This window comes from Sinorhizobium numidicum (assembly GCF_029892045.1).
Taxonomy (GTDB): domain Bacteria; phylum Pseudomonadota; class Alphaproteobacteria; order Rhizobiales; family Rhizobiaceae; genus Sinorhizobium; species Sinorhizobium numidicum.
Window position 1 is genome coordinate 1,298,591 of the sequence record NZ_CP120368.1, and the last position, 56,090, is coordinate 1,354,680.

Annotated in this window: 53 protein-coding genes and 4 tRNA genes (2 of these 57 running past the window's edge); 35 read left to right on the forward strand and 22 right to left on the reverse strand. The window is 60.8% G+C overall.

What is annotated here, in order from left to right; genetic code table 11:
• The 5 genes from PYH37_RS17300 to PYH37_RS17320 form a co-directional block, all read left to right on the forward strand.
• Positions 1–511, forward strand: partial view of a YceD family protein gene (locus PYH37_RS17300; RefSeq protein ID WP_280732709.1) — the 3' portion only. 41 nt of this gene lie to the left of the window's left edge; 511 of the gene's 552 nt are visible here — the last part of the coding sequence; its start codon lies beyond the left edge, outside the window; the stop codon is at positions 509–511.
• Between the two features lie 198 nt (positions 512–709).
• The gene (plsX, locus tag PYH37_RS17305; protein WP_280732710.1) at positions 710–1,756 is read left to right on the forward strand and encodes a phosphate acyltransferase PlsX; all 1,047 of its coding nucleotides are present in this window, start codon (positions 710–712) and stop codon (positions 1,754–1,756) included.
• A gap of 18 nt (positions 1,757–1,774) precedes the next feature.
• A complete protein-coding gene (locus PYH37_RS17310) occupies positions 1,775–2,746 on the forward strand; it encodes a beta-ketoacyl-ACP synthase III (RefSeq protein WP_280732711.1) in 972 nt (323 codons plus the stop codon).
• A 94-nt stretch (positions 2,747–2,840) separates the two neighbouring features.
• On the forward strand, positions 2,841–3,179 hold the full coding sequence (locus tag PYH37_RS17315) for an integration host factor subunit alpha (protein WP_280732712.1): 339 nt from the start codon (positions 2,841–2,843) through the stop codon (positions 3,177–3,179).
• A gap of 135 nt (positions 3,180–3,314) precedes the next feature.
• Positions 3,315–3,848 (forward strand): MerR family transcriptional regulator, encoded by a 534-nt coding sequence (locus tag PYH37_RS17320; RefSeq protein ID WP_280732713.1) that lies wholly within the window; start codon positions 3,315–3,317, stop codon positions 3,846–3,848.
• 488 nt (positions 3,849–4,336) lie between these two features.
• Here PYH37_RS17320 and PYH37_RS17325 read toward each other — a convergent pair.
• Positions 4,337–4,413, reverse strand: a tRNA-Pro gene (locus PYH37_RS17325).
• A gap of 197 nt (positions 4,414–4,610) precedes the next feature.
• Here PYH37_RS17325 and PYH37_RS17330 point away from each other — a divergent pair.
• Positions 4,611–4,820, forward strand: a complete 210-nt coding sequence (locus tag PYH37_RS17330) for a hypothetical protein (protein ID WP_280732714.1) — start codon at positions 4,611–4,613, stop codon at positions 4,818–4,820.
• Positions 4,821–4,948: 128 nt separating this feature from the next.
• On the opposite strand, the gene PYH37_RS17335 is transcribed toward PYH37_RS17330, so the two are convergent.
• Genes PYH37_RS17335 through PYH37_RS17355 form a run of 5 tightly spaced genes read right to left on the reverse strand, consistent with a single transcriptional unit; the run spans position 4,949 to position 10,740 of the window.
• Positions 4,949–6,127, reverse strand: a complete 1,179-nt coding sequence (locus PYH37_RS17335; protein ID WP_280732715.1) for a glycosyltransferase — start codon at positions 6,125–6,127, stop codon at positions 4,949–4,951.
• A complete protein-coding gene (locus PYH37_RS17340; RefSeq protein ID WP_280732716.1) occupies positions 6,124–7,368 on the reverse strand; it encodes an O-antigen ligase family protein in 1,245 nt (414 codons plus the stop codon). Before PYH37_RS17340 ends, PYH37_RS17335 begins: the two co-directional genes overlap by 4 nt.
• Positions 7,365–8,927, reverse strand: coding sequence for an undecaprenyl-phosphate glucose phosphotransferase (locus PYH37_RS17345; protein ID WP_280732717.1), 1,563 nt, complete (start codon positions 8,925–8,927; stop codon positions 7,365–7,367). Before PYH37_RS17345 ends, PYH37_RS17340 begins: the two co-directional genes overlap by 4 nt.
• 59 nt (positions 8,928–8,986) lie before the next feature.
• The gene (locus PYH37_RS17350) at positions 8,987–10,159 is read right to left on the reverse strand and encodes a glycosyltransferase family 4 protein (protein WP_280732718.1); all 1,173 of its coding nucleotides are present in this window, start codon (positions 10,157–10,159) and stop codon (positions 8,987–8,989) included.
• A 5-nt stretch (positions 10,160–10,164) separates the two neighbouring features.
• The gene (locus PYH37_RS17355) at positions 10,165–10,740 is read right to left on the reverse strand and encodes a polysaccharide biosynthesis/export family protein (RefSeq protein WP_280732719.1); all 576 of its coding nucleotides are present in this window, start codon (positions 10,738–10,740) and stop codon (positions 10,165–10,167) included.
• A gap of 209 nt (positions 10,741–10,949) precedes the next feature.
• Between PYH37_RS17355 and PYH37_RS17360 the strand changes: the two genes are divergently transcribed.
• The gene (locus PYH37_RS17360; RefSeq protein ID WP_280732720.1) at positions 10,950–13,091 is read left to right on the forward strand and encodes a GumC family protein; all 2,142 of its coding nucleotides are present in this window, start codon (positions 10,950–10,952) and stop codon (positions 13,089–13,091) included.
• A 63-nt stretch (positions 13,092–13,154) separates the two neighbouring features.
• Here the strand turns inward: PYH37_RS17360 and PYH37_RS17365 are convergent, their stop codons facing one another.
• Entirely contained in the window at positions 13,155–14,405 is a 1,251-nt protein-coding gene (locus PYH37_RS17365; protein WP_280732721.1) for a GNAT family N-acetyltransferase, read from the reverse strand.
• A gap of 193 nt (positions 14,406–14,598) precedes the next feature.
• Between PYH37_RS17365 and PYH37_RS17370 the strand changes: the two genes are divergently transcribed.
• Positions 14,599–15,249 carry a CatB-related O-acetyltransferase gene (locus PYH37_RS17370; protein WP_280732722.1) on the forward strand — a complete coding sequence of 217 codons (651 nt, stop codon included), beginning with the start codon at positions 14,599–14,601 and terminating at the stop codon, positions 15,247–15,249.
• Between the two features lie 3 nt (positions 15,250–15,252).
• Here the strand turns inward: PYH37_RS17370 and PYH37_RS17375 are convergent, their stop codons facing one another.
• Complete coding sequence (locus tag PYH37_RS17375) at positions 15,253–15,993, reverse strand: metallophosphoesterase family protein (protein WP_280732723.1); 741 nt, start codon at positions 15,991–15,993, stop codon at positions 15,253–15,255.
• A 16-nt stretch (positions 15,994–16,009) separates the two neighbouring features.
• Entirely contained in the window at positions 16,010–16,222 is a 213-nt protein-coding gene (locus tag PYH37_RS17380) for a DUF2842 domain-containing protein (RefSeq protein WP_280732724.1), read from the reverse strand.
• 125 nt (positions 16,223–16,347) lie between these two features.
• On the opposite strand from PYH37_RS17380, the gene PYH37_RS17385 reads away from it, so the two are divergent.
• The gene (locus PYH37_RS17385) at positions 16,348–17,451 is read left to right on the forward strand and encodes a COX15/CtaA family protein (RefSeq protein WP_280732725.1); all 1,104 of its coding nucleotides are present in this window, start codon (positions 16,348–16,350) and stop codon (positions 17,449–17,451) included.
• A 67-nt stretch (positions 17,452–17,518) separates the two neighbouring features.
• Here PYH37_RS17385 and argC read toward each other — a convergent pair whose 3' ends face one another.
• The 3 genes from argC to PYH37_RS17400 all read right to left on the reverse strand — a co-directional run bounded on the left by argC (position 17,519) and on the right by PYH37_RS17400 (position 20,371).
• Complete coding sequence (gene argC / locus PYH37_RS17390) at positions 17,519–18,451, reverse strand: N-acetyl-gamma-glutamyl-phosphate reductase (protein ID WP_280732726.1); 933 nt, start codon at positions 18,449–18,451, stop codon at positions 17,519–17,521.
• An 86-nt stretch (positions 18,452–18,537) separates the two neighbouring features.
• The gene (gene speB / locus PYH37_RS17395) at positions 18,538–19,494 is read right to left on the reverse strand and encodes an agmatinase (protein ID WP_280732727.1); all 957 of its coding nucleotides are present in this window, start codon (positions 19,492–19,494) and stop codon (positions 18,538–18,540) included.
• Positions 19,495–19,579: 85 nt separating this feature from the next.
• Entirely contained in the window at positions 19,580–20,371 is a 792-nt protein-coding gene (locus tag PYH37_RS17400; RefSeq protein ID WP_280732728.1) for a phenylalanine 4-monooxygenase, read from the reverse strand.
• A gap of 112 nt (positions 20,372–20,483) precedes the next feature.
• Here PYH37_RS17400 and PYH37_RS17405 point away from each other — a divergent pair, with 112 nt between their 5' ends.
• Positions 20,484–20,957: an Lrp/AsnC family transcriptional regulator gene (locus PYH37_RS17405; protein ID WP_280732729.1), complete on the forward strand. Its 474-nt coding sequence runs from the start codon at positions 20,484–20,486 to the stop codon at positions 20,955–20,957.
• Between the two features lie 205 nt (positions 20,958–21,162).
• On the opposite strand, the gene rpsI is transcribed toward PYH37_RS17405, so the two are convergent.
• The 3 genes from rpsI to PYH37_RS17420 form a co-directional block, all read right to left on the reverse strand.
• Positions 21,163–21,630 (reverse strand): 30S ribosomal protein S9, encoded by a 468-nt coding sequence (gene rpsI, locus PYH37_RS17410; RefSeq protein ID WP_280732730.1) that lies wholly within the window; start codon positions 21,628–21,630, stop codon positions 21,163–21,165.
• Positions 21,631–21,632: 2 nt separating this feature from the next.
• A complete protein-coding gene (rplM, locus tag PYH37_RS17415) occupies positions 21,633–22,097 on the reverse strand; it encodes a 50S ribosomal protein L13 (protein ID WP_081158079.1) in 465 nt (154 codons plus the stop codon).
• 220 nt (positions 22,098–22,317) lie between these two features.
• Complete coding sequence (locus PYH37_RS17420; protein WP_280732731.1) at positions 22,318–22,749, reverse strand: PaaI family thioesterase; 432 nt, start codon at positions 22,747–22,749, stop codon at positions 22,318–22,320.
• 153 nt (positions 22,750–22,902) lie between these two features.
• Here PYH37_RS17420 and PYH37_RS17425 point away from each other — a divergent pair, with 153 nt between their 5' ends.
• Complete coding sequence (locus tag PYH37_RS17425; RefSeq protein ID WP_280732732.1) at positions 22,903–23,721, forward strand: enoyl-CoA hydratase; 819 nt, start codon at positions 22,903–22,905, stop codon at positions 23,719–23,721.
• A gap of 3 nt (positions 23,722–23,724) precedes the next feature.
• On the opposite strand, the gene PYH37_RS17430 is transcribed toward PYH37_RS17425, so the two are convergent.
• On the reverse strand, positions 23,725–24,561 hold the full coding sequence (locus tag PYH37_RS17430) for a DMT family transporter (RefSeq protein WP_280732733.1): 837 nt from the start codon (positions 24,559–24,561) through the stop codon (positions 23,725–23,727).
• A 222-nt stretch (positions 24,562–24,783) separates the two neighbouring features.
• Between PYH37_RS17430 and PYH37_RS17435 the strand changes: the two genes are divergently transcribed.
• The 3 genes from PYH37_RS17435 to PYH37_RS17445 are packed head-to-tail and all read left to right on the forward strand — an operon-like array spanning position 24,784 to position 26,899.
• Positions 24,784–25,212 (forward strand): CoA-binding protein, encoded by a 429-nt coding sequence (locus PYH37_RS17435; protein ID WP_280732734.1) that lies wholly within the window; start codon positions 24,784–24,786, stop codon positions 25,210–25,212.
• Positions 25,213–25,235: 23 nt separating this feature from the next.
• Positions 25,236–26,516: an O-acetylhomoserine aminocarboxypropyltransferase gene (locus PYH37_RS17440; protein WP_280732735.1), complete on the forward strand. Its 1,281-nt coding sequence runs from the start codon at positions 25,236–25,238 to the stop codon at positions 26,514–26,516.
• A 38-nt stretch (positions 26,517–26,554) separates the two neighbouring features.
• On the forward strand, positions 26,555–26,899 hold the full coding sequence (locus PYH37_RS17445) for a cupin domain-containing protein (protein ID WP_280732736.1): 345 nt from the start codon (positions 26,555–26,557) through the stop codon (positions 26,897–26,899).
• Positions 26,900–26,912: 13 nt separating this feature from the next.
• Here PYH37_RS17445 and PYH37_RS17450 read toward each other — a convergent pair whose 3' ends face one another.
• Entirely contained in the window at positions 26,913–28,124 is a 1,212-nt protein-coding gene (locus PYH37_RS17450; protein ID WP_280732737.1) for a right-handed parallel beta-helix repeat-containing protein, read from the reverse strand.
• An 86-nt stretch (positions 28,125–28,210) separates the two neighbouring features.
• Positions 28,211–29,458 (reverse strand): cytochrome P450, encoded by a 1,248-nt coding sequence (locus tag PYH37_RS17455; protein WP_280732738.1) that lies wholly within the window; start codon positions 29,456–29,458, stop codon positions 28,211–28,213.
• Between the two features lie 182 nt (positions 29,459–29,640).
• Here PYH37_RS17455 and PYH37_RS17460 point away from each other — a divergent pair, with 182 nt between their 5' ends.
• The 7 genes from PYH37_RS17460 (at position 29,641) to PYH37_RS17490 (ending at position 40,521) form a co-directional block, all read left to right on the forward strand.
• Positions 29,641–30,495 (forward strand): endonuclease/exonuclease/phosphatase family protein, encoded by an 855-nt coding sequence (locus tag PYH37_RS17460; RefSeq protein ID WP_280732739.1) that lies wholly within the window; start codon positions 29,641–29,643, stop codon positions 30,493–30,495.
• An 18-nt stretch (positions 30,496–30,513) separates the two neighbouring features.
• A complete protein-coding gene (locus PYH37_RS17465; RefSeq protein ID WP_280732740.1) occupies positions 30,514–32,085 on the forward strand; it encodes a phospholipase D family protein in 1,572 nt (523 codons plus the stop codon).
• Positions 32,086–32,379: 294 nt separating this feature from the next.
• Positions 32,380–33,012, forward strand: coding sequence for an ATP-dependent Clp endopeptidase proteolytic subunit ClpP (gene clpP / locus PYH37_RS17470; protein WP_280732741.1), 633 nt, complete (start codon positions 32,380–32,382; stop codon positions 33,010–33,012).
• A 284-nt stretch (positions 33,013–33,296) separates the two neighbouring features.
• Complete coding sequence (clpX, locus tag PYH37_RS17475; RefSeq protein WP_136504267.1) at positions 33,297–34,574, forward strand: ATP-dependent Clp protease ATP-binding subunit ClpX; 1,278 nt, start codon at positions 33,297–33,299, stop codon at positions 34,572–34,574.
• Between the two features lie 383 nt (positions 34,575–34,957).
• The gene (gene lon / locus PYH37_RS17480; RefSeq protein WP_280732742.1) at positions 34,958–37,378 is read left to right on the forward strand and encodes an endopeptidase La; all 2,421 of its coding nucleotides are present in this window, start codon (positions 34,958–34,960) and stop codon (positions 37,376–37,378) included.
• Between the two features lie 222 nt (positions 37,379–37,600).
• Complete coding sequence (gene hupB, locus PYH37_RS17485) at positions 37,601–37,873, forward strand: DNA-binding protein HupB (RefSeq protein WP_136504269.1); 273 nt, start codon at positions 37,601–37,603, stop codon at positions 37,871–37,873.
• Positions 37,874–38,325: 452 nt separating this feature from the next.
• A complete protein-coding gene (locus PYH37_RS17490) occupies positions 38,326–40,521 on the forward strand; it encodes an esterase-like activity of phytase family protein (protein ID WP_280732743.1) in 2,196 nt (731 codons plus the stop codon).
• A 79-nt stretch (positions 40,522–40,600) separates the two neighbouring features.
• Here PYH37_RS17490 and PYH37_RS17495 read toward each other — a convergent pair whose 3' ends face one another.
• The 3 genes from PYH37_RS17495 to PYH37_RS17505 form a co-directional block, all read right to left on the reverse strand.
• Complete coding sequence (locus PYH37_RS17495; RefSeq protein ID WP_280732744.1) at positions 40,601–41,074, reverse strand: MarR family winged helix-turn-helix transcriptional regulator; 474 nt, start codon at positions 41,072–41,074, stop codon at positions 40,601–40,603.
• A 183-nt stretch (positions 41,075–41,257) separates the two neighbouring features.
• A complete protein-coding gene (locus tag PYH37_RS17500) occupies positions 41,258–43,099 on the reverse strand; it encodes a methyl-accepting chemotaxis protein (RefSeq protein ID WP_280732745.1) in 1,842 nt (613 codons plus the stop codon).
• A 164-nt stretch (positions 43,100–43,263) separates the two neighbouring features.
• Positions 43,264–43,452 carry a hypothetical protein gene (locus PYH37_RS17505; RefSeq protein ID WP_280732746.1) on the reverse strand — a complete coding sequence of 63 codons (189 nt, stop codon included), beginning with the start codon at positions 43,450–43,452 and terminating at the stop codon, positions 43,264–43,266.
• Between PYH37_RS17505 and PYH37_RS17510 the strand changes: the two genes are divergently transcribed.
• The 3 genes from PYH37_RS17510 (at position 43,451) to PYH37_RS17520 (ending at position 48,803) form a co-directional block, all read left to right on the forward strand.
• Complete coding sequence (locus PYH37_RS17510) at positions 43,451–44,731, forward strand: metallophosphoesterase family protein (protein WP_280732747.1); 1,281 nt, start codon at positions 43,451–43,453, stop codon at positions 44,729–44,731. The genes PYH37_RS17505 and PYH37_RS17510 overlap by 2 nt on opposite strands.
• Positions 44,731–48,309: an AAA family ATPase gene (locus tag PYH37_RS17515; protein WP_280732748.1), complete on the forward strand. Its 3,579-nt coding sequence runs from the start codon at positions 44,731–44,733 to the stop codon at positions 48,307–48,309. Before PYH37_RS17510 ends, PYH37_RS17515 begins: the two co-directional genes overlap by 1 nt.
• 95 nt (positions 48,310–48,404) lie before the next feature.
• Complete coding sequence (locus PYH37_RS17520; protein ID WP_280732749.1) at positions 48,405–48,803, forward strand: (R)-mandelonitrile lyase; 399 nt, start codon at positions 48,405–48,407, stop codon at positions 48,801–48,803.
• A gap of 53 nt (positions 48,804–48,856) precedes the next feature.
• Here PYH37_RS17520 and PYH37_RS17525 read toward each other — a convergent pair.
• Positions 48,857–48,932: transfer RNA gene (locus PYH37_RS17525), tRNA-Val, on the reverse strand.
• A 415-nt stretch (positions 48,933–49,347) separates the two neighbouring features.
• Between PYH37_RS17525 and PYH37_RS17530 the strand changes: the two genes are divergently transcribed.
• The 11 genes from PYH37_RS17530 to nuoG form a co-directional block, all read left to right on the forward strand.
• A tRNA-Asp gene (locus tag PYH37_RS17530) sits at positions 49,348–49,424 on the forward strand.
• 76 nt (positions 49,425–49,500) lie between these two features.
• Positions 49,501–49,577: transfer RNA gene (locus PYH37_RS17535), tRNA-Asp, on the forward strand.
• Positions 49,578–49,884: 307 nt separating this feature from the next.
• A complete protein-coding gene (locus PYH37_RS17540; RefSeq protein WP_280732750.1) occupies positions 49,885–50,250 on the forward strand; it encodes an NADH-quinone oxidoreductase subunit A in 366 nt (121 codons plus the stop codon).
• Positions 50,241–50,819 carry a NuoB/complex I 20 kDa subunit family protein gene (locus PYH37_RS17545; RefSeq protein ID WP_012707619.1) on the forward strand — a complete coding sequence of 193 codons (579 nt, stop codon included), beginning with the start codon at positions 50,241–50,243 and terminating at the stop codon, positions 50,817–50,819. Before PYH37_RS17540 ends, PYH37_RS17545 begins: the two co-directional genes overlap by 10 nt.
• A gap of 17 nt (positions 50,820–50,836) precedes the next feature.
• Entirely contained in the window at positions 50,837–51,442 is a 606-nt protein-coding gene (locus tag PYH37_RS17550; RefSeq protein ID WP_280732751.1) for an NADH-quinone oxidoreductase subunit C, read from the forward strand.
• Positions 51,443–51,499: 57 nt separating this feature from the next.
• Positions 51,500–52,690 carry an NADH-quinone oxidoreductase subunit D gene (locus PYH37_RS17555; RefSeq protein WP_280732752.1) on the forward strand — a complete coding sequence of 397 codons (1,191 nt, stop codon included), beginning with the start codon at positions 51,500–51,502 and terminating at the stop codon, positions 52,688–52,690.
• Positions 52,690–52,944 carry a hypothetical protein gene (locus PYH37_RS17560; RefSeq protein WP_280732753.1) on the forward strand — a complete coding sequence of 85 codons (255 nt, stop codon included), beginning with the start codon at positions 52,690–52,692 and terminating at the stop codon, positions 52,942–52,944. The genes PYH37_RS17555 and PYH37_RS17560 overlap by 1 nt, the downstream gene beginning before the upstream one ends.
• Before the next feature lie 16 nt (positions 52,945–52,960).
• A complete protein-coding gene (nuoE, locus tag PYH37_RS17565) occupies positions 52,961–53,785 on the forward strand; it encodes an NADH-quinone oxidoreductase subunit NuoE (RefSeq protein WP_280732754.1) in 825 nt (274 codons plus the stop codon).
• 11 nt (positions 53,786–53,796) lie between these two features.
• Positions 53,797–55,101 (forward strand): NADH-quinone oxidoreductase subunit NuoF, encoded by a 1,305-nt coding sequence (gene nuoF / locus PYH37_RS17570; protein ID WP_280732755.1) that lies wholly within the window; start codon positions 53,797–53,799, stop codon positions 55,099–55,101.
• 6 nt (positions 55,102–55,107) lie between these two features.
• Positions 55,108–55,749, forward strand: coding sequence for an NADH:ubiquinone oxidoreductase (locus PYH37_RS17575; protein WP_280732756.1), 642 nt, complete (start codon positions 55,108–55,110; stop codon positions 55,747–55,749).
• A 112-nt stretch (positions 55,750–55,861) separates the two neighbouring features.
• Positions 55,862–56,090, forward strand: the beginning of a protein-coding gene (gene nuoG, locus PYH37_RS17580; RefSeq protein WP_280732757.1) for an NADH-quinone oxidoreductase subunit NuoG. Its footprint extends 1,853 nt past the window's final position; the window shows 229 of its 2,082 coding nt (coding positions 1–229); it begins with the start codon at positions 55,862–55,864; the stop codon falls past the right edge of the window.

Genomic DNA, 56,090 nt, shown 5'->3' on the forward strand with positions numbered 1-56,090 from the left:
GGTGGGACATATTTCGGCAAATCCGGTCAGTGTGCATCTCACGGCGAACGAGTCTGAGCGTAGCGCCCTTGCGGCGCTCTGGAGCGTCAACGACGTCCTCTCGCTCTCGGCAGATTTGCAGATCGGCCGCTGGAAGAAAGACGGCGTCAAGATCAAGGGCGAGGTCAGCGCGCGCATCGTCCAGACCTGCGTCGTAACGTTGGAACCTGTCGAAGCGGACATACGGGAGCCTGTCGAAGCGATTTTTGTGCCGGAAGGCTCGCGGTTGGCGCGGCAGGCTAATAACGATGGCGGCGAGATGATTCTCGATCCGGACGGACCGGACATTCCCGATACCTACACGGGAGACACGATCGACGCCGGTCTGGTGGTGAGCGAACAAGTGGCACTTGCCATAGACCCCTATCCGCGCAAGGAGGGCGCCGCCTTCGGCGCACGCATTGAAAGCTCCGCCGCAGACGACAAGCGGCCGAACCCATTCGCCGTGCTGAAGGATTGGAAAAAGGATTGAAACGGCGAAACCCGGGTCTACAATTCGGTTGTCAGGTCGACGAAAAGCAGTATTTTGGCCCGACTCCAGCCAATGGGGCCGCTGTGCCGAAGCGTTGCATGCTGGCCCAAGCGTCAGAGGGAACATGGATCGCCGCCGTTTGAAAAAATGGGCAGGGGCGAGACGCGTTGCATGGCGGGAAAAAAGGATAGGACACGCGTGGTCAGAATTTCACTTGACGTGATGGGGGGCGACTATGGTCCTGAAGTCGTTATCCCGGGCGCCGCAAGAGCGCTCGAACGTCACCCGGACATAAAATTCGTTCTGTTCGGCCAGGAAGCGCGATGCGCGGAACTCTTGGCCAAATATCCGAAACTTCAAGCCAGCAGTACCTTCAACGATTGCGAGATTGCCGTCGGTATGGACGAAAAGCCAAGTCAGGCGCTGAGGCGCGGACGTGGCAAATCCAGTATGTGGAGGGCGATCGACGCCATCAATGCCGGCGAGGCGGACGTGGTTGTCTCAGCGGGCAACACCGGCGCGCTGATGGCGATGTCAGTCTTCTGTCTACGGACCATGCAGGGCATACAGCGACCGGCGATCGCTGCGATCTGGCCGACGCTGAAGGGCGAGAGCATCGTTCTCGATGTCGGCGCGACGATCGGCGCGGACGCCCAGCAGCTCATGGATTTCGCGCTGATGGGCGGTGCGATGGCGCGCGCCTTGTTCGAGGTCGAGCGTCCGTCGGTCGGGCTGCTGAACGTCGGCGTAGAGGAAATCAAGGGCCAGGAAGAGGTCAAGGAAGCCGGCCGGCTCATTCGCGAAGCCAATATCGAGGGGATCGACTATTACGGCTTCGTCGAAGGCGATGATATCGGCCGCGGAACGGTCGACGTGGTCGTCACCGAAGGCTTTTCCGGCAACATTGCTCTTAAGGCGGCCGAAGGCACCGCCCGCCAAATCGCCGAGTATCTGCGCGCCGCAATGTCGCGCACCCTGCTTGCGAAGATCGGCTACGTCTTTGCGAAGGGCGCCTTCGATCGGTTGCGGGAGAAGATGGATCCCAGCAAGGTCAACGGTGGCGTCTTTCTCGGTCTCAACGGTGTGGTCATCAAAAGCCATGGTGGCACGGATGCCGAAGGCTTCGCGGCCGCGATCGACGTCGGCTACGACATGGTGAAGAATGGTCTGAAGGCGAAGATAGAGGCCGACCTGGCGAGATATCACGGCGGCGCCCAGCCGTCCGAAGCCCTGCCGCGGGCATGAATGATGAGGTTTGAGTAGATGATGCGTTCTGTCGTTCGCGGTTTCGGGGCAGCGCTGCCGAAGCGGGTGATGACCAATAAGGAAATAGAAGCCAAGGTCGACACGTCCGACGAATGGATCGTGCAGCGGACCGGCATTCACCAGCGTTACATCGCCGGCGAGGGCGAGACGACGGCATCACTCGGGGAGAGTGCGGCGCGCGCCGCACTTGCGAGGGCCGGGCTGACGGCGGAGGATATCGACCTCATCATTGTGGCGACGTCGACGCCGGACAACACATTTCCGGCAACGGCGGTCAACATCCAGAACCGTCTCGGCATGCGGCACGGCGCCGCCTTCGATCTGCAGGCGGTCTGTTCCGGTTTCGTCTATGGCGTCGCGACGGCGGATGCCTATATTCGCGGCGGCCTGGCAAAACGCGCTCTGGTGATCGGCGCTGAAACCTTTTCGCGCATTCTCGACTGGTCGGATCGCACGACATGTGTGCTCTTCGGCGACGGCGCCGGCGCGATCATTCTCGAGGCGCAGGAAGGCGAAGGCACTAATGCCGACCGTGGCGTCCTGACGGCCCAGTTGCGCTCCGACGGCATTCACGGCGACAAGCTCTATGTGGACGGCGGACCGTCGACGACCGGCACCGTCGGGCATCTTCGTATGGAAGGGCGCGAGGTGTTCAAGCATGCGGTCGGCATGATCACTGATGTGATCGAGGCCGCTTTCGAAGCAACCGGGACGACGGCGGATGACGTCGACTGGTTGGTTCCGCACCAGGCCAACCGCCGCATCATCGACGGCTCTGCGAAGAAGCTGGGAATCCCTCTCGATAAGGTTGTGGTGACCGTGGATCTGCATGGCAATACGTCCGCGGCTTCGATCCCGCTCGCGCTTGATACGGCCGCATCCGACGGCCGGATCAAGAAGGGCGACCTCGTAATGCTCGAAGCGATGGGTGGCGGCTTCACCTGGGGTTCGGTTCTCATCCGCTGGTAAAGAAAATAATGAACTACGGCAGGCGCTTGACCGCAAAAGGCAAGGGCAATAGTCTTCGATCGCTGATCGGCACGTCAGACATCGGTGGGGGAAGATGAGCGGAAAAACAGTAACGCGAGCAGACTTGGCTGAGTCGGTTTTTCGCAAGGTGGGTTTGTCGCGGACGGAGTCCGCCGAACTTGTGGAGACTGTCATCGACGAGATATGCAACGCTATCGTACGTGGCGAGAGCGTCAAGCTGTCTTCTTTCGCAACGTTCCAGGTACGCGACAAGAATGAGCGTATCGGGCGCAATCCGAAGACGGGTGAGGAAGTGCCGATCTCTCCCCGCCGGGTAATGACCTTCAAGGCGTCGAACGTCCTGAAACAGCGGGTGCTGAAGGCGCATCTAAGCCGCAAAACCAAGCAGAAGCAGCCCACTTCAGCATCCTGAAGTGCTGTCGACAACCACAATGTGGTTGAAAACCCATCCATAAGCCATTGAAATGGGTCCGATTCGTGCGATCATCGAGCAATGATCCGTTCATTGCGGCGCCGTTTGCCGCGTGAATATGGAAATGGGGACGACATGGAAAAAAGCCCGGACGCCTTTCGCACCATCAGCGAGGTCGCAGACGAACTCGATCTACCCCAGCATGTGCTGCGCTTCTGGGAGACGCGATTCCAGCAGATCAAGCCGATGAAACGCGGCGGCGGGCGGCGCTATTATCGCCCAGAAGATGTCGATCTGCTCAAGGGCATTCGCCATCTGCTCTACGATCACGGCTATACGATCAAGGGCGTGCAAAAGCTCCTCAAGGCCAACGGCAACAAGTTCGTTGCCGCGATCGCCAGCGGCGATCTGGCAACGGTCGAGGCGCTTGCCGCCTCCAGCAACGAGGAACCGGCACCGCCGAAAGTCGGCGTTGCCGAGGAGGACCAGATCGTCGGCCGCGCAAAAGCGCCCGCAAGCCGCCGCTTCTTCTCTTTCGGCGGCGGCAATGACGAGACGCCGGAAATATCGATCGGAAAAACCTCCGTCAGCAAGGAAGATCGAGCGCTCCTTCAGGAGGCTCTATACGATCTTCTCGAATGCAAGCGGCTGCTCGATCAGGTGCGGTGATATGGCGGTCGCGAGGGGCGCCGGAACTTTGCCGGCCCGCATAATTGGCATGGACCGGCTGCCGCGCGCAGTGGGCGAGATTATCTTCCGCTCCTGAGAGCTCGATTCAGCGACCCTCAACTTCGCAGCCAACCGCATGTCAGAGTTGGGCTCATCCAAGAACGACAAAAGTGCGTCAGGGACTTCGAGAACGATTTGCTCGCGTGGCGATGTCAATGACCAGCCAGCCGAAGCTCCATTCTAGTGGTTGAAAAAAAAAGCTCTGGGAATGTAATTCCCGGCGGAAGGATCGTAGGGCTTGCTTTCGGTCGCACAGGCGCCGGCCGCTGAGGACAACGAGAATCAGCGATGCAGGGCACGCACGGAAACGCGACCGCTGCGATTTCGGGACTTTTGCTCGCAGCATTTTGAGCGTTTTTTTGTTCCGTCTTCACGGAAGATATGCCCTTGGCCGAAGCTGGAAATCTGCTCTGATTTCAAGGGATAAATGGTCGGAGCGGCGGGATTCGAACCCACGACCCCTTGACCCCCAGTCAAGTGCGCTACCGGGCTGCGCTACGCTCCGACCCGCTTTGTTACAAGCCCGCTCTCATTAGTCGGAACACACGGCCGGCGCAAGGGGAAAATAGGTTTTTACCCGTCCTTCCGCGGCTGTCGATGGAGGCGGAGGCGCGTGTCAGAAAGCGCCACGAGAACAGTTTTGTGATTTGGTGAGGAGCATGGCGGCGGATAAACTGCGCCTGCAACAACAGGAGAAGCCCGATGAAGAGCATCCTCGTACTTGCGGCCGCCTTCGCCCTCTCGACAACCGCAGCGTCCGCCGAGTGCCTTGGGCATTCCAAGACCACGGCATCGGTCGACAAAGAGATGACGACGGCGAGCGTAACACAGACCGAGCAGTCGACTCCGGCCGACGAGCTCCTCCTGCAGCAGAAGCAGCAGCAGCAGGAAAAATCGGACGCTGAAGAATAGCCGAGAGCATCGGTTCGGGCCTCGCTGATGTTGATCTGCATCGCACTGGCGGGGGCCGCTTCGCGCCGGAGAATAACCGTCCAATTCTTTTAGCCGTCGAAGTCGCGCGCGAGCGGTTGCCTTGCCGCTCAACGGCGTCGTCGCGCCGCCAGACGCTGATAGACTTCTTCCGTCTGGTCAAGCATCAGGTCAAGCGTGAAACGGTCCCTGCGGACATTCGCTGCCTCGATAAGCTGCGGATGGATATCTCGATCGGCGGCGGCAACCATGGCTTTCGCGAGATGCGAGACGTCGTCGGTGTTCGGGATGACGAAACCGTTCTCCCCGTGATCGACAACAGTCCTCGCGCCGCCGACATCGGAGATGATGATCGGCCGTCCCGCAGCCGCGGCCTCGAGCATTACATAGGGCATCGCCTCGTAGCGGCTCGGCATGACGATCAGGTCGAAAGCTGAAATGGCCTGCGGACCGGTAAATGCCGAAGTCAGATGAATGCGGTTCTGCAAGCCGCTCGCGCAGATCGCGCGGCGAAGCGGTTCGTTCAGTTCGCCGGAGCCGATCATCACCAGATAGCTATTCCCCACGGACGACGCGACACTCTTGAAGGCCTTGATCAGGCGCTCAGGGGCCTTCTGCGCGGAAAGGCGGCCAATGAAGCCGAAAACGAAGGCATCCGCGGGGATGCCGAAACTCGCGCGAATGGCCGATGCCATGTCGGGCGAGGGCGGCAGCACGCCATTGACGATGACCGACATTCTCTGCTTCGGGATACCGATCGAAAGCGCATGGCTGAATTCGTCTTCGGAAACGGTGATGAGATGATCGGTGAAGAACCATGCCAGGGCCGATTCGATTGCGCCGTAGATCAGCCGCCCACTGCGGCCGAGCGTCGGGTCCATGGTCCTGAAGGCATGGGGTGTGTAGACACGCGGCACATGCCGGCCGGGGAGTCTCAGCCGCGTCAAGGCGCCGGCCTTGGAGCTGTGGCCATGGACAATATCGAACGGCCCGGCGCTGCGGATGATCCGGTTTATGGCGCGGAAAGCCGGCACGTCGGAAGGACCAGGCGCCCGCCTGATATCGACCGCGTGAACGGTCGCCAGTCCGATCGCCATGAGCTCGCGGACGAAGGATTCCTCCGCCCGCACCGGAGAATAGATCGCTTCCACATGATGGCCGCGCGCATGCATGCCACGGCAGAGATCGAGAAAGTGACGCCCCGACCCGCCGCCGCTCGGTTCCAGGACCTCGAGGAGGCGCAACGGATTGGCCGTCGACCCCTCACGTGAAGGCTTGTTCACGCTCATGCAAGCCCTTCGGCGCGGGTCTGCCACCGGCTGCGGTATTCGAGTGCTGCGCATCCCCAGACGATGCCAAGCAGCATGTAGAAATGACGCCAGTGATCGGTGTCGATGACATTGCCGATGCCGACATGGCCGATCAGCGTCACCCAAGCAATCATCAGGTATGGCTGCCACGGCCGTTCGCGCAGGAGAAAGCAAAAGCCAAGCGCGAGCGTCCAGAGGATAAGCGTCACATAGGCTACGAAACCGAGCCAGCCGTAGGATGTCAGGCTCTTCAGCAAGACATTGTGCTCGTCTTCGGGAAACATGGTGCTGAACACCATCGGCCCGATCCCAAGCGGCTTTTCCATAGACAACAGAAAGCCGATCCGGTGACGATCAAATCGGCCGAGATGCCCGCCGTCATAATCCTGGACAAGCTGAGTGCGGCTCGAGAAGAGTGACGCGACCTGTTCCGATTGCAGCGCAGCGACGAGTACCGCAGCGACGAACAGCAAGCCGCCGAGCGCCAGAACGAGGATCCGCAGGCGGAAAAGCCCGCTGCGCTCCTTCAAGAGCATGACGAAGACCAGAGCGATGACGCAAAAGAGGTTGAGCGCCCACGCGGCTCGGGAGAAGGAGAGGAAGACGCCGAGCGCGAGCACGAGCAGGCCCGCGATTTTGAAAGGCGCGCGGCGGATCGGCTGCGTGAGCAGGCCATGCACCAGGTAGAGTACTGGCGCGGCGAGAAACGGGCCGAAGACGTTCGGATCCTGGAAGGCGCCCTTTGCGCGGTCGTAAAGGGTGAAGTAGGAAGCGCCTGGTATGGCCCCAAAATAGCCGAGGATGCCGAGCAGGGAGGTCATGACAGCCGCTGCTGTCCAGGCGTTAAAGATGAGCCGCAGCCGCTGGTGGCGATCTTCGATAATTGCCGCAAAAAAGACCGCCGAGACTGCGAGGAAGCCGGAGACGGCCATGTACATCGGCCCCGTCGCGAGATCGGCCATGACCGTCAGCGACAGCATGCCTCCGACCATGAACAGGATAAGAAGGGCGAACAGCGGGGCGACGTGGCGCGATATCCTCAGTCCGAAGAGCGCCCATAGACCGATAAGGCCGGCCATGAAAAGCTCGTAGGGTGCGGGCTCGGCGATGACGAAGCCCGAGAGGAACACGGCGGTCGCCACCAGGCCTGAGCCGACAAGCGAAATCGCGGCAAGTTGCGGCCTCAGGATGATCGGCTGGGATGCGGTCGCGGAGATCAATAGGCGTTGTCCGTATTGAGCAACCGGAACGGCGTCAGAAAGAGGATCTTCAAATCGAGGAGCAGCGACCAGTTCTCGATGTAAAAGAGGTCGAAGGCCGTGCGGAAGCGGATCTTTTCATCGTTGTCGATCTCGCCGCGCCAACCGTTGATTTGCGCCCAGCCGGTCACGCCGGGCTTGACGCGGTGGCGAGCGAAATAGCCCTCGACGACGTCGGAATAGGAGCGGTCCTGGGTCTGAGCGAGAACCGCATGCGGGCGCGGTCCGACGAGAGAGAGTTCGCCCTTCAGGACGTTGAAGATCTGCGGCAACTCGTCGATCGAGGATTTGCGCAGGAAGCGGCCGACGGGCGTCACGCGCGGATCGCCTTTGGTCACGGCGTTGCGGGCGGTGGGGTCGCTCATATGCGTGTACATCGAGCGGAACTTGTAGACCTCGATGGTCTCGTTGTTGAAGCCGTGCCGGTGCTGTTTGAAGATGATGGGACCTGGAGACGTGACCTTGACCGCGACAGCGGCGGCAAGCATCACCGGCCACAGCAGAACCAGCGCGACGATGCTGAAAAAGATGTCGAAGCAGCGCTTGGCGACGGAATCCCAGTCCGCGATCGGTTTGTCGAAGATGTCGAGCATCGGCACCTGCCCGACATGCGAATAGCTGCGCGGGCGGAAGCGCAGGTTGTTGGCATGGGCGGCGAGACGGATGTCGACCGGCAGGATCCAGAGTTTTTTCAGGAGTTCGAGTATGCGTTTTTCCGCGGTCAGAGGCAGCGAGATGATCAGCATGTCGATCCGGGCCAGCCGGGCGAACTCGACCAGTTCGTTGACCGTCCCGAGTTTCGGATATCCAGCGATGATATTCGGCGAGCGTCGCTCGTCGCGATCGTCGAAGATGCCGCAGATGCGGATGTCGTTGTCCGGCTGGTGCTCGATGGTGCGGATGAGATCCTTCGCCGGTTGGCCGCCGCCGACGACTACGGCACGGCGCTCCATTGTACCGTTTCTCGACCAGCGGCGGATCGAATAGGCGATGAAGGCGCGCTCCGTGATGAGGAAGAACGCGCCGGCGGCGAACCATGCGGCGACCCAGACACGGGAATAGAGATGACCAGACTTCAGGAAAAAGAGTGCGAGCGCGATTGCGCCGAAGGCGGCCGCCCAGGCGCCGAGAATGCGGGGCGTCATCCGCAGCCAGGCGCGCAGCGCCGGCACCTGATAAGTATCGGCGATTTGCATCGCGGCAACGGCGAGCGCCGAGCCGCCCGCGAGAATCGCCAAATAGACGGGGAGCTCCTCGAATGCCGGCTCGACATATTGTGCGTTGATCGCATAGCCGATGGTGAAGAGGACGCAGAATTCGAGCAGCCGGATAAGGCCGGTGATCATGGCCGGCGTATAGGTGTCGGCGCGAAACTGAAGCGCGATCTGCCGGGCCAGCGGATTGAGCTCCGGGGGGCCTTTGTCGGTCTTCCTTTGTTCATGGTCGACCGTCCGGATCTCCGAGACCTTCTTGCGAAGCGCTTCGGGATCGAAGGTTTCCGGCCTGTCAAACTGGTTCATGGTTTCTTTCCGGCGCTGAAGTCCCTTCGTCCGGATAGCAGAAAGCCACTAAGAAACGCTTACGTTGTACGGAGATGCCCGTCGGTAACGGTCGATTCTCCGGCAAGCTCGCGATAGAGTTGCATCACGTGTTTGGTCATGACGGATGCCGCGAAACGGGATTTGAACCCTTCGGGGTTGGGCATTGTGCGGGCGGCCCAATCTTTCTCGATGATTGCAGCCGCCATGATCGCTGCAAGCGATTGGGCGTTGGCCGGGTCGGCAAGGGCTGCGCTGTCGCCGCCAAGAACCTCCGGGATGCCGCCCACCCGTGCAGCAATGACCGGCTTGCGGGCGGCAAGTGCTTCCAGGACGATATAGGGCATCGATTCCGCGCGAGATGGAATGACGACGGTGCGGGCGAGCGCGAAGGCCTCGCGTGCCTTCATCGCAGGAAGCATCCTGATACGGCGCCCCAGTCCTTTCCGGAGCTTCATCTCCTCGTATTGCTGTTGCTGCGGACCGTCTCCGATCATCAGCGCGGAAAGAGGGTGTCCGGCGATACGCTCGGCGGCGGCAAAACCCTCTATGAAGAGATCGGGGCCCTTGAGGTCGCGCATCATGCCGATATAGAGGAAATCAACCGCGTCCGGCCCTGTCTCGACCGGCTCGAACTCCGTATCGTCAATCCCGTTATAGATCAACTCGTTACGGCCCGGCGGTCTGCCGACCTTGGAGAAATAGGTCTGGCGCTCGTAATCGCAAACAAAGACGAGGGAATCGGTGAGGCTTTCTTGGAGGCGCTCAAGCCGGAAAATGAGCTGGCCCGCCAATGACCTTCGGTCGTAGTGAAGGCTGCCTCCGTGGGGTGAATAGAGGCGGGCTACGCGATACTTGTTGACCCGCAAGGCTGAACCGATGATGCGCGCGAGGGCGCCGCCCTTGGCGCCGTGCCCATGCAGCACATCCGGTTGCAAACTTCTGATTTCCTTGTAGCTGCGCCAAAGTGCGGCAATGTCCGAGGGACCGATGGTGCGGTGGATCGGCATGCGGATGACGCCAAGCGCGAGAAAGGGGCGGATTTCATCGAACAGCGCGTCCTCATAGGCGCCGCCGGTGGTGCTATCGCAAAGAATGCCGACCTGGTGCCCCGCATTCGCGTGGGCTTCGGCGAGATCGCGGACATGGCGGAAGATGCCGCCGACCGGCGATCGGAAACAATGGAGAATGCGTAAGGGCCGATCGTTCTCCATGAATATCAGAACAGCCGTTCGCGAACATAGATCGTGTCGCCCGCCAGGACGGGATCGGATATCGGCACCCGGCCCGTAATGATGCGGCCATTGACCTTCCGAGTAATGTCGGCATTCGCCTGGTTGGCGCGCGGCGAGAAGCCGCCGGCGACCGCGATCGCGTTCTGAACCGTCATGCCCGGTACGTAGCTGTACTGGCCGGCCTGTCCGACTTCGCCCATGATGAAGACGGAGCGATAGCGATCGACTTCGATCGTCACGTCCGGATCCCTGAGAAAACCCTGGCGCAATTTCGACGCGATCATGCCCTCCAGTTCCGGTAGCGTATGGCCGCGCGACGGAACCGCGCCGATCAGGGGAAAGGCCAGATAGCCGGCTTGGTCGACCGTATAGGTTCCGGTGAGGCCTGCCTGCTCGAACACGTTAATTCGCAGGCGGTCGCCGCTGTCCAGCCTGTATGGTTGAATCGTCGCCTCGCTGAAGGCTTTGGGAGCCGGCTGGTAGCTCGTGCAGCCGCCGAGCAATGCCGACAATATTGCCACGGCAATAGAGCATGCTTTCTTTGTGCCTGCGCTCGACATGAAATTCATGGGCTCCGGAAACGATCACCTCTGCCGACGTTATCGATCCGTTAGGGTTAATAGCCGGTAAACTCCTGATAGAATTTCCGAAAGCTTACCGACTCAGCCCCGTCCGCAGGAACACGCCCGATGGTTGAATCTGGAATTAACCCTTGCGTTACCATGTTCCTTTACTTTCCGGCCGAACAAAGAGGCTTCGGAGTGCGGGCATGTCGGGCGTCGGCAGTGGACAGCAGGATGTGGATATCGATCTCGGCGGGCTCGTCCGCGCTATTTGGCAGCGCCGGACCCGCGTCCTGCTCGTCACGGTCTGCGCCGCCGCGATCGCGTTTACGGCCGCGAAGATGATCGCACCTGACTACGAGGGCGAGACGCGTGTGCTCATCGAATCGCGCGAACCGGAGTTCAGTGGCCAGAGCCAGGTACCCCCGGGCGGTTCGGATCGGGTTTTCGACGAGTCCGGCATATCGAGCCAGGTGCAGGTGCTACGTTCCGTCGATCTGATCAAACAGGTCGCACGAAACATGAAACTTCATGAGCTCGCGGAGTTCGATCCCTCCGCCCATCCTTCGGCTGCTTCCGATCTTCTGGTGATGCTCGGCCTCAAGAAAAACCCGCTCGAACTGCCGCCGGAAGAGCGGATATTGAAGGAATTCAATTCGAAGCTGCAGGTGTATCAGGTTGAAAAATCACGCGTGATCGCCATTGTCTTTACCTCGAAGGACCCGCAGCTCGCTGCGGCCATTCCGAATGAAATGGCGAAGGTCTATCAGGCGCTGCAGAGTGGCGCGAAGCTCGATTCCAATTCCGAGGCGAGCCGCTGGTTGGAACCGGAAATCGCCAACCTGCGCGAAAAGGTGCGTGAGGCCGAGGCGAAGGTCGCCGTCTACCGTGCCGAATCGGGTTTGCTGCCGACCGGCGAGACGCAGAATTTTGCCACCCGCCAGCTTACCGACATTTCGACCGAGCTCGCGCGGGTGCGCGGGGAGAGGGCGAATGCGGCGGCGCGCGCCGAAGGTGTGCGGGCTGCGCTCGCAGCCGGCCGTTCGGTCGATACGCTCGCCGACATAGTCGGATCGCCGATGATCCAGCGGCTCAAGGAAAACCGGGCCAATATCCAGGGGCAGATCGCCGATTTGTCGACCGCTCTGCTCGACGGCCATCCGCGCCTGAAGGGGCTGAAATCTCAACTCGAAGGTATCGAGGGGCAGATCCGCGCGGAGACACACAAGATACTCGGTAGTCTCGACAACGAGGCGAAGGTCGGCCAGCTGCGCGAACAGCAGTTGGTACAGCAACTGAACGCTCTTAAGGCCCAATCGGCGCAGGCGGGCGAGGAAGAGGTCGGCCTGCGCGCATTGGAGCGTGAAGCAACAGCGCAGCGGCAGCTTCTCGAAACCTATCTCGCCCGCTACCGTGAGGCGACCTCGCGGAGCGTCGCGAACGCTACACCCGCCGATGCGCGCGTGATTTCGAAGGCCGTAGTCCCCACCAATGCGAGTTTTCCGAAAGTACTGCCGATCACCATGGTCGCAGCGTTCGCCGCATTTCTGGTCAGTTGCGTCGTCATCATGCTTGGCGAGCTCTTCAGCGGACGGGCGCTGAGGCCGGTCTCGGCTTCGGGGGCGACGCCTCTCAGATCCCCTTCGCCTGCTCTCGCAATCCCGAGCGCTGCCGAAGAGATTTCTGCGCCTGTCCTTGCGACGGAAGAGCTGACCGAACGGGAAGAGCAGCAGGGATCTATCCCGGCGCCGGACGATGATTTTTCGATCGAGGCGGTTGCAGATCATCTTCGCGAGAAGGATGTCAGGGTCGCCGTTTCGGTATCGCCGGGCGGCGACGAGGGATCGACGGCAGCCGTCATGTTGGCCCGCCTGCTGGCCGAGAAGGAGCAGAAGGTCGTGATGATCGATCTTTCCGGCTCGGCTTGCCCGACGCGGCTTATGGCTCAATCACCTCATCTGCCGGGGATAACGAACCTGCTCTCTGGCGAGGTCGCCTTCGCAGAATCGATCCACGGGGACAGATTTTCGGACGCGCATGTCATTCCCCACGGCGACGCCGATCCGCGAGTGGCAATGCGCGGCATCGAGCGGCTGCAGATGATCATCGACGCGCTGACCAACGCCTACGACCTGGTCCTGATCGAATGCGGTTCGGCCGACGCTGATGCCGTCGCCAAGATCGCTCGGCGAGAGGGAAGCGAGATCATTCTATCGGCACGATCGGTCGGCGATGAACAGATCGTAGAGCTGCTCACGAGCTTCGGCGAGGCCGGATACCGTGACATCATGCTAATGACCGGACGCGGCGAAAGCGACCCGGAATTCCCCGGGCGCCACGCGGCATGAGAACCTAGCAAGCCGCTCTTAAGGCGAAATTCCAGGCGGGTTTCAGCCGGTGATTGCCGCAGGTCAATCGTCTTCCACTGATTTCGCCTGCCGCCGCTGCCGCTGGCGCTGAACGAACTCGTAAAAAGTCTTGTTGGCTTTGATGACCCGTTTTGTCCGCGCGACTGCGTGCTGGACCCCCGCGGCCAAATACCCGCGCGGCGTCAGTGGCAGGATAATATCCCGTAGTCGCGTCTCGACCGTGCACCACGAGCGTTTGTAAGGCTGATCGCCGATGCCGAAATCGAAGAGTGCCACCTCTTCGCCGCAGAGGCGCTCGATCATCCGATAAAACAGCAGCTCTCCGGGACTGCTGTCGGCGGCGATCTCTTCATCGATCGAACCGAACTGGCAAATGACGTGATCGCCTTTGCGTGACAGGCCTGAAATGGCGATGACCCGGCCTTCGTGTTCGCCCTTGAGCCTTATCGCATTGAGCTCCAGTAGGTAGCCGGCATCCCGCCCTTTCTCGAAAGTACCGATCAACGCATGAAAGAACGCACGCGTGTCGGCATCGCGAAACGCATCCGGCAGGCCGAGCGCTTCGAAGCGCGCCGCTTTTTGGCGGAAGAATGTGTCGAGCAGCGCGTGTGCTTCCGGTGTTGCGCGGGCAACGACGTATTCGTAGCCGCCAATGGCGTCGAGACGCTTTTCGGATATGCGCATCTTCTTGCGCCGCCGCTTTGCGTTGAGTTGCGCAAGCGTGCGCTCCATGGTGCCGAGAAGCGGGAGTTGGAAGGAGGCATTGGGATTTTCGATTCCGGGCACGGCGGAAAGAGGATGGGGCGCGCCACGCCACATTGATGGGATTCTATCGAGCATGACGACGTCGGCGAAACGTCGCAGGTGGGCGCTGATCCCCTCGGTCAGCGCGGCCGCCAGTTCGGCGCGCGGTGCCGGTTCTGCATCATTGCCAAACAAACCGGTATTGAGATTGCTATGTGCGGAGCCGATCAAGCGGGCTGTATGGAAGAAGCGTCCGCGATCGACCTCAAACGGCAGGATGAAAAGCGGCTCTCGCCCAAGCGCGCCGCGAACGATCAGCAGTCGGCTGCCGTGGGTTTTCGTCCACGCCGCACACCAGTCGAAGCTTTGATGCAGGGAATTGCGGTTGTTCCCGTCCAGCGCGCGCCATTCGGCTTCAAGTGCGGCCGCATCGAAGTGGATGGAGATCGTGATCCGACCCGCATCATGCCTTTCGGCGAGCGGGAGCGTGCTCGAATTATGCGGCTCGGCACCGCTCGAAGGGGAAAGGGTGAAGTCGGTATTCGCCATCTCATCTGTCATCCGCACGCGTGGGAGTGAAGCAATTGGAGCGCGGATATTGCTACATCCGATTAATTCGCGCGGTCGCGCGGCGGCAACCGGGGAACGCAGTTAGCAAAGGGTGAAGCCGCCGCCGTTCTGCGGATGCGTTGGAAAAATCGTTATCGCTGCGTTAGATGTCGACCAATCGACGGAGCAGCCCATGCCAGCCAGTTATGCCGCGCCGGATCCCGGTGCCAAGTTTCCCGTTGCCGAGTTCACACGTATCGGCTTCCTGAAGAACCTCGTGCGTTCGCCGCTCATCGAAGTCGGCGACTTCAGCTACTACGACGACCCGCAAGGCCCTGAACACTTTGAGGAAAGATGCGTTCTCTATCACTACGACTTCATCGGAGACCGCTTGGTGATCGGACGGTTCTGCGCTTTGGCGACCGGCGTCCAGTTCATCATGAACGGAGCCAATCATGCGCTTGACGGCTTCTCGACCTTTCCGTTCGGGATCTTTCCCGGCAGTTGGCGCGAGGGCTTCGATTCCGCCGCCTATGCCAGCGGCTATCGCGGTGACACGATCGTCGGCAACGATGTCTGGATCGGCATGCACGCGACGATTTTGCCGGGTGTTACGATCGGCGACGGGGCCATTGTTGCGGCGAAATCGGTGATAACGAAAGACGTGCCTGCCTATGCGGTCGTCGCCGGCAATCCGGCAAGCGTCGTCAAGATGCGTTTCCCTGCAGAGGTGACAGCCTGTTTGCGCGCCATTGCGTGGTGGGACTGGCCGGTCGACAAGATCACGCGCAACATCGCGGCGATCACCGGTGCCGACCTCGACGCGCTCAAAGGCGCGAAATAGGCGTCAGTCGAGGAAACCGGTCGCGAGCGCTTTCGCCCATACGGGGCGGTTGCGCCGAGCGGCAAGGCGCGCCATCGCCATGTAATCGTAGCTCACGCAGCGGAAGGTGACGCTCCAGCTGTCGGCGGCGCACTCGACGATGGCGTAGCGCGCATCTGGCGAGCCGGTTTCGACCTTGTGGGCCACGGGCTGGTCGTCGTCATATCCGGGGCAGCCGACGCTGCCGGGATTGACGAGGAGGCGCCCGTCCCCGAGCCGCACCACCCGCGGAACGTGGGTGTGGCCGCAGAGGATCACGGGACAATCGATACCCTCGGCAAAGCGCTCGATCGCCTTGCGCTCAGCCATGTGGACGACACCCTCTGCCGTCAGGCCTTCCATCCAGTAGGTCTCGTCGCTTTGGGGCGTGCCGTGACAGAGGAAGAGCGTGTCGCGATAGGTCAGGGTTTCCGGCAGGGCCGCCAGCCAATCGATGTGGCGCGATTCGAGCTCATCATGCGCAGCGCGGTCCGACGTGCCCATGTGCTCAGGATCGAATGTGAGAAGGTAGCGATCATGATTGCCGCGGATCGCCGGCATGCTGCGCCCTATCAGAATATCCGCCGTGCGCGCGGCGTTGAGCGGCCCACTGAAATGATCGCCGAGATTGACGATCTCGTTGATCCCTTGCGCGTCGATATCCGCCAGCACGGCTTCGAGGGCCAGGTCGTTGCCGTGGATATCGGCGATGACAGCGATCTTCATTGTTGCACCTCGGCGGTCAGCGCTTTGCAGCGGGTTTCTCCATCCACTTGATGATCAGCATCGCAGGGAGGATCCACAAGAGGCCGGTGAAGAAGAAATAAAGGAGATGCACCCACCAGGGCGATGCGCCGAGCAGGAGCGATGCGAAGGTAACAGCCGCCAGCGCATAAACGATGACAAGAACGATGATGAGGATGGTGCCGATCAGTTTTCTGAGGCGTACGGGCATTTTTCTTCTTTCGGATGGCGGCAATGCAGCCGCGACGGGATGCCGCAAAGGTTTCGGCCTTGTTTTGCACGGCGCTCTGGTGCAAATCAACGGCTTTCGGACCGGCGACAAACGAGGGAAAGCCCATGGCGCATGCCGAGTTGGCAACAGAACAGACGCTCCTGCGGGAGATCGGCAGAACCGAGCGCAACCGGCGGCAGATCCGCGGCTGGCTTGCCGTCGTCCTGTTTGCGCTCTTTGCACTGGTGCTCGTCGGCGGCGGAACGCGGTTGACCGAATCCGGTTTGTCGATCACCGAATGGAAGCCCATTCACGGTGTCATCCCACCTCTGTCAGCACAGGAATGGGAAGAGGAATTTCAGCTCTACCAGCGGATTCCCCAATATGAGCAGCTCAACAAGGGCATGACGGTGGAGGAATTCAAGACCATTTTCTGGTGGGAATGGGCCCACCGCGTGCTGGCGCGCGCCATCGGCGTGATCTTCGCGCTGCCGCTTCTCTTCTTCTGGATCACCGGGCGGATTGAAAGGCGGTTGAGGCTGCCGCTTCTCGGCATTCTGTCTCTCGGAGCATTTCAGGGCTTTATCGGCTGGTGGATGGTATCTTCCGGTCTGGTCGAGCGAACCGAAGTCAGCCAGTACCGGCTCGCCACGCATCTGGTCATCGCCTGCCTGATCTTTGCCGCTTGCATGTGGATCCTGCGCGGCCTTTGTCCGCATTCCGATGACGCGGCGCCGACGAAAAGATCGCGAATGACGGCCGGCATCATCGCCGCCATGAGCCTGTTCCAGATCTATCTGGGCGCGCTGGTCGCGGGTCTCGACGCGGGCTTTACGTACAATACCTGGCCGCTGATGGACGGTGCGATCGTACCGGAAGGCCTCTTCGTGCAGCAGCCGGCCTGGATCAATCTCTTCGAAAATCCGAAGACGGTGCAATTCCTGCACCGCGCTGGCGCCTACCTGCTTTTCGCGCTGGCGCTGATCCACATGATCGTCTCGCTGCGCGCCGCGCCGGAGACGACCCATGCCCGGCGCTCGGTAGTCCTCTTTGCCCTGGTGACGATCCAGGCAGTCGTCGGCATCACGACTCTCGTGCTGCAGGTCCCAATCGGCTGGGCCGTGCTGCACCAGGCCGGCGCGCTCGCCGTGCTGGGATTTGCGATCGCGCACTGGCGCGGTTTCGTCGGCGAATATCCGAAATCGACGGCGATCGAAGTTCGCGACTGATTAAATTCGATGCGGTGAAATGAAACCCAGTCGGCTAACCGACGGGGCTTTGTGTTGCATGGCATCATCAGGCCGAAAGCATCAGGTCCATGTTCTGGACGGCCGCCCCGGAAGCGCCCTTGCCGAGGTTGTCGAGCAGGGCGAGGAGGTTCACATGCGCGCCGCCGCTCGCCCCGAAGACGAAAAGCTTCATCGTGTCCTTGCCGGCAAGCTCCGTCGCATCGATCCGGGCGAGCTTTTCGCTTTCGGCGAGCGGGACGACTTCGACGATCGATTGGTCGGCGTAATGCTCGACGAGCGCGGCGTGGATGTTTTCGAGCGTCGCGCCGGGAGCGAGGTCGTCGAGATAGAGCGGCACCTGCACGATCATCCCCTGCGGGAACTTTCCGACGGAGGGCGAGAAGACCGGCGCGCGCTCGAGCAGACCGTGCATCTTCATCTCCGGCACATGCTTGTGCTTCAGCGTGAGACCGTAGAGGAAGTGGGGCGCGCTGATGTGATCGGGGCTCTGTTCGTCCTCCATTTGCGCGATCATCTGCTTGCCGCCGCCGCTATAACCGGAAACTGCGTTGACGGTAACGGGATAGCCATCCGGCAGGATGCCCGCCTGGCGCAACGGCCGGATCAGGCCGATCGCCCCTGTCGGGTAGCAGCCGGGATTGGCGACGTGGCGTGCATCGCGGATCTTCGCAGACTGCGCCTTGTCCATTTCCGCAAAGCCGTAGGCCCAGTCGGGCGCAACGCGATGTGCGGTCGACGTATCGATGATGCGAACGCGATTGTTGCCGGCGACCATGGCAACCGCTTCGCGGGACGCATCGTCGGGCAGGCAGAGGATGGCAATGTCGGCGCTGTTCAGGAGATCCTCGCGCATCGCCGCATTGCGCCGTTCCGCTTCCGCGATCGACAGCAGCTCAAGATCCCTGCGATCGGCCATGCGCGCGCGGATCTGCAGGCCCGTCGTGCCGTGTTCGCCATCGATGAAGATCTTCGGTTTCATGATTTTCCTGCTCCTGCAGACTGTTACGGAGTTTTCCGCTATTAGTCTGGCATAGAATTGAATCAATTTCTTAGCGAACGCTCGGATCAGCCGCGCCGTTCCGCGAGCCATTCGGCGCGCAAGCCCAGCATATACATGGCGATGGTCGCGCCAGCAATGGCGGTCACGTCGGCATGGTCATAGGCCGGCGCCACCTCGACCACGTCGCTCCCGGCGATATGAAGCGAGCTCAGCTTGCGCAGCACCGAGAGGATCTTGGCGCTCGACGGGCCGCCGGCGACAGGCGTGCCGGTACCGGGTGCATAGGCCGGGTCGAGGCAGTCGATGTCGAAGGTCAGATAGGCCGGCCGGCTCGAGACATGCCGCACGATCAAGTCGGCGATCTCCTCGGCTCTCATCTCCTCGACCTCGTAGCCGTAGACGATCCGAATGCCGCAATCCTCCGGTGCGTGCGTCCTGATGCCGATCTGGATTGAATGCTCCACGTCGATCAGTCCCTCGCGCGCGGCGCGGCCGACGAAGGAGCCGTGATCGATGCGGCCTTTCTCGTCCGGCCAAGTATCCTGATGGGCATCGAACTGAACGAGGGCGAGGGGGCCATGGACGGCCGCATGCGCCTTCAGAACCGGATAGCTCACGAAGTGGTCGCCGCCAAGCGTCAGCAGGTAGGAGCCCGACTTGAGGATTTTTGCCGCCTCGCGCTCTATTGTGTCCGGCGTCTTCAAGTGATTGCCGTAGTCGAGCAGGCAGTCGCCATAGTCGATCGTTGCCATATCCGCGAAGAGATCGCGCTGGAATGGATATTGCGGATCGTTGTCGAAGATGGCCGACGCACAGCGTATCGCCTGCGGGCCGAAACGGGCGCCGGGGCGGTTCGAGGTGGCCGCATCGAAAGGAATACCCCAGACCGCCGCGTCCACGTCCTTCAGCTGTTTGGTGTATCTCCGCCGCATGAAGGAGAGGATACCGGCATGGGTCGGATCGGAAGCCGCCGACGTGAGCGACCTTGCGGTAATCGCGTGGTCGATCGTCTTGTTTGCCATGGTCCATTCTCCCGTCAGATCGACGGGACGTTGGCCAATCGATGTCGGCAAGGCAAGACCTTGCCGACAAAATCTTGTGCATCGGTCAGGAGGCTTGGGCCTCGAAAGCCGGTGGGAAATCGCCGAGTGCCTTCGCCTCGTTGATCCGCGCTGTGACATCCTCCTCGATGATCGACTCGAGCTGAGCGAAACTTTCGATGACATAGTAGATCGGCTGGACGATATCGATGCGGTAGGGCGTGCGCAGCACGGTCATCAGGTCGAAGGGGCGGAACTCGCAAGCCATCGAAACCATGGCATGATGCGTCTCGCTCGGAGACGAAACGATGCCCGCGCCATAGCATCGCCGCCCTTTTGGCGTGTTGATCAGCCCGAACTCCACGGTGAACCAAAAGATGCGGAACAGGTGCCACGAATAGCCCTTGCCGAGCGCGGCCGCCTTTTGCCCGAAGCGGCGGACGAAGTTGGCGTAGCTCTGGTTGGTGAGCAGCGGGCAATGGCCGAAAACCTCGTGGAAGAGGTCAGGCTCCTCGATATAGTCGATATGCTCTCGCCGCCGCATGAAGGTTGCGAGCGGGAACTTGCCTTGCGACAAGAGCTCGTAGAAGCGCGAGGGCGGGATGAGCGCCGGCACGCCTTCGACGCCGAAACCGGTGCTCTCGGCAAGCCGCCTGTTGACCTCCTTGAGCTGCGGGACCTTGTCCGGATTCAAGCCAAGCGTCCGCACGCCTTCGAGATATTCGTCGCATGCCTTGTCCGCGAGCAGCGCAATCTGCCGCCGGTAGAGCTCGCCCCAGATCGCATCCTCCTCAGGCGTGTAGAGGTAGGTGCCGTCCGGCTCCGGCAGCTTGGCAGTATAGGTGCTTTCCTTGGTCATGACGTCTCCTCATTCGTCAGAACAGATTGCTGTTGCAATTGTATCTCCAACGGGCTGAGTATTTGTTTCACAGTTGCCGCTTATCGGTTTGCTGGCGGGAGGAATTTTCAAAATGCCGTCAGATTTGAAGGAATCATTTCAGTCGTCGCGTCGGCTGCTTCGCCTGATCCAGGCGGATAGCGGCCAGTCGCTTGCGGAATTGGCGGAAAAGGCCGGCATGTCGCAGAGTTCGGCCTGGCGCCGGCTTCAGGAATTCGAGGCCGAAGGCGTGATCCGAAAGCGTGTCGCGCTGCTCGATCCGGCAAAGCTCGATCTGAAACTCTGCATCATCGCCCATGTGACCCTAGAGGATCATCACGACGAGGCGATCGCATCTTTCTCGGCCGTGGTCAGGGACCGGCCGGAAATCATGGAATGTTACGCGCTGTCCGGCACGTTCGACTACATGTTGAAGATCCGGGCGACGGATGTCGAGAGTTATGACGCCTTCATGACGCGCTATCTGATGCGCAACCCGCACGTGCGGACGGTCGTGTCCAGTTTCGTGCTGAGAGAACTCAAGTCGACGACAGAACTGCCGATCTGAAACAAAAGCATTTCCAGGCGAAGTGTCGCGCGGTTCGCCGTTCGGAAATGCGAAAGACATAAAGGAATGGAGCAGTTCCGCCCCGGAACCATGCAGCAATTCAAAGCGTTACAGCGATCTTTGTGCGTCCGAAAAGACGCCCGGCGCTGTAAGAAAAAAGGCCGGGACGTGCCCGGCCTTTCGAAATTGCAGTATTCGCCAGCGATTAACGCTTGGAGAACTGGAACGAACGGCGTGCCTTTGCACGGCCGTACTTCTTACGCTCGACCACACGGCTGTCGCGGGTGAGAAAGCCGCCACGCTTCAGAACGGAGCGCAGGCCCGGCTCGAAGTAGGTGAGGGCCTTGGCAATGCCGTGACGGACGGCACCGGCCTGACCGGAAAGACCACCGCCGGCAACGGTCGCGTCGATGTCGAACTGGCCGTCACGGGCAGCGGCGACGATCGGCTGCTGCAGGATCATCTGCAGAACCGGACGAGCGAAATAAGCCGCATAGGGCTTGCCATTGACGGTGATCTTGCCGGAGCCCGGCTTGACCCAGACGCGGGCAACGGCGTCCTTGCGTTTGCCGGTCGCGTAGGAGCGGCCCTGCGCGTCGATCTTCTTGACGTGAACCGGAGCAGCCGGTTCCGCGGTCGTGGCGATATCCTTGAGAGCGGAAAGGTCAGCCATTATCAGGCGCTCCTTGTGTTCTTGCTGTTCAGCTTGGCGACGTCGAGGACGGCCGGCTGCTGTGCTTCATGCGGGTGGTTGGAGCCGGCGTAGACACGCAGGTTCTTCATCTGGCGGCGGCCGAGTGGGCCACGCGGAACCATGCGCTCAACGGCCTTCTCGATGACGCGCTCCGGGAAGCGGCCTTCGATGATCTGGCGCGCGGTGCGCTCCTTGATGCCGCCCGGGTAACCGGTGTGCCAGTAGTACTTTTTGTCGGTGTACTTCTTGCCGGTGAGGACGGCCTTCTCGGCGTTGATCACGATGACGTTGTCGCCATCGTCGACATGCGGCGTGAAGGTGGCTTTGTGCTTGCCGCGCAGGCGGTTTGCGATGATGGAAGCGAGGCGACCGACAACGAGCCCTTCGGCGTCGATGAGGATCCACTTCTTCTCCACCTCTGCAGGCTTCTGAACGAAGGTTGCCATATCTAAACTCTTTCGTTGGACCCGGATGCGTACGGCCGGGCGTTTCTTGTTGCTTGGTTTGGCTTTTTGCAGGCCAAAAAGAAGGCGGCCCGAGGGGACCGCGATCTGCGGCAGCTTATACGGAAGTGTGAAAATAGCGTCAAGAGCGACGTTTCAGAGGGGCGAAAAGAATAGCGTGCAGAATCAAATGGTTAGGGATGGGGTATTATGGCACCTCAAATTAGCGCGGCGGAATCGAATAGGTGGCGGTGGCGTGGGCCACCAATTCTTCCTTGACAACCGACACTATCGAGGCATCGAGAACGGCGAGACGCTTGCCGAGTTTCAGGATGCGGCAGGTGCATTCGAGCGGGTCCGGTTCGGGTTTTTGCAGGAAGTTGATGTTGAGGTTGGTCGTGACGGCGAGGGCGACCGGACCGATATGCGCAATCAGCGCGATGTAGGCGGAAACATCGGCAAGCGCGAAAAGCGTCGGACCGGAAACGGTGCCGCCCGGCCGGATGTGGCGCTCGTTCGGATCGAGCCGCATGGTCGCATAACCAGGCCCGGTGGCGGTCACGGCGAAGATCTTGCCGTCGGTGTGAACCTGAGGAAAATCGGTGTCGAGGAAGCGATTCAACTCATCGACGGTCATGATCGGCTGCAGCTTCATCGCATTTCTCCATCTCTGCTCGCGCTTGTTACAGGACGTCTACAACCGTGGTGCAAGCCGGAAAATGGTCGTACGCGGAATTTGGTGCCGGGGTTGAAAGACCGGCCGGGGCGGCGTACCACGACGTTATCTGGCGGACATCGGGAGGAGATCATGGCGGACGTTGTTTCATTCCGAAAGGAAGAGCCGAATGGTCTGTTGCTGCGCGAGGCGAACGGCCCCGTGCTGCGGCTGACGCTCAACAATCCTCCTGCGAATGTCCTGTCGATTGCATTGATGGAAGCGCTTCTGGCCGAGTTGAACGCCGCCGCCTCAAAGGACATTAAGGTCATTGTGATTGCAGCCTCCGGTAAGCTTTTCTCCGCCGGCCACGACCTCAAGGAGATGACCCTGCATCGCGCCGATGACGATGGCGGCAGGGCCTTCTTCGAGCGTACGATCCGCCTCGCTGCGGACATCATGCTGAAGATCGCCAATCTGCCGCAGGCGGTGATCGCCGAAGTCGATGGCCTGGCGACCGCCGCCGGCTGCCAATTGGTGGCAAGCTGCGACCTGGCGATCTGCACCGACAGTTCGACCTTCTGCACGCCGGGTGTGAATATCGGCCTGTTCTGCTCGACGCCGATGGTGGCTCTATCCCGCGCGGCCCACCGCAAGCAGGCAATGGAGATGCTGCTGACCGGCGAGACGATCGATGCCTCCACTGCCAAAGACTTCGGCCTCGTCAATCGCATCGTCCCGCAGCAATATCTGCGCCAGGTGGTCGATAAATACGCCCAGGTGATCGCCTCGAAATCGCCGCAGGCGCTGAAGATCGGCAAGGAAGCCTTTTATCGGCAAGCGGAAATGCCATTAGCCGATGCCTATGATTATGCGGTCGGAACGATGGTCGAAAACATGTTCGCCCGCGATGCGGCAGAAGGCATCGGCGCCTTTCTCGGCAAGCGGATGCCGGAATGGAAGGAAGAATAGTCCTCAGGCAAGCTTGAGAAGCAGGGCGCCGAGCGCAATGATTGCGGCGGCTGCAACGCGCCAGACGCTGACGCGCTCTTTAAGAAAGACGATGGAGATCACCACTGCGAAAAGGATTGACGTTTCGCGAAGGGCCGCGACCGTCGCGACCGGAGCCTTGGTCATCGCCCAAAGCGCCAGCCCGTAGGCGGCGATAGAGCCGGCGCCGCCGATCAGTCCGCGCCACCAATGATGAAAGACATGGCGAAGCACCGGCTTGATGCCGCGCCGGATGAAAGCCCAGGTGAAGAGAAGAACCGGCGGCAGCAGCGCCATCCAGAGCGTGTAGGAGATCGGGTTGCCGGAAACACGGGCGCCGATGCCGTCCACGTAGGTGTAGCTTGCAATCACGCAGGCATTGCAGAGGGCGAGCATGATTGCGTGCTTGCCGCCCTTGCGAGATTCGAAGGCAAGCGTCAGCACGCCGGCACAAATGGTAGAGATACCCGCAACCGCGCCGGTCGTCAGCGCCTCGCCCACAACCGTATAGCTGGTCGAAGCGACGATGAGTGGCGCGACGCCGCGCATCAGCGGATAGACGAGGCCGATATCGCCGGCGCGATAGGACGCTGCTACCAGTTGGAAATAGACAAACTGGAAGAGCGCCGAAACCAGGATGTAGGGCCAAGCTTCGGACTTGGGCAGGGGCATGAGCGGCAGGAAGGGCAGCGCCACAACGGCAGCGCCGAGCGCCACCATGGCGGCATCCAGCGACTTTTCCGAGCCTGCTTTAACCAATGCGTTCCAGGTCGCGTGCAAGAGCGCCCCGACGAGGACGAGCACAATGACGTCTAGCGGCACGATGGACCTCGGCGGGACGATTGGAGGAAGCTCTCAACGGTTGTCGCTTTGCATTGCCGGAAATGCAACCGGATTCGGTTGGAAGTTGAAATCCAAGCTCCGTGTCCAATGGCAGCAATGAAATGGTGCAAAGACCCCGCGAAGGAGCGATGGCGGTTGACTTGCCGCGACGTGAAGCCAAGTATCCCGGCGTAAAATAAATTGTTGCCCGGACGTGCAAGCATGAACCACGACGCTTACCCGGATTATTATCTCGCCGACATCCTGCGCGAAACGAAGACCATTGCGCTCGTCGGCGCGTCGCCGAAAGCCGAGAGGCCGAGCCATCGCGCAATGGCCTTCCTCCTGCGCAAGGGATACCGAGTCATTCCGGTCAATCCGGGTCAGGCGGGCAGGACCATCCTCGATCAGCCTGTCGTGGCGAGGCTCGCAGATATCCGCGAGCCGATCGACATGGTCGATGTCTTCCGCGCAGCCGCGGCATTGCCTGCGCTGGTGGATGAAATCCTGGCACTACCCTCCTTGCCGAAGGTGATCTGGGGCCAATTGTCGGTCCGCGACGACAAAGCCGCGACCAAGGCCGAGGCGGCTGGCATCAAGGTCGTCATGGACCGCTGCCCGGCGATCGAATATCCGCGCCTGATCGGCTGATTGCGCTCATGGAGGAACGAAGAATGAAACCCGGTCCCGGTTTCAGCACGCTTGCAGTTCACGCGGGAGCGCAGCCCGACCCCACGACGGGCGCAAGAGCGACGCCGATCTATCAGACGACGAGTTTCGTCTTCAACGATACCGATCATGCGGCAGCGCTCTTCGGACTTCAGCAATTCGGCAACATCTACACCCGGATCATGAATCCGACGCAAGCGGTGCTGGAGGAGCGGATCGCAGCGCTAGAAGGTGGCACGGCGGCACTGGCGGTTTCTTCGGGCCATGCAGCCCAGCTACTCGTCTTCCACACGATTATGAGCCCGGGTGACAATTTCGTTGCGGCAAAGCAGCTTTATGGCGGCTCCGTCAACCAATTCGGCCACGCCTTCAAGTCTTTCGATTGGCAGGTCCGCTGGGCGGATTCGGCCGAACCCGACAGCTTCGATGATCAGATCGACGAGCGGACCAAGGCGATCTTCATCGAAAGTCTCGCCAATCCCGGCGGTACCTTCGTCGATATCGCCGCGATCGCCGACATCGCGCGTCGGCATGGCCTGCCCTTGATCGTCGACAACACGATGGCGACGCCATATCTGCTGCGGCCCCTGGAGCACGGCGCCGATGTCGTCGTCCATTCACTGACCAAGTTCATTGGCGGCCACGGCAATTCGATGGGCGGCATCATCGTCGACGGTGGCACGTTCGACTGGTCAACGTCCGGAAAATATCCGCTTCTTTCCGAACCGCGGCCGGAATATGCCGGCGTGGTTCTGCACCAGGCCTTCGGCAATTTCGCTTTCGCCGTCGCCGCGCGGGTCTTGGGCTTGCGAGACTTCGGACCGGCGATCTCGCCGTTCAACGCTTTTCTGATCCAGACCGGCGTCGAGACCTTGCCGCTGCGGATGCAGCGCCATTGCGACAACGCGCTCCAAGTTGCCAAATGGCTGAATGGGCACGAAAAGGTATCCTGGGTCCGTTATGCGGGCCTCGAAGACGATCCGAACAACGCACTGCAAAGACGCTACGCGCCGAGGGGCGCCGGCGCCGTCTTCACCTTTGGGCTCGCGGGCGGATATGAGGCCGGTAAGCGCGTCGTCGAGGGTTTGGAGATGTTTTCGCATCTTGCCAATATCGGCGACACCCGTTCGCTCGTCATCCATCCGGCGTCGACCACGCACCGGCAACTGACGCCGGAACAACAGGTCGCGGCCGGAGCGGGGCCGGATGTCGTCCGCCTCTCGATCGGCATCGAGGATGTTGCCGATATCATTGCCGACCTGGAACAGGCGCTCGCCAAGGTATGACGCAGCGGGCAGGATGCCCGCCATGCGAGGAGGTCATTATGAGTTCGATGGTGAAATTCGACCTATCTTCGGTCGAAGCGGAGACCGGTGCTCCGCCGCCTGAGCGGCTGATTTCCGGGAACCCGCGGTTTCGCACCTGGAATATCGAGCAGACTGAGGGCGGCCTCTATTCCGGCGTTTGGGAGGCGACGCCCGGAAAGTGGCGGATCGTCTATGACGAATGGGAATATTTCCACATTCTGACCGGCCATTCGATCGTGACGGAAGAGGAGGGAGAACCCGTTCACCTCACAGCCGGCGACAGCATGATCTTAAGACCCGGCTTCAAGGGAACCTGGGAAGTCGTTGAGACGACTCGCAAAGACTACGTTATCCGCCTCTGACTACCTGCTCCGATTACCACCCGCCGGTCGCTGTATTCGCTCGGATATCATTAGTGGGATCGTCGTTGCGGATCAGGCTTTCGGAGCCGCCTTCGAGCTTGTTGTCGCGAACGATGTTGCGCTGCGCGAAATCGAGATTGCTGGCGCTGCTGCCAAAGGGAAAAGCCGGATCCTTGAAGCAGTAGCTGCTGCTGCCGTTGCGTGAATTCAGCCATACTGCCGGTTTGGCCAGAAATGCCGATCCATAGCGGAACGTATTGCCGATGATCTGATTGAACTGCGGTTTCTGATGCCGGATCACGCCACCTTCGCCGCAGTTTCGATAAACGAATATGCCTCCGTTTTCGGCGTGTTCGAAGGTATTGTTGGCGATCTTGTTGTTCGCCGAGCCGTCGATCGCGATCAGTTCCCGTTTCTCCGTCGAAATCCCGAAGACGTTGTTGCTGATCGTGTTGTTGGCGGATTCCGCATCCAGGTAGATGGCGACGGACGTCGAGTTGCCGTTGACCCGCGAATTGACGAGAGCCGCGTTCGTCACGCCCGGCCCGACGTAAAGGGGGATGCCGTCAGGCGCGTAGAAGCTCACGTTTTCCAGCCGCACATTCTTCGGAGCGGACGTTTGAGCGAAGGCCGTATGGTCGGGGTTCCGCGACGATGCCTTCATCGTCTCGCCATTGGCGTTCTCGCCGAGGCCATAGATGCGGACGAAACCCTTAATCCGGCAGTTGCTTATGGTCACGTTCGATGGCGGATCCCAGGCGCCGGAAGCGGTTTTCTTTGAGCGAACGACGACGGCGGTCTTCTGCTTGCGTGATTCGCCGGCGCTCACGTCGAGTGTTCCTCCGCCGCAGTCGAGCACGGACCCGGAGGCGGCATTTCCTTCGAAGACGAGCGGGTGGGTGACGACATCCGCTGAAGACAGGCGAATGCTGCAAGCGAGCAGGATCGCATCCGTGCCCGGGGCCTTGAGCTTGGCCTGTGTCGCGGCATCGCAAGCCGGTCTTGCTTCGGCATTCTCGACCGGCGGTGTGGTGGGGCCCGTCGGCGGCGTCGATGGACTCGTTGGCGTAGATGGTGTTGCTGGCTGAGAGGAATCGGGCCTTTGCGCGACTGGGTAGCCCGGCGAATCCCTGAAGGCCGCATCGGCGACCCTGGCCAGATCGCTTTGGCAGCCGCTGAGCACCAGGCCGATGGCGATCAGGCTTGTGAACATGATTGGCTGCATCGGCGGGCTCCTGTCGCGGTTCCGTGCAGACCGGAATAGGGCTTTATACTTAACCGAGTCTGAACAGCCTCCCCACTCGGCGTCGGCTACCAGACGAGATCCAGGCGCTCCAGCCCGTGAAAGTGGAAACTGTCCCTGACTTGCGGCTCATGCTTGAGCCGCATGCCCGGCAGACGCTGGAAGAGGATCGGCAGGGCGAGCTTGAGTTCCAGCCGTGCAAGGGGTGCGCCGATGCAAAAGTGCAAGCCCGCGCCGAACGAAACGTTGGCGCCTTCGTCCCTGTCCGGCCTGAACGTGTCGGGCGCCGAGAACTTCCGCGGATCGACGTTGGCGGCGCCGAGCATCAGTCCGATCTTCTCGCCCTTCTTGAGGACTATGCCATTATCGAGCTCGATGTCTGACAGCGCATAGCGCTGGAAAATATGCAGCGGCGCGGCAAAACGCAGGCATTCTTCAACGGTTCGTTCCGTCTTTTCCTCGCTCGAAAAGAGTTCGGCGGGAGAAAGGCCGGATTGCAGGATCGTGCGTACGGCGTTGCCGATCTGGTGAACCGTCGCCTCGTGCCCGGCATTCAGGAGCAGGACGGTCGTCGAAATCAGTTCGGCTTCCGATAGACGCTCGCCATCCTTCTCGGAGGTGATCATGTGGGTGAGCAGATCGTCCGCCGGTTTGGCGCGCTTTTCGGCGATAATGCCCTTCAGATAGTCCGCGAACTCGGCGGAGGCCTGATTGGCATCGAGCTCCGTCTCTAACGTCGGATCGAAGACGTACATTCGCACCATGCGATGCGACCAGTCTAGAAGGCGCGGCGCTGCCTCGACGGGAATGCCGAGCATGCGCGCGATGATGGTCACGGGAATAGTCTCGGCATAGGTCTTCAGCAACTCGACCTCGCCATCTTTGTCGAAGCTGTCTATGACCGCATGCGAGAGCTCTTCGATCTCCGGCCGGAGTTGCTCAATCTGCCGGGAAACAAAGGCGCGGTTGACAAGCGTGCGCAGCCGCGTATGGGCCGGTGGTTCCAATTCGAGCAGCGAGTGCGCTTCCAGCGCGTCGAAGTCCTTGAGATGCGGCTTCGGCTCCGGCATGCCGAGTTCCTCGCGTGTCGCGACATGCAGGATCTGACGTCCGAAGCGACGATCGCGCAACAGGCCGTTCACCTGATCATAGCCCGCGAAATACCATTGCTGCTGCTCCTTCCAGAAAAAGGCGGGACATTGCGCATGGAGGGCCGCATAGGCCGGGAGCGGATTGCGGAAGAAGTCCGGATTGCGAACGTCGAGGGAAACGCGCCGAGCGGGGACGTCGATGGTAATACCGGGAGCTGCGGACATGTTCTCGGCTCTTCGAATACGGGCGGTTCTTTTTTTCACTGTATCTCTATTGCGCCAGACACGGGTACGGCAAGAGCAATCGGCCGTAGCCGGCCGAAAGCAACAAGATACGCCGATGCGGACTTTTTCAGTGGCACGGCCACGCTTATTTGAGCATGATGCGGCAGCAAGCAGGGAGCAGCATGGCAAAGACGCAAGGCAGTTTATCCGCAGGCATCGTGGCAGCGATCCGCAAACGGCGGCCGACGGTCGTCAGTCGCGATGCGGCGGTGAGCCGGGGGGACATCGTCATCGCTTCCTACAACATCCACAAATGCGTGGGCACCGATGGCCGGTTCGATCCGTCGCGAACAGCCCAGGTGATCACCGACATCGGAGCGGATATCGTCGCCCTCCAGGAGGCAGATCAGCGTTTCGGTGAACGTGCCGGGCTTTTGGACCTCGAGCATTTGCGCCGTGAGGCGCATCTTGTTTCCGTCCCGATATCGCCCTTTTCGGAGAAGGGCCACGGCTGGCATGGCAACGTCCTGTTGCTCAGGGAAGGTGCCGTCTCCGAGGTCCGGCAGTTGAATTTGCCCGGAGTCGAGCCGCGCGGCGCGCTTATCGTAGACCTTGACCTGAAGGCGGGGCCACTGCGGGTGATTGCGGCGCATCTCGGTTTGTTGCGCCACTCCCGAGCCCAGCAGGCAGAAGCCATAACGCGAGCGGCGGCCGATGGTGCGGGCAGACCAACGCTGCTTATCGGCGATCTGAACGAGTGGCGCATGGGCAAACGCTCGTCGCTGAAGTTTCTCAGTCCAATCTTCGATCCCTCGCATGCGGCGGTTGCCAGTTTTCCGTCCCGCTTCCCGCTGCTGCCGCTCGACCGGGTGCTCGGCAATCCGCATCATCTGGTGACTTCGGTGGCCGTGCACGATACGCCGCTGGCACGGGTGGCCTCGGATCATCTGCCGGTGAAGGCCTCGATCGACCTGAAGGTCGCGCACAAGGACGCCGACGACAACCGCACTAGGCTGGTCGAGGCGGATTCGGCGTAGTGCCTGAGGCAGCGTGCCATGTTGTCCTGGATTCCGGTCTCCCTTGCCATCCTCATCGCCCTGGTCACGGTCCTTGTCGCCGTCGTGATCTTCTATGCCTATGGCCGGCTCGCACGCCGCCCACCGGTTGAGCCGTCCTTTGCCCTGCCCGTCACCGGGGATAAGACCGACATCGACGAGGAAGTCGGCTCGCTCCTGCTTGCCCATCCAGACAGAACCGGCATCGCCCTCGTATACGACAACATCGAGGCCTTTGTCGTGCGCGCGCATTCGGCTCGCCGGGCCGCACGCAGCCTCGATCTGCAGTATTATTATTGGAAGGACGACCTGACGGGATTCCTGCTGACGCGCGAGATCATCAAGGCCGCAGACCGCGGCGTGCGCGTTCGATTGTTGCTCGATGATGTCAATGCGGGCATTCACGACCGCTTGTGCATCTCTCTCGACGCCCACCCGAATGTCGACGTGCGGCTGTTCAATCCAAGTCGGGCGCGGACCGACCGTTTTCGCCGCGGTTTCGAGATGGCGATCCGAGCCTTCAGCGCAACGCGCCGGATGCACAACAAGCTTTGGATAGCAGACGGGCGCCTGGCGATCGCCGGTGGGCGCAACATCGGCGACGCCTATTTCGATGCCGCTGAACTGTCGAACTTCCGCGACCTCGATGTCTGGATGACAGGGCGGATCGTCGATCAGGCGACGAGCATGTTCGACCGCTATTGGAACAGCGCCTCTGTGCTGCCGATCGCCGCCCTCCGCACCCCGCGCAAGACCTACCTGCCGGCGCTGCGCGAAACGCTTGACGCGCTGGCGCGAACCGCTGCCGCACGCTTCTATCTGGAAAGGGTAGGCCGGGCCGTTGCCGAGACCGGACTTTACTGGGGCAGCCGCTCCCTTCATTGGTGCGCCGACGTCCGCATCGCTTTCGACCCGCCGGAGAAGGCGCTGATGCAGAAGAGGCAGAACTGGCTGCTGCGAGAGCTTTTCCCGCTCATCAATGGCGCCAAGCGCGATCTGCGCATCATTTCGCCCTATTTCATCCCGGGTGCCGAAGGAACGCGCGAGCTGACCGTCCTCGCCAAGAAGGGAGTGCGAGTGGCGGTCCTAACGAACTCGCTTGCCGCTACCGACGTCGCAGCCGTTCACGGCGGTTACATGAAGTATCGCAAGGGATTGCTCCGCGGCGGTGTGGATCTCTTCGAGCTCAAGGAGCGTGGCGACTTTATCGATCGCCATCGCATGTCGCTGTTCGGAGCCCGTAACGCGAGCCTCCACACCAAGGCCTTTGTCATCGATGGCATGACCGGTTACGTGGGCTCGATGAACTTCGATCCCCGTTCCGCCTCTCTCAACACCGAGATGGGGATCATATTCTCGGATGAAGCGCTGGCTGCCGAACTCCAATCGATATTCGATGGTGAGACATTGCCGGAAATGAGCTATCGGTTGACCCTTGATGGAGGTAGGACGGTTTGGTGTGACCGGACGAACGGGACGGCTCGGCTGCTGCGGCGCGAACCCGATGCCGGCATTCTCCGGCGGCTGATCGCTGGCGCAATTCGCTTTCTGCCGCTGGAGTCCCAGCTTTGACGCCGCTGAGCAGGTCGGCCGCCAGCGGCATTTAAGGATCGTTTACCAGCGCTTCTGGAATGCCTGTGAGCAAAGCGGCCGCATATGGGCATGCAGGAGGCAGTGTCGGAAAAATGTTCTATTCCTAAGCGACGGCGCCAAAAAAATCCTTGGGCGGACCGATCGCGATCATTAAGTTTATCGAATGTTCGCGACTTGAAGTGAAGGGCATTGACACTCTATGTAAGGGCTGAGGCTATTCCGATGATTCCTGGCCCGCAGAAGGGTTGCGGGCCCGATTGATGAAGGTTCGATATGAGAAATCCAGTTGATACGGCCATGGCGCTGGTGCCGATGGTTGTTGAGCAGACCAACCGCGGCGAACGGTCCTACGACATCTATTCGCGGCTGCTCAAGGAACGCATCATCTTCCTTACGGGCCCGGTCGAAGATCATATGGCGACGCTCGTCTGCGCCCAGTTGCTCTTTCTCGAAGCGGAAAATCCGAAGAAGGAAATCGCGCTCTACATCAACTCGCCTGGTGGCGTGGTCACGGCCGGCATGGCGATCTACGACACGATGCAGTTCATCAAGCCTGCGGTCTCGACGCTCTGCATCGGTCAGGCGGCATCGATGGGCTCGCTGTTGCTCGCCGCGGGCCACAAGGATATGCGCTTTGCGACGCCCAATTCCCGCATAATGGTGCACCAGCCCTCGGGCGGTTTCCAGGGGCAGGCGTCCGACATCGAGCGGCATGCGAGAGACATTCTCAAGATGAAGCGCCGGCTGAACGAGGTTTATGTCAAGCATTGCGGCCGCACCTATGAAGAGGTTGAGCAGACGCTTGATCGCGATCATTTCATGAGCTCGGATGAGGCTCTGGATTGGGGACTGATCGACAAAGTGATCACGTCGCGTGAGGCCGTCGAGGGCATCGAACACGCTTGAAATCAAGCCTTTGTGTCACCACAGATGCAATTGTGACACATTTGTAACGGCTAAGGGGCTTTATCGGCAGGTTAAAGCCGTTAATATGAACAGTTAACGCTGTGCCGGAGTTTAGCATAGTGTTCGGATTTCGACGGGAGAGTCGTTGCAGCCGAGGTCAGGCGGTGTCGTCCGACGCGGTGAGTACTCCCAGGAGCCTTGCGGGGCGCAGGCTGTGCGCAAGGTTAATTGAGTAGTCCGCGATATCTTTCCGAAGGTGTCCGGCGTGCTGGAAGGAAGTGAAAATGAGCAAGGTCAGCGGCAGCAACGGCGGTGACTCGAAAAATACCCTCTATTGTTCGTTTTGCGGCAAGAGCCAGCACGAAGTTCGCAAGTTGATTGCCGGACCGACCGTGTTCATCTGCGATGAATGCGTGGAACTCTGCATGGACATCATCCGCGAAGAGAACAAGACCTCGATGGTTAAGTCTCGCGATGGCGTTCCTACACCCCAGGAAATCATCAAGGTTCTCGACGAGTATGTCATTGGCCAGCAGCAGGCCAAGCGCATCCTGTCGGTTGCCGTGCACAACCACTACAAACGCCTTGCTCACGCTGCCAAGAGCAGCGACGTAGAGCTGGCGAAGTCGAACATCATGCTTGTCGGACCGACCGGCTGCGGAAAGACCTATCTGGCACAGACTTTGGCCCGGATCATCGATGTTCCCTTCACCATGGCCGACGCGACGACGCTGACCGAAGCCGGCTATGTCGGCGAGGACGTCGAGAACATCATCCTGAAGCTGCTCCAGGCTGCCGACTACAACGTCGAGCGGGCTCAGCGCGGCATCGTCTATATCGATGAGGTCGACAAGATCTCGCGCAAGTCGGACAATCCTTCGATCACCCGCGACGTCTCGGGCGAGGGCGTGCAGCAGGCCCTCTTGAAGATCATGGAAGGGACCGTTGCCTCCGTACCGCCGCAGGGCGGGCGCAAGCACCCGCAGCAGGAATTCCTGCAGGTGGATACGACGAATATCCTCTTCATCTGCGGCGGTGCTTTCGCGGGCCTCGACAAGATCATCTCCGCGCGTGGAGAGAAGACTTCGATCGGCTTCGGCGCCACTGTTCGCGCTCCGGAAGATCGCCGGGTCGGCGAAGTGCTGCGTGAGCTCGAGCCGGAGGATCTCGTCAAATTTGGTCTGATCCCGGAATTCATCGGCCGCTTGCCGGTTCTCGCCACGCTCGAGGACTTGGACGAGGATGCGTTGATCCAGATTCTTTCCGAGCCCAAGAACGCATTGGTCAAGCAGTATCAGAGGCTGTTCGAGATGGAAGACGTCGAATTGACCTTCCACGAAGACGCGCTGCGCGAAATCGCCCGTCGCGCAATCGTCCGCAAGACCGGTGCTCGCGGCCTGCGCTCCATTATGGAAAAGATCTTGCTCGATACCATGTTCGAGCTGCCGACGCTCGAGGGCGTTCGCGAGGTCGTGATTTCGGACGAGGTGGTTAAAGGGACGGCTCGGCCGCTCTACATCTACTCGGAACGCTCCGAGGAAAAGACCAACGTCTCGGCCTGATCGCGCATTGCACGATCGCTTGAAGAGCCCGCCGCGTGCGGGCTTTTTCATTGGACGCTGATCGCTCCAGATAGCTGTTGAGATGCGGCCCAGAACGGCTCGATTTAATGATTCGATTGTTGCTAAAGTGCGGTAACAACGCGATGATGCGACGATTCAATGAAAAGCGGTTGCTGGGCGCCTTGGTATTTTCGGTATTCCTTCGCAAGGCCCGCAACAGCATCTCAGCGTAGGGAACGGGAATTGTCCATGAGGGCGGAGATTGCGCCGTGTCTTGAAAAGGCCTCTCTTGCACTCCACTTTCATGTAGAAAATATGACAACCGGGAGTGCTGCTGAGGCTCCCGGGAACGGGCCCGAAAAACGGGACGGAAAGGAAATGACATGACGAACAGAACGTCCCCGGCGACTGAAAGCGCGACCTATCCGGTTCTGCCGCTGCGTGACATTGTGGTCTTCCCGCATATGATCGTGCCGCTCTTCGTCGGGCGGGAGAAGTCGATCCGTGCTCTGGAAGAGGTCATGGGAACCGACAAGCAGATCATGCTTGCGACCCAGATCAACGCAACTGACGATGATCCGGAAGCCTCCGCCATCTACCAGGTCGGAACGATCGCCAACGTGCTGCAACTCCTGAAGCTGCCCGACGGTACCGTCAAGGTTCTCGTCGAAGGGCGCGCGCGCGCCGAGATTGATCGCTATACCGAGCGTGATGATTTTTACGAGGCGGCCGCTCATGCGCTCCTCGAGCCGGATGAAGATCCGGTCGAGATCGAGGCACTGAGCCGCTCCGTGGTTGCTGAATTCGAGAGCTATGTAAAGCTCAACAAGAAGATTTCGCCGGAAGTTGTCGGCGTCGCAAGCCAGATTGAAGACTATTCGAAGCTCGCCGACACCGTCGCATCGCACCTCTCGATCAAGATCGTCGAGAAGCAGGAAATGCTTGAGACGACCAGCGTGAAGATGCGTCTCGAAAAGGCGCTCGGCTTCATGGAGGGCGAGATCTCGGTCCTGCAGGTGGAAAAGCGCATCCGTTCGCGCGTCAAGCGCCAGATGGAGAAGACGCAGCGCGAGTACTATCTCAACGAACAGATGAAGGCGATCCAGAAGGAGCTTGGCGACAGCGAGGACGGCCGCGACGAGATGGCCGAAATCGAAGAGCGCATCGCCAAGACGAAGCTCTCCAAGGAAGCCCGCGAGAAGGCTGACGCCGAGCTGAAGAAGCTGCGCCAGATGAGCCCGATGTCGGCGGAAGCAACCGTCGTGCGCAACTATCTGGACTGGCTGCTTGGGCTGCCCTGGGGCAAGAAGTCGAAGATCAAGACCGACCTCAACCATGCGGAGAAGGTGCTCGACACCGATCACTTCGGATTGGACAAGGTCAAGGAACGCATCGTCGAGTATCTTGCCGTGCAGGCGCGCTCTACGAAGATCAAAGGCCCCATCCTGTGCCTTGTCGGCCCTCCGGGCGTCGGCAAGACCTCGCTCGCCAAGTCGATCGCCAAGGCGACCGGCCGCGAGTACATTCGTATGGCGCTGGGCGGCGTTCGTGACGAGGCCGAAATCCGCGGTCACCGCCGGACCTATATCGGCTCCATGCCGGGCAAGATTGTGCAATCGATGAAGAAGGCAAAGAGGTCCAATCCGCTCTTCTTGCTTGATGAAGTCGACAAGATGGGCCAGGACTTCCGCGGCGACCCGTCTTCTGCGCTGCTCGAAGTGCTCGATCCGGAACAGAACTCGACCTTCATGGACCATTACCTCGAGGTCGAATACGATCTCTCGAACGTGATGTTCATCACCACGGCGAACACGCTGAATATCCCGGCGCCGCTGATGGACCGCATGGAGGTGATCCGTATCGCCGGCTATACCGAAGAGGAAAAGCTGGAGATCGCCAAGCGGCACCTGCTGCCGAAGGCGATACGCGACCACGCGCTGCAGCCGAAGGAGTTCTCAGTCACGGACGGCGCGCTGATGGCGGTGATCCAGACCTATACGCGTGAGGCGGGCGTCCGCAACTTTGAGCGCGAACTGATGAAGCTTGCGCGCAAGGCGGTAACGGAAATCCTCAAGGGTAAGGCCAAGAAGGTCGAAGTGACGGCCGAGAACGTCAACGATTACCTGGGCGTGCCGCGCTTCCGCCATGGAGAGGCCGAGCGCGACGATCAGATCGGCGTCGTCACCGGACTTGCCTGGACCGAGGTCGGCGGCGAACTGCTGACGATCGAAGGCGTGATGATGCCCGGTAAGGGCCGCATGACCGTTACTGGCAACCTGCGCGACGTGATGAAGGAATCGATTTCCGCAGCGGCATCCTATGTCCGCTCGCGTGCGATTGATTTCGGCATCGAGCCTCCGTTGTTCGACAGGCGCGACATTCACGTGCACGTACCCGAGGGAGCGACGCCGAAGGATGGTCCGTCTGCAGGCGTTGCCATGGCAACGGCGATCGTCTCGGTCATGACCGGCATACCAATCTCCAAGGATGTCGCGATGACCGGCGAGATCACGCTCCGCGGTCGGGTGCTGCCGATCGGTGGCCTGAAGGAGAAGCTGCTGGCAGCTCTGCGGGGTGGCATCAAGAAGGTGCTGATCCCCGAGGAGAACGCCAAGGATCTCGCCGAGATCCCGGATAATGTGAAGAATAGCCTCGAAATCGTCCCGGTCTCGCGGATGGGTGAGGTGCTCCAACATGCGCTGATGCGGCGTCCCGAGCCGATCGAATGGGACCCGGCAAACCAGCCGGCCACGCTTCCGGCCGTTGATTCGCAAGATGAGGCGGGGGCGTCAATCGCCCACTAAGGAAGCACCGGAAAGGACCGGGACTGTGTCCCGGTTGCGCCCTTCGAACAGAAAAACAAGGAAGACCGGCCTTTTGCCGGTCTTTTTTGTTGTAAAAGCATCCTGCAACCCTTGCATTCCAAGGGATTAGGCGCAATTGGGAATGGCAAGACGTGGGCGGTGCGCATGCCGCCCCGGCTTAACAAGACAGTCGTTTCGAACCAGTATGAAAGGGGTGGAAACATGAACAAAAATGAGCTCGTGTCTGCCGTTGCTGAAAAGGCCGGACTTTCCAAGACCGACGCGTCGTCTGCAGTCGACGCGGTTTTTGAGACCATCCAGGCTGAGCTGAAGAACGGTGGCGACATTCGCCTCGTCGGCTTCGGCAACTTCTCCGTAACGCGCCGCGAAGCCTCCAAGGGCCGCAACCCGTCCACGGGCGCTGAAGTTGACATCCCGGCACGCAACGTGCCGAAGTTCACGGCCGGCAAGGGCCTCAAGGACGCCGTCAACTAATCCGGCGCCTCGGGTTCCGACGGGACCCGAGGGAACATCAATTCGCACGCCTTTTATTGCCGTTTCCATCGAGAGATGGCGGAATACAGGCAGCAGATAGGTTCATGTTTCATCTGCTTAAGTCACGCTGAACGGCGCTGGCCGCAAGCAGATCAATTGAGGCCCGGTTCGTCCGGGCCTCTTTTCGTTTGGGCTCTCCCCTACAGAGCCGTGCTTCTCTTCGGACGCACGAAGGTCGCTGTAACACTTTGAACTGCTGCATGGTTTTAGCCATAGATCGGTTCCGATTTAAGGAACCATGCAGTAGGTCGCTGTCGCTGTCATCGGGCTGTTACAGGACGGTTGCAAAAGCCTCCCATCCGGGCCCGTGAGGCGATCCAGCGATTCGGGATGCCAACAGCGGTGCGCGCCCGCCCTCCCGGCGGCGCGGGTGCCGGCATAAGGAGGGACAAATGAAGCCATTTTCCATCACCACAGCATTGGCCGCCGCGCTCGTCGCATCGACGGCATCGACGGTAAAGGCCGAGCAGGTTTTCAATCGCATCGCATCCTTTGCAGTCGTCGACAACTTGCCGGAGGGCGCCGACCGAAAGGCAGCGACATCCGCCGAAATCATAACCGCCAGCGAAGACGGTAAGACGCTGATTTACTCCGACAGCCCCGGCAAGCGCATTGGCTTCGTCGATATAACCGAGGCGAAGGCACCGAAGGCTGGCGGAACCGTTTCTTTCGACGGAGAGCCAACTTCTGTTGCCGTTGCAGGCGCGAAGGCGCTGGTGGCCGTCAGCACGAGCGAAAGTTTCACCACACCCTCCGGCTTGCTGGCGGTGGTCGATATCGCCAGCAAGAAGGTTGAAGCAACCTGTCACCTTGGCGGTCAACCGGATTCGGTGGCGGTCGACAAGGAACGCACCCTTGCCGCGATCGCGATCGAAAACGAGCGCGACGAGGAGGTGAATGACGGGCAGATCCCGCAAATGCCGGCAGGCGATCTGGTGATCCTTTCGCTGAAGGACGGCGTCGCGGATTGCGCGACGGTCAAGCATGTGACGCTGACCGGCCTCGCCGATGTGGCCGGCGAAGATCCGGAACCGGAATTCGTTGCATTCAACGGCAAAGGCGAAATTGCCCTGACGCTGCAGGAAAACAATCATATCGTCATCGTCGACGGCAAATCGGCGGTCGTGAAGACGCACTTCTCCGCCGGCACGGTGGACCTCGAAAACGTCGATACCAAACGCGACGGCGCTATTTCATTCAAGGGCAAGCAAATGGGCCGCAAGCGCGAGCCGGATGCGGTGAAGTGGCTCGACGATAACCGCCTGGTAGTTGCCAACGAGGGCGACTACGAGGGCGGTGCGCGTGGTTTCACCATCTTCGACAGGACCGGCAAGGTCCTGTTCGAGTCCGGCGCCAGTTTCGAACACGCGATCGCGGCGATCGGTCACTATCCGGAGAAGAGATCGTCGGCGAAGGGCATTGAGCCCGAAGGGCTGGAAGCGGCACGGTTCGGTGATGACGATCTCTTCTTCGTCCTGTCAGAGCGCGCTTCGGTCGTCGGCGTTTATAAGCACACAGGAGCCGAGCCGGAGCTGCTCCAGCTCCTGCCGTCCGGAATTTCACCAGAGGGTGCGGTGGCGATACCCGGGCGCAATCTGGTGGCAACCGCCAACGAGGTCGATCTCGTCGAGGATGGTGGTGCGCGGGCGCATGTGATGATTTACGAGCGCGGCGAGGGGGAAGTTGCCTATCCGCAGATAAGTTCGTCCGAAAAGGACGGCCTGCCCATTGGCTTCGGTGCGCTCTCGGGGCTTGCGGCAGTTCCGGACAAGCCGGGCTTTCTCTGGGCGGTCAGCGATTCCGTCTTTTCGGCACAGCCAACGATCTTCACCATCGACGCATCACGGAAGCCGGCGCTGATTACGGAGGCGCTCCCGATCACCCGCGACGGTGCTCCTGCCCAGAAGCTCGACATCGAGGGAATCGCGAATGATGGAGAAGGCGGTTTCTGGCTCGCCTCCGAAGGCAATTCCGACAAGCTCTACAGCCACGCGCTTTTCCATGTGAACAAGAAGGGCGAAATCAAGAACGAGGTTGCCCTGCCGGAAGAGCTGCGCTCCAACGAGGTTCGTTATGGCTTCGAAGGCATCGCGACGGTAGGCGCGGGAGACGATCAGGTTCTCTGGATGGCGGTGCAGCGCGAATGGAAGGATGACGGGAAAGGCTTCGTCAAACTCGTCTCCTACAAGCCCACAACCAAGGAGTGGGGTGCCTTGCGTTACCCGCTCGAAAAATCGGAAGGTGGCTGGGTCGGCCTCTCGGAGATCTCCGTCCACGGCAACTACGCCTATATCCTCGAGCGCGATAATCTGATCGGCGAGGCTGCCAAGCTCAAGAAGCTCTATCGCGTCGCCCTTGCCGATCTCAAGCCTGCCGCGCTTGGGGCAGAGTTGCCGGTCATCAAGAAGGAGGAGGTCCGCGATCTCATTCCGGAATTGAAGGCGCTGAACGGCTATGTGGTCGACAAGGTCGAAGGCTTCGCGGTCGATGCCGCTGGAAACGGCTACGTCGTCACCGACAATGACGGCGTCGACGACTCCTCCGGCGAAACACTGTTCTTCTCCATCGGTGCGATCGACGCGATGTAGGCGTCAGGCCGGAGAAAAACGGAAGAGGCCGGAACATGATGTTCCGGCCTCTGCTCGTTTTGGAAGGTGATCTGCGACCTTAGCGTGCGACGGCGATCTCAGCCTCTTCGGCTTCTTCCTTGCGTTTGCGGATCTCGTCGGTCTTCTCGACGAGCTTACTGACGATGTCATAGAGTTGGTCGAGCTGCTCATCGTCGAGCGCCGAGAAGATCTCCTCGATAAGCTGCTTTCGGGGGTGCTCCGCGGCTTCAAGGACGACGCGGCCGATCTCGGTAATCGAGACGATTTTCGCACGGCGATCCTCTGGGTCCGGCTTCCTCACCACCAAACGGTCGCGCTCCAGCCCGTCGATCGCCTCGGTCACCGTTCGCGGCGCAAAGTTCAGTGCGCAGGCGATGTCCGTGGAGCGACAGGGGCCGAGTTTGCTCAGAAAGAACAGGAACTTGCTTCGGGCAAGCGATACGCCTTCCTCTGTCATCGACTCGTTAACCAACCGATGAACGCGATGATAAAGCTCGAACAGCTTGTCGGAAACTTCGAATGTCGTCTTCATGACCTATAAATGTATATGTTGAGGTGCCATGTCAAATGGCAGTAACACTATTGTTAGTTACAATTGCCGCATTTGTCGACAAAAACCTCCTAATTCTTTAGGCCTATCAGCTTCAGCAAAGACAAACGGCCCCCGATGTCGAGGGCTGCTTTTCTTCAAGCGAAGAATTGCTACCGATGGATGTTATGCAGCCCAGCGTGATGCTGCGCTTGAGCCATAACGGTGGGCGTGAGCGGAAGCCTCAGACAGGGTGAAGCGAGCGATGAGTTCGCGCAAGCGGCTGGCCTCCTGCGCCAATGTCGCGCTGGCCGCGTTGGCTTCCTCGACCATCGCAGCATTCTGCTGCGTGACCTGATCCATCTGATTGACCGCCGTATTGACTTCGGAAAGTCCCGCGGACTGCTCCTGAGCGGAAACAGCGATCGCATCCATATGTTGATTGATCGTAACGATGAAGCTTTCGATCGTGCGAAGAGCTTCGCCGGTCTCGCGCACGAGCCTGACGCCGCTTTCGACCTCGACGGCCGAGTTGCGGATCAGGTCCTTGATCTCCTTGGCGGCATTGGCAGAACGCTGGGCAAGCTCGCGCACCTCCTGTGCAACGACCGCGAAACCTTTGCCGGCGTCTCCGGCACGCGCGGCCTCGACGCCTGCGTTCAGCGCGAGGAGGTTCGTTTGGAAAGCGATTTCATCGATGACACCGATGATATTCGAGATCTGGCTCGAAGAGTGCTCGATCCGCCCCATGGCGTCGATTGCGCCGGAAACGATCGCGCCGGACTTGTGGGCGCTCGTGTTGGCTTGGCTGGCGATCGCCCGTGCCTCGTTGGTGCGCTTGGAGGCGCTGGTTACGTTGACGGTGATCTGATCGAGCGCGGCTGCGGTTTCCTCAAGCGAGGCTGCTTGCTGCTCGGTTCGCCGCGAGAGGTCGTCCGCGCTGTGGCTGACTTCGCGCGCGCCGCTGTCGATGCTGCCAGAACTTGCGGAAACTGCGGCGAGCGTATCTGCGAGCTGCGCGACGGCCTGGTTCAGGTCATGGCGCAGCGGTTCGAAATCGGGCGCAAAGGGTTCATTGAGCTGGAACGCGAGATCGCCGGCGGCAAGCCGCCGCAGGCCGCCTGCGAGCCCGGCCGTGGCTTCCCGGAGGCGTAGCTGTGCCGCAGCCTCGGCCTGCTGCGTCACCCTTTGGCGCTCGGCTTCGGCCTCGGCGCGCTGGATGCGCGCGTTTTCCTCGAGTTGAATATTGGTGATCGCCGCCTGGCGGAAAACCTCGACCGCCCGGGCCATTTCGCCGATTTCATCCTTGCGGGCACCGTAAGGGATAGCGCTTGCGCTGTCGCCTCCCGCGAGCTTCGCCATGGAGCTGGTTATGATTTGAATTGGTCGGGCAATGCCGCGTACGGCGTAGAAGATCGCACCGAGGATGATGACGGCGGCGAACCCGATCACGACGGTTTCGATGCTCACGATACGCTTATGCGTCGCCGCGCTCGCAGCAACGGCGGCCTCCGCGCCGGCAAGGTTCAGGGCGAGCATTTCCTTGATCGCCGCTTCGACCTTCTGTCCGGCTTCCCGCATCTCCACTTTGAAGACGCTTTGAGCTTTAATGTTCTCGAGTTTGTTCGAGAATTTCAGCATGCCTTCGGCGACCGAGAGATAGGCGTTGTATGTCGCATGCACTTCGTCGAGCGCTGCCTTGTCCGCATCGGAAGTCGCCAGGCCCGCATAGTCTTCTGCAAGTTTGTTGAAGCCGCCGACCACCTCGCCGATTGCCTTTTCGGCTGCCTTCTTCTCGAACGGCGTGTGTGAAATCAAGTGTCGCGCAAACGCCATCCGTGTGTCCGAGAGGCGCGTTTCCAGGGCGCGCGCTAACGAGACGCGCGGCAGCCAGCTCGCGGCAATTTCACTGTTTCGCTCATTCAACATCCGGATGCCGTTTATCGAGGAGGCGGCGAGCGCGGCGACGATCATGGTCACCAGAACAAAAAGGGCGATCAGCGTGTGCGATATCTTCAGGCGGGACATGAATAACTCCGGAATGGCGGCCGTCCGCGAACATTTTGAGAAGCGTTGTTCCGGCTCTTGATCGTCATGAAGGAGCGGATGCCGAAGCAGGAATCGTTCCGGTGCTGGGGACCTGTCGGGCGTTTCCCCAACCGGAACCTAGCGAGCAAGACGTTACAAAAGCGCTAATCGACAAAAATCAATGCGGCCAAATATTTGGCCAAAAACCGTTCCCGGATTTCGCCCCGGGCACCGATCGATGCCGCGGCGATCAACTGCTTCTTCGACTGTGCTTGAAAACACTTGGTGATACCGGGCGTACTTGCCTCAACCGCCATTGACGGGCAATGCGGCTGGGGGCGATGGTCGGTCATGCCCTTCCGATTCGTCCACACTGCGGATCTCCATCTCGATTCACCCTTGCGTAGTCTGGCGCTCAGGAATGTCGAGGTTGCCAACCTGGTTCGAAGCGCTACGCGGGACGCCTTGGTGCGGATCGTCGACCTCTGTATCGAAGAGAATGTCGATGCCTTGTTGATCGCCGGTGATCTCTACGACGGCAATCAGACGTCGATGAACACGGCATTGTTCCTCGCAGGTGAGCTGCGCCGCCTCGATGAAGCCTGCATCCGTACTTTCCTCATTCGCGGCAATCACGACGCCCAGTCCCAGGTTACGCGCGAGCTGACGCTGCCGCCGTCCGTTCATGTCTTCTCGGGCCGAAGCAGACAGGCGCATGTCAAAACGCTGGAGAACGGCAGGCCCGTTCATATTCACGGAATGAGCTTTGCCGATTCGCACGCGCCCGAAAGCCTGCTGCCGCACTTCCATCAGCCCGTTCCCGATGCCATCAACATCGGCATGCTGCATACGAGCCTTTCGGGTGCTACGGGGCATGACCCCTACGCGCCGTGCAGCATCGCCGATCTTCAGCGCCACGGCTTTGACTACTGGGCACTCGGCCATATCCATCAGCGGCAGATCCACAGTGTGAAACCTTTCATCGTCATGCCGGGTATGCCGCAGGGCCGCGATATCAATGAAGCGGGCGTGAAGGGCGTTACCCTCGTCACGATCGATGATGACGGGCAGGTGGCACTGGAGGAGCGCCCGATTAGCGCGGCCGTATTCGAACGGCTCTCGATAGACATAACCGGTCTTGGCGACTGGCGCGATATACTGGAGACCGTGAGCCGTGAATTCGCGCGCGCTCGAAGCGGGCTGCCGGCCGACCATCTGATCCTGCGGCTTGCCCTGACCGGAACGACGCCGCTCGCGTGGCGTCTCAGAAGGGACGCCGACCTCCTGGAAATGGAGGTCGCCAATCTTGCGGCCGGACGGAGCGGATGCTGGGTGGAGAAAATCGATATTCTTTGCAAGCAGGGCGTAGAGGAAGCGGAACGGCCGTCCGCGGACCCGGTCGACGAACTGGCGGCGCTGGTCGAAAGCGATGTGCTCCCGGGCTTCGGCTTCCGGGCGGAGGTCAGGCGTGTTGCCGAAGAGCTCCTCCAACAAATGCCACCAGAACTGCGACACCTGATGGCGGCCGACGAGGCGGCGCTAGAGGAAGTGGTGCTGAATGCCGGGCGCGCGGGAAGCGCGGATGTGCTGGCGCATCTTCACGGCCGCGCTCCTGCCGAGGAGCTCCACTGATGCGGCTAAACCAACTGGAACTCGTCCGCTACGGCAAGTTCACAGAGCGGCGCCTCGACTTTGGCGATATGAGGCCCGGGGAGCCGGATTTTCATCTGGTCTACGGCCCGAACGAGGCCGGAAAGTCCACGCTTTTCTCCGGCTTCCTCGATCTTCTTTTCGGAATAGAACGTCTCAGTCCTTACGGTTTTCTGCACCCTTACCAGACAATGCGGGTCGGCGGCATTCTGGAAGCCGGCGGTTGCCAGCATCACGCCTATCGCATCAAGCGCAACGCGAACAGCATGATCGGTCCCGACGAGCAGCCTTTGCCGGACAATCTCTTTTCCGCCGCACTCGGTTCGATCGACCGGGCAACCTATCGGATGATGTTCTCGCTCGACGACGACAGCATAGAACAGGGCGGGGAAAGCATCCTGAAGAGCGAAGGCGAACTCGGCTCCCTCCTGTTCTCTGCAAGTTCCGGCCTGCCGGATAGCGGCGCGGCTCTTGCAGACCTGCGCGCGCAAGCGGACGCCTTCTATAGGCCTCAGGGGCGAAAGCATCAGCTTGCCGACTTGAAGGCGGAGCTTGATGCGCTGAAAGCCGAGCGCAACGCCATAGACGTGAACGCTCGCGAATACTCCAGGCTGCGCAAGGCCTTGGCAAATGCGCGGGAACGCCACGACGCGGCGGCAGGAAACCGCGCGGAGCTGCGCGTCCGCCGGGATCGGACACGCGCGCAACTTGATGCGCTGCCGCTCTTCGGGCGGCTTCATGGCGTGCGCAGAGAGCTCGCGCAGCAGGAGCCGCTGCCGGTGCCGCCGGCGGAGTGGTGGAGCGATCTGCCGATACTCCGCAAGCAGGAAGCGGAAGTCGCCGCGAGGCTCTCACAACTGAGGGAGGAATTACGCCGCCGCCGCGAGGAACTGGCGGAATTGCGGCGCGACGAGCCCGCCCTGGCATTGGCCGAACGCTTCGAGGCCATTCGCGAGACGGCGCTCGACGCCCGCTACCTGACAGCGGCCCGCGACATGCCGTCCCGCCTCGGCGATCTGGCGAGGACATCCGCCGAAATCGACGCCTGCCTCGCTCGCCTTGGGGAGGCAGGTAATCCCGACCCGGCTTCGCTCCTGCTGCCGACGGCCCTCAGTGCCCGGCTTCAAGATCTGGTTCGCCGACATGCGACCCTCGCGGAAAGACTGGCATCGGCCCACGAGGAGATGGAGAGCGCGAAGCAAGCTCATCACGAGGCGGAACGTGATCTCGCGCGGCTGAAGGATGGCGCCCGCGATCCAGGCCTCCTGATGAAACGATTGCATCTTCTGCGCCAGAGCGATTGCCTGCTACGCCAAGAGATGGCGGCGAGAGAGATCGAGCGGCTGGAGGCGGCGCTTTCCGACAAATTGGATGCCCTGCGCCCTTTTGCCGGTAACGTGGACGATCTGGCGACGCTAGCCGTTCCTGCGCCTGCCGGCGTCGATGCTTGGCGGGCGGAGGAGATGGCACAGGCGGAACGGCGGTCGCGGCTCGATGACCGGATCGCCGATGAGAGCGAGCGCCTGGCCGGAGACGAGGCGCGCTTGGCGGCACTTGGCGCGCATTCCGGCGTGGCTGACGATGCGCTTGCGCGTGAACTGCGGCGTCAACGCGACCTTGCCTGGCGCACGCACCGCTCCCGCCTCGACGATGTGACGGCATCTGCTTTCGAGGCAGCGTTGAAGGATGACGATGACGCCGCAGCCTTTCGTCTGGCGCAGGTCGAGAGAGTGGCCGAGATGCGCGGCTTGGCGCTTGCGATCTCTGAACGGCGCGCCCGTCTGCAGGTGCTGGAAGCGCAAAGAACCGCGGCAGCCGAGGAGCGAGGACGACTAAGCGCGAAGGTCGCCGCCGCAGCCATCGCATGTGGTTTACCTGACGTGACGATACTGCCGCAGCTTGAAGTATGGCTTGCCACGCGTGCGATTTCGCTTGAACTGCGCGCAGACCTTCGGGCGGCGTGCAGGAAGCGTGATACCGCCGCTTCGGAAGAGAGGTCAGCGATACGGGACTTGCAGGATGAACTCGTGCGATTCGGTGTGGCGGACAAGCTGCCGGATCGTCTCGACGGGCTTCTTATGGCAGCCGAACACGTAGTTTCCAGCGGACAGGCAGCACTGGTGGCGCACCGTGCGGCCGTCGCGCAACTTCATCGCGCGGCCGAAGCTCTGGAAAGTCGGGAGGCGGCGCTTGCTTCTGCCGAAGCCGCAATGGCCGCCTGGCAGGAGGAATGGAACGCAGCGCTCGGAGAGACCTGGCTGGCCGGGAGGATCGAGCGGCCGCTTCCGCACGAAATAGGTTCGATGCTCGCGGTGCTGCAGGATTTCGATAAGCTGATGCAGCGCAAGGCGGAGCTCGAGCATCGCATTGTAGCCATGCGCAGCGATCAGGCGGCTTTCGTGCAAGCGATTGCGAGCCTTGCGGAGGCGCTCGATCACGTTGATTTCGGGTTGAAGCAGCCCAAAACGATAAACGTCGCCGATGCTCATCGGTTGGAGCGAGATGCGAGCGGTATACCGCCTTCCACTTTTCTGCATCCCACTGCAGTTGTGGCGACCCCTACAGTCGATCCGTTGCTTGTTTTCGCATCGCTGCGCGATCGTATCGCTGCCGCTGAGCACAGCCAAGAGCGACGGCTCGCAATCGCCGCCAGCATCGAGCGGATGGAAGAAAACCTGCAATCCCTGCTTACCGAAGAGCGGCTCCACATAGCAAGCAAGCAGGTTATCCTCGACTTTTTTGCTTGCGGGACTCTCGATGAGGCGGGCTTGAGCCTTGATGCTGCTCGCGAGCAGGAGAGATTGCGCGAGCGGGGCATCGAGCTGGAAAACGATCTGATGGCGCGCCTCGGTGCCGGCACGATCGGAGAGGTCGAAGCCATGCTCGCCGCGGTCGATGATGCGGAGTTGCGCCTCGAACTCGCCCGCCTGGACGAGGCAATGGACGAGGCCGACCGCGAAGTCAGCGAGTTGCATGCCGAGGTGCGGAACAAGGAGAGGGCGCTTGCGGCTGTCGAGGGCGGTGACAGGGTTGCCGAATTGGATCAGAGGCGCCGAACTCTTCTCCTCGATATCGAAAGCAAAGCGGTCGGCTATCTGAGGCTCCGGGCTGGCGTGATTGCTGCCGAGCAGGCGTTGCGGCTGTTTCGCGAGCGCCACCGCAGCGCGATGATGCAACGCGCCTCCCAGACTTTTGTGCGGATCAGCGGTGGCGAATATTCCGGTCTTTCGACGCAGGTCGACAAGGGGCAGGAATTCCTGATTGCCAAGGCCGCTTCCGGTGGGTCGAAGCTCGCTGGCGATCTTTCAAAAGGCACGCGATTTCAGCTCTATCTGGCCCTCAGGATTGCTGGCTATCATGAAGTTGCGGCAGCGCGGGAGAGCTTGCCCTTCATTGCCGATGACATCATGGAAACATTCGACGACGGTCGCGCCGGTCGTGCTTTCGAACTGATGGCGGATATGGGGCGCGTCGGGCAGGTGATCTATCTGACGCATCATGAGCACCTTTGCGATCTCGCGCGGAGCGCCTGTCCCTCGGTGACCATTCACAGGCTCTAGCGGAGGAGAAAAGTCCCCGCGTTTTTCTGTCCTTCCCGCTTCATGGTCCACGGCTTACGATTGGACGGCGGTGGGCTGCCATTGGAGGAATACAGATGGAAATCATGGGATGTGGATCACGGCCCTCGATGCGTGGGGCGACCGAATATTTCCACGGGCCAGTTCGACAGGACCCGGCATTCGAAGCGCCCGCGCCGGCGCGGGTTCGCGTGGTGACGGTGACCTTCGAGCCCGGCGCCCGCACCGCCTGGCATACGCATCCGCTCGGCCAGACCCTGATCGTCACTTCCGGCCGAGGTCTGGCGCAGAGCTGGGGCGGACCGCTGCGCGAAATTCGCGTCGGCGATGTCGTCTGGTTCCCACCGGGCGAGAAGCATTGGCACGGTGCCGCGGCGGATACGGCGATGACGCACATTGCCATTCAAGAAGCACTCGACGGCAAGGCGGTGGATTGGCTCGAACACGTGACGGATGAGCAGTATCGCGGGGCGTGACCGAGAGGCCCGAACGCCGGTCTTTTCTGCGATTGGAAACTGTCGGATGAAAATGGTGGGCGATGAGAGACTCGAACTCCCGACATCCTCGGTGTAAACGAGGCGCTCTACCAACTGAGCTAATCGCCCTCTCGCGTTTCGAACAAGTGTCCGCCGCATCGGTGGGCGTGATCTATGCGTAACCGGCGAAAACCGCAAGAGCATTTTCGCGATTTTTTTGATTTTTTGCGGAGCCCAGGGTCGATACGTTCCAACCAGTGGACAGATTGAACGGGAAGGGGGAGGGGCGTGTTCGAGCATGCCCGCGCTTCCGAGCCCGGTACTGCCGAGGCTGGCGGCGGTGTCGAGAGGTCACCCGTATGGAGTCTACCGCGTGCGCTGATTTCCACCCCCGCCACCCTGTGGATCAAAATCCGATCCGTCACTGATTTGTCTTTAAACACGCTTGACACCCAAATGCGAACCGCTTAGTTAGCCGCTCATCGAACGGCAGGGCCGCTTTGATCACGGGGCGCGCAAAGGCGCTCCGGCCAGTCAAGATGATGCGGGTGTAGCTCAGTCGGTTAGAGTGCCGGCCTGTCACGCCGGAGGTCGCGGGTTCGAGCCCCGTCACTCGCGCCACTCTTGAAAGGCCAGCGCCGCGGCATTCTCAAAAGATGCCGATGGTGGTAATGATGGTCATGCATGGCCACGATGCGCGGGTGTAGCTCAGTCGGTTAGAGTGCCGGCCTGTCACGCCGGAGGTCGCGGGTTCGAGCCCCGTCACTCGCGCCATTTCTCTTGATTTCCATTGATGTAGCCCATCATCGACGCCTATATGTTTTGCGTTGCGGCAATCTGTCTCGGCACTCCGGTTTTGCGGGTAGGTTCGGCCAGTTCCCGCAATTCCACGGCTTACCGCGCATGGGGCGCGAAGGTGCCGTTCAATCCTGTGTCGTGAACCGGTTTAAATGCCTGTTCGAGGCTTGCGCATGGGCGCGGGCTGCGCTAACCACTCTGGCGTTGCAACATATTTTTCGGCCTGTGGAATCTGTTGTTCAAGCGCCTCTCCGGTGCTCTCCGCGGGCAGGGATGGATAACAATGACTGAACTTCTCGGTTCCTACGTTCCGATCGCGATTTTCATTGGAATCGCTCTTGTGATCGGCCTCGCACTCCTGGTCGCTCCTTTCGCCGTCGCCTTCAAGGCGCCGGATTCGGAAAAGCTGTCGGCTTACGAGTGCGGCTTCAACGCGTTCGACGACGCCCGCATGAAGTTCGATATCCGCTTCTATCTCGTGTCGATCCTCTTCATCATCTTCGATCTGGAAGTCGCATTCCTTTTCCCTTGGGCAGTCTCGTTCAAGGATGTGGGTTGGTTCGGCTTCTGGTCGATGATGGTCTTCCTCGTGGTCCTGACGGTCGGCTTTATCTATGAATGGAAAAAGGGAGCGCTGGAATGGAACTAGCATCCGGCACCACGCTCGTTGCGCCTCAGCCGAAGGGAATCATCGATCCCGCCACCGGCAAACCGATCGGCAGCAATGACGCATTCTTCGGCGAGATCAACAACGAGCTCGCCGACAAGGGTTTCCTCGTCACCTCGACCGACGAACTGATCAATTGGGCCCGCACCGGTTCGCTGATGTGGATGACCTTCGGTCTCGCTTGCTGCGCGGTCGAGATGATGCAGATGTCCATGCCGCGCTATGACGCCGAGCGTTTCGGCTTCGCGCCGCGCGCCTCGCCGCGTCAGTCCGACGTGATGATCGTGGCCGGTACTCTGACCAACAAGATGGCGCCCGCACTGCGCAAGGTCTATGACCAGATGCCGGAGCCTCGCTACGTCATCTCGATGGGCTCCTGCGCCAACGGCGGCGGCTACTATCATTATTCCTATTCGGTTGTCCGCGGCTGCGATCGCGTCGTGCCCGTCGACATCTATGTGCCAGGCTGTCCTCCCACGGCAGAAGCGCTGCTTTACGGCGTGCTTCTGCTGCAGAAGAAGATCCGCCGGACCGGCACCATCGAGCGCTAAGGGTAGGGGTTCTTAATATGAGTGAAGCCCTGAACGAGCTTGCCTCCTATCTTCGCGAGATGCGCGGTGCGCTGATTGCCGATGCGGCGATTGATTTCGGCGAGCTGACGCTGACAGCCAAGGCTGAAAATCTCGTCGCTCTGCTGACCTTCCTGCGCGACGACGTGCAGTGCGGCTTCATCAGCTTTATCGATATCTGCGGTGTCGATTGGCCCGAGCGGCCCGATCGCTTCGATGTGGTCTATCATCTGCTGTCGCCGCGTCAGAACCTGCGCGTCCGCGTGAAGGTGGCGACCGGCGAAGATGAGCCAGTTCCCTCGGTAACCGCCATCTATCCCGGCGCGGACTGGTTCGAGCGGGAAGCCTACGACATGTACGGCATTCTCTTCACCGGACACCCGGATCTGAGGCGCATTCTGACCGACTACGGTTTCGAAGGTTATCCGCTGCGCAAGGACTTCCCTGTAACCGGCTTCGTTGAGGTGCGTTACGATGACGAGGCCAAGCGGGTCGTTTATGAGCCTGTCGAGCTGAAGCAGGAATTCCGCGCCTTCGATTTTCTCTCGCCTTGGGAAGGTACGGACTACGTGCTGCCCGGTGACGAAAAGGCCAAGGCACGGTGAGATCAAGGCGGCCCGTGGCGATCCGCCGAGGACGCCATCCGGCCTGGAGCAATCGATATGAACGAACATAACGTTCGCAACTTCAACATCAACTTCGGTCCGCAGCACCCGGCGGCGCACGGCGTTCTTCGTCTGGTGCTCGAGCTCGACGGCGAAATCGTCGAGCGCGTCGATCCGCACATTGGTCTCCTGCATCGCGGTACGGAGAAGCTGATCGAGACCAAGACCTATCTGCAGGCCTTGCCCTATTTCGATCGGCTCGACTACGTCGCGCCGATGAACCAGGAGCATGCTTTCGCGCTGGCTGTCGAAAGGCTGACGGGCACGGAAGTGCCGATCCGTGGACAGCTTATTCGCGTCCTCTATTCCGAAATCGGCCGCATCCTGTCGCATCTCCTCAACGTCACCACGCAAGCAATGGACGTCGGCGCGCTGACGCCGCCGCTCTGGGGCTTCGAGGAGCGCGAGAAGCTCATGGTGTTCTATGAACGCGCTTGCGGCGCGCGCATGCACTCGGCCTATATTCGCCCCGGCGGCGTGCATCAGGACCTGCCGCATCAACTGGTCGAAGACATCGGCAAATGGATCAATCCGTTCCTGAAGACCGTGGACGATATCGACGAGCTCCTGACCGGCAACCGCATTTTCAAGCAGCGCAACGTCGATATCGGCGTCGTCAAGCTGGAAGATGCCTGGGCTTGGGGCTTCTCGGGCGTGATGGTGCGTGGTTCGGGCGCTGCCTGGGACCTGCGCCGTGCGCAGCCCTATGAGTGCTACTCCGACATGGAGTTCGACATCCCGATCGGCAAGAACGGCGATTGCTTCGATCGTTATCTTATCCGCATGATCGAGATGCGCCAGTCGGCGAAGATCATGCGCCAGTGCGTGGACCGCCTGCTCGGCAATGCCAAAGTCGGACCCGTTTCCTCGCTGGACGGCAAGATCGTTCCGCCGAAGCGCGGCGAGATGAAGCGCTCGATGGAAGCGCTGATCCACCACTTCAAGCTGTACACCGAGGGCTACCACGTTCCGGCCGGCGAGGTCTATGCCGCGGTCGAGGCGCCCAAGGGTGAGTTCGGGGTCTATCTGGTCTCCGACGGCACTAACAAGCCGTACCGCTGCAAGATTCGCGCGCCAGGCTATGCGCATCTGCAGGCCATGGACTTCCTCTGTCGCGGACACCAGCTCGCCGACGTCTCGGCCGTGCTGGGTTCCATCGATATCGTTTTCGGCGAGGTGGATCGTTGATGCGCCTGGCGCTGCCTGCCGCTCTGGGGTTCGTTGCGCTCGCTTCTGCGGCTTTCGCGCAGGAGGAGGTCGGCAGCGAGTCGTCCACAGCATTGCGAGGCGGCCCCATGTCTGCGCTCCTGTCGAAGGGGTACGAAATCAAGGCGGCGGTCGCCAATGGCGCGCGCTACATCGTATTTTTGCAGAAAGACCAGTCAGCCTATGCCTGCGAGTTTGTCTCGGTGACGAAATCGCGGTGCGGTTCGATTAACTGATAAGGTATCCACTAGAATGTCCGTTCGTCGACTAGCCGAAGATACTGTCCAGCCAGCGGCTTTTGCTTTCAGCAAGGAAAACGCTGCCTGGGCCGAGGCAACGATCAACAAATATCCGAAGGGCCGCGAGCAGTCGGCGATCATCCCCTTGCTGATGCGTGCTCAGGAGCAGGACGGTTGGGTGACAAGGTCGGCTATCGAGTCGATCGCGGACATGCTCGGCATGCCCTATATCCGTGCCCTCGAAGTGGCGACCTTCTATACGCAGTTCCAATTGAAGCCGGTCGGCTCGCGGGCGCATGTGCAGGTTTGCGGCACGACCCCCTGCATGCTGCGCGGTGCGGAAGACCTGATCAAGGTCTGCAAGAAGAAGATTGCCGCCGAGCCCTTTGCGCTGAACGAGAGCGGCACGCTGTCCTGGGAAGAGGTCGAATGTCAGGGCGCCTGCGTGAACGCGCCGATGGTGATGATCTTCAAGGACACTTTCGAGGATCTGACGCCGGAGCGGCTCGAACAGATCATCGATCTTTTCGACGCCGGTGAGAAAGCGGAAGTGAAACCCGGCCCGCAGGCAGACCGCATCTATTCCGCGCCCGTCGGTGGTCCGACGACGTTGCAGACGCCGGAGCCTGCCGTGAAGAAGACGGCGCGGGCAAGCAAGGCCGCGGATAAAAAGGCAGTCAGCGTACCACCGGCGAACGCCGCCAAGCCGAAGACCGCTGCGGACGTCACCAATCCGACGCTGAAGACCCCGGCGACCGCGAGGAAGGAGGCGGCGAAGATCGCCAAAACCGAAGGCGAGACGGTCGACAAATCCAAGCCGGCAAAGAAGCCGCGGTAAAGAGGTGAACCATGCTGAGAGATGAAGATCGCGTCTTCACCAATATCTACGGCCTCAAGGACAAGTCCCTTAAAGGCGCGATGGCGCGCGGCCATTGGGATGGCACCAAGCAGATTCTGGAAAAGGGCCGTGACTGGATCATCAACGAGATGAAGGCTTCAGGCCTTCGCGGTCGTGGTGGCGCCGGCTTCCCGACCGGTCTCAAGTGGTCCTTCATGCCCAAGGAAAGCGACGGGCGCCCGCACTATCTCGTTGTCAATGCAGACGAATCGGAGCCCGGCACCTGCAAGGACCGCGACATCATGCGTCACGATCCGCATACGCTGATCGAAGGCTGCGTGGTCGCGAGCTTCGCGATGGGCGCGCATGTTGCCTATATCTACGTCCGTGGCGAGTTTATCCGCGAACGCGAGGCCCTGCAGGCGGCGATCGACGAATGCTACGAATTCGGTCTGCTCGGCAAGAACAACAAGCTCGGCTATGACATCGACATCTTCGTCCACCACGGTGCCGGCGCCTATATCTGCGGCGAGGAAACGGCGCTGCTCGAGAGCCTCGAAGGCAAGAAGGGCCAGCCGCGCCTGAAGCCGCCGTTCCCGGCGAATATGGGTCTCTATGGCTGCCCGACGACCGTCAACAATGTCGAATCGATCGCCGTTGCGCCGACCATTCTGCGCCGCGGCGCCGGGTGGTACACGAGCTTCGGCCGTCCGAACAACCACGGCACCAAGCTCTATTCGGTTTCCGGCCACGTCAACCGTCCCTGCACGGTGGAGGACGCAATGTCGATCCCGTTCCACGAACTGATCGAGAAGCACTGCGGCGGTATCCGCGGCGGCTGGGATAATCTGCTCGCCGTCATCCCCGGCGGTTCGTCCGTCCCCTGCGTGCCCGGCGCGCAGATGAAGGACGCGATCATGGATTATGATGGACTGCGCGAGCTCGGTTCTGGCCTCGGGACCGCCGCCGTCATTGTCATGGACAAGTCGACGGACATCATCAAGGCTATCTGGCGTCTCGCCGTATTCTACAAGCATGAGAGCTGCGGCCAGTGCACACCCTGTCGCGAAGGCACGGGCTGGATGATGCGCGTCATGGAGCGCATGGTGCAGGGCCGTGCCCAAAAGCGTGAGATCGACATGCTTTTCGACGTGACGAAGCAGATCGAAGGCCACACGATCTGTGCCCTCGGCGACGCGGCCGCATGGCCGATCCAGGGCCTTATCAAGCATTTCCGTCCGGAAATGGAGAAGCGGATCGACGAATATACACGCAATGCCACGTCGCATGGCGCGGTTTTGCAAGCGGCGGAGTAACGACCGATGGCTGGAGCAAGCAAGGACGGACAGGGACAGGAAACGGCTGAAGCAGCCGCTCCATTCGTGCGGGCCGCTGCTGCCGATCCGGCCGATCCGTTCGGCATGGCGGAATGGATGAAAAACATGTCGAGCCTTCCGCTTCACCCTGTGATGGCCCGCCCGTCAGCCGCGGTCGCCGCCGCAACGGCGCTTGGTTTCGGCCTGTCGAGCCATATAGCGGGGATCATGTTCGGCGCGATGCAGGGCGCCGTCGGCGCCATGCAGGGCGCCGTCGGCGCCATGCAGAAGGGCATCTCCATGTCGGAGCAGGGCGCGGCGTCGGCGCCCTCTGCCGGGCAAGCAAGAAAAGCCGCGGAGCAAGCTCCGGTAGCGCCGCGAAGGGCAGAAGCTCCGCGAAAGCCGCGAACGGCAGCCAAGCCGAGCGCTTCGGCAGCGAAGCGGCGCGAGGCCGATGATCTCAAGCGGATTTCCGGGATAGGCCCGAAGCTTGAGCACGTGTTGAACGGCAAGGGTATTCGCCGCTTCGCGGACATCGCTGCCTTGAGCAAGGCCGATGTGGCGCGGCTGGACGCCGAGCTCGGTCTTGGTGGCCGCATCGTGCGGGACGACTGGGTCGGGCAAGCGAAGGTGCTGAGGGGCGCCTAAGAGGAATAACGGCGGGGGCCCCGTGTGGTCATTTCGTCAAGCGGCGACGCCGTGAAGGAATTGTCTGTCGCCAAAGAAGGCAGGCGGACGAAAGACAGGATTGAGTACGAAGATGGCAAAGCTGAAAGTCGACGGAAAAGAGATCGAGGTCCCGGACCATTTCACGCTGCTTCAGGCGTGCGAGGAGGCTGGCGCCGAGGTTCCGCGCTTCTGTTTCCATGAGCGGCTTTCGGTTGCCGGCAACTGCCGCATGTGTCTGATCGAGGTCAAGGGCGGGCCGCCGAAGCCGGCAGCATCCTGCGCCATGGGCGTACGCGACCTGCGTCCCGGCCCGAACGGCG

Bases quoted from the DNA above. Each gene is read 5' to 3' on its own strand.
- PYH37_RS17310 (WP_280732711.1), top strand. From the start codon at position 1,775: ATGATGCGTTCTGTCGTTCGCGGTTTCGGGGCAGCGCTGCCGAAGCGG.
- PYH37_RS17315 (WP_280732712.1), top strand. From the start codon at position 2,841: ATGAGCGGAAAAACAGTAACGCGAGCAGACTTGGCTGAGTCGGTTTTT.
- PYH37_RS17320 (WP_280732713.1), top strand. From the start codon at position 3,315: ATGGAAAAAAGCCCGGACGCCTTTCGCACCATCAGCGAGGTCGCAGAC.
- PYH37_RS17330 (WP_280732714.1), top strand. From the start codon at position 4,611: ATGAAGAGCATCCTCGTACTTGCGGCCGCCTTCGCCCTCTCGACAACC.
- PYH37_RS17335 (WP_280732715.1), bottom strand. From the start codon at position 6,127: ATGAGCGTGAACAAGCCTTCACGTGAGGGGTCGACGGCCAATCCGTTG.
- PYH37_RS17345 (WP_280732717.1), bottom strand. From the start codon at position 8,927: ATGAACCAGTTTGACAGGCCGGAAACCTTCGATCCCGAAGCGCTTCGC.
- PYH37_RS17350 (WP_280732718.1), bottom strand. From the start codon at position 10,159: ATGGAGAACGATCGGCCCTTACGCATTCTCCATTGTTTCCGATCGCCG.
- PYH37_RS17355 (WP_280732719.1), bottom strand. From the start codon at position 10,740: ATGTCGAGCGCAGGCACAAAGAAAGCATGCTCTATTGCCGTGGCAATA.
- PYH37_RS17360 (WP_280732720.1), top strand. From the start codon at position 10,950: ATGTCGGGCGTCGGCAGTGGACAGCAGGATGTGGATATCGATCTCGGC.
- PYH37_RS17365 (WP_280732721.1), bottom strand. From the start codon at position 14,405: ATGGCGAATACCGACTTCACCCTTTCCCCTTCGAGCGGTGCCGAGCCG.
- PYH37_RS17370 (WP_280732722.1), top strand. From the start codon at position 14,599: ATGCCAGCCAGTTATGCCGCGCCGGATCCCGGTGCCAAGTTTCCCGTT.
- PYH37_RS17375 (WP_280732723.1), bottom strand. From the start codon at position 15,993: ATGAAGATCGCTGTCATCGCCGATATCCACGGCAACGACCTGGCCCTC.
- PYH37_RS17380 (WP_280732724.1), bottom strand. From the start codon at position 16,222: ATGCCCGTACGCCTCAGAAAACTGATCGGCACCATCCTCATCATCGTT.
- PYH37_RS17385 (WP_280732725.1), top strand. From the start codon at position 16,348: ATGGCGCATGCCGAGTTGGCAACAGAACAGACGCTCCTGCGGGAGATC.
- argC (WP_280732726.1), bottom strand. From the start codon at position 18,451: ATGAAACCGAAGATCTTCATCGATGGCGAACACGGCACGACGGGCCTG.
- speB (WP_280732727.1), bottom strand. From the start codon at position 19,494: ATGGCAAACAAGACGATCGACCACGCGATTACCGCAAGGTCGCTCACG.
- PYH37_RS17400 (WP_280732728.1), bottom strand. From the start codon at position 20,371: ATGACCAAGGAAAGCACCTATACTGCCAAGCTGCCGGAGCCGGACGGC.
- PYH37_RS17405 (WP_280732729.1), top strand. From the start codon at position 20,484: ATGCCGTCAGATTTGAAGGAATCATTTCAGTCGTCGCGTCGGCTGCTT.
- rpsI (WP_280732730.1), bottom strand. From the start codon at position 21,630: ATGGCTGACCTTTCCGCTCTCAAGGATATCGCCACGACCGCGGAACCG.
- rplM (WP_081158079.1), bottom strand. From the start codon at position 22,097: ATGGCAACCTTCGTTCAGAAGCCTGCAGAGGTGGAGAAGAAGTGGATC.
- PYH37_RS17420 (WP_280732731.1), bottom strand. From the start codon at position 22,749: ATGAAGCTGCAGCCGATCATGACCGTCGATGAGTTGAATCGCTTCCTC.
- PYH37_RS17425 (WP_280732732.1), top strand. From the start codon at position 22,903: ATGGCGGACGTTGTTTCATTCCGAAAGGAAGAGCCGAATGGTCTGTTG.
- PYH37_RS17435 (WP_280732734.1), top strand. From the start codon at position 24,784: ATGAACCACGACGCTTACCCGGATTATTATCTCGCCGACATCCTGCGC.
- PYH37_RS17440 (WP_280732735.1), top strand. From the start codon at position 25,236: ATGAAACCCGGTCCCGGTTTCAGCACGCTTGCAGTTCACGCGGGAGCG.
- PYH37_RS17445 (WP_280732736.1), top strand. From the start codon at position 26,555: ATGAGTTCGATGGTGAAATTCGACCTATCTTCGGTCGAAGCGGAGACC.
- PYH37_RS17450 (WP_280732737.1), bottom strand. From the start codon at position 28,124: ATGCAGCCAATCATGTTCACAAGCCTGATCGCCATCGGCCTGGTGCTC.
- PYH37_RS17455 (WP_280732738.1), bottom strand. From the start codon at position 29,458: ATGTCCGCAGCTCCCGGTATTACCATCGACGTCCCCGCTCGGCGCGTT.
- PYH37_RS17460 (WP_280732739.1), top strand. From the start codon at position 29,641: ATGGCAAAGACGCAAGGCAGTTTATCCGCAGGCATCGTGGCAGCGATC.
- PYH37_RS17465 (WP_280732740.1), top strand. From the start codon at position 30,514: ATGTTGTCCTGGATTCCGGTCTCCCTTGCCATCCTCATCGCCCTGGTC.
- clpP (WP_280732741.1), top strand. From the start codon at position 32,380: ATGAGAAATCCAGTTGATACGGCCATGGCGCTGGTGCCGATGGTTGTT.
- clpX (WP_136504267.1), top strand. From the start codon at position 33,297: ATGAGCAAGGTCAGCGGCAGCAACGGCGGTGACTCGAAAAATACCCTC.
- lon (WP_280732742.1), top strand. From the start codon at position 34,958: ATGACGAACAGAACGTCCCCGGCGACTGAAAGCGCGACCTATCCGGTT.
- hupB (WP_136504269.1), top strand. From the start codon at position 37,601: ATGAACAAAAATGAGCTCGTGTCTGCCGTTGCTGAAAAGGCCGGACTT.
- PYH37_RS17490 (WP_280732743.1), top strand. From the start codon at position 38,326: ATGAAGCCATTTTCCATCACCACAGCATTGGCCGCCGCGCTCGTCGCA.
- PYH37_RS17495 (WP_280732744.1), bottom strand. From the start codon at position 41,074: ATGAAGACGACATTCGAAGTTTCCGACAAGCTGTTCGAGCTTTATCAT.
- PYH37_RS17500 (WP_280732745.1), bottom strand. From the start codon at position 43,099: ATGTCCCGCCTGAAGATATCGCACACGCTGATCGCCCTTTTTGTTCTG.
- PYH37_RS17510 (WP_280732747.1), top strand. From the start codon at position 43,451: ATGCCCTTCCGATTCGTCCACACTGCGGATCTCCATCTCGATTCACCC.
- PYH37_RS17505 (WP_280732746.1), bottom strand. From the start codon at position 43,452: ATGACCGACCATCGCCCCCAGCCGCATTGCCCGTCAATGGCGGTTGAG.
- PYH37_RS17515 (WP_280732748.1), top strand. From the start codon at position 44,731: ATGCGGCTAAACCAACTGGAACTCGTCCGCTACGGCAAGTTCACAGAG.
- PYH37_RS17520 (WP_280732749.1), top strand. From the start codon at position 48,405: ATGGAAATCATGGGATGTGGATCACGGCCCTCGATGCGTGGGGCGACC.
- PYH37_RS17540 (WP_280732750.1), top strand. From the start codon at position 49,885: ATGACTGAACTTCTCGGTTCCTACGTTCCGATCGCGATTTTCATTGGA.
- PYH37_RS17545 (WP_012707619.1), top strand. From the start codon at position 50,241: ATGGAACTAGCATCCGGCACCACGCTCGTTGCGCCTCAGCCGAAGGGA.
- PYH37_RS17550 (WP_280732751.1), top strand. From the start codon at position 50,837: ATGAGTGAAGCCCTGAACGAGCTTGCCTCCTATCTTCGCGAGATGCGC.
- PYH37_RS17555 (WP_280732752.1), top strand. From the start codon at position 51,500: ATGAACGAACATAACGTTCGCAACTTCAACATCAACTTCGGTCCGCAG.
- PYH37_RS17560 (WP_280732753.1), top strand. From the start codon at position 52,690: ATGCGCCTGGCGCTGCCTGCCGCTCTGGGGTTCGTTGCGCTCGCTTCT.
- nuoE (WP_280732754.1), top strand. From the start codon at position 52,961: ATGTCCGTTCGTCGACTAGCCGAAGATACTGTCCAGCCAGCGGCTTTT.
- nuoF (WP_280732755.1), top strand. From the start codon at position 53,797: ATGCTGAGAGATGAAGATCGCGTCTTCACCAATATCTACGGCCTCAAG.
- PYH37_RS17575 (WP_280732756.1), top strand. From the start codon at position 55,108: ATGGCTGGAGCAAGCAAGGACGGACAGGGACAGGAAACGGCTGAAGCA.